This window comes from Flexivirga sp. G2 (assembly GCF_055397625.1).
Window position 1 is genome coordinate 618,184 of sequence record NZ_AP039675.1, and the last position, 56,139, is coordinate 674,322.

The 56,139-nt window shown below is 68.4% G+C and carries 53 protein-coding genes and 3 tRNA genes (2 of these 56 cut by a window edge); 36 read left to right on the plus strand and 20 right to left on the minus strand.

The window, feature by feature from the left end; all coding sequences use genetic code 11:
* Positions 1–533 carry the 5' portion of a DUF4352 domain-containing protein gene (locus ACZ50J_RS03075; RefSeq protein ID WP_464299825.1) on the minus strand. The gene continues 244 nt to the left of window position 1, outside the view, so 533 of the gene's 777 nt are visible here — the first part of the coding sequence; the start codon lies at positions 531–533; its stop codon lies off the left edge, out of view.
* Between the two features lie 162 nt (positions 534–695).
* Here ACZ50J_RS03075 and ACZ50J_RS03080 point away from each other — a divergent pair, with 162 nt between their 5' ends.
* Complete coding sequence (locus ACZ50J_RS03080) at positions 696–1,958, plus strand: histidine kinase (RefSeq protein WP_464299826.1); 1,263 nt, start codon at positions 696–698, stop codon at positions 1,956–1,958.
* The gene (locus ACZ50J_RS03085) at positions 1,951–2,619 is read left to right on the plus strand and encodes a response regulator (protein ID WP_464299827.1); all 669 of its coding nucleotides are present in this window, start codon (positions 1,951–1,953) and stop codon (positions 2,617–2,619) included. The genes ACZ50J_RS03080 and ACZ50J_RS03085 overlap by 8 nt, the downstream gene beginning before the upstream one ends.
* An 87-nt stretch (positions 2,620–2,706) precedes the next feature.
* Here ACZ50J_RS03085 and ACZ50J_RS03090 read toward each other — a convergent pair.
* The 4 genes from ACZ50J_RS03090 to ACZ50J_RS03105 form a co-directional block, all read right to left on the minus strand.
* A tRNA-Phe gene (locus tag ACZ50J_RS03090) sits at positions 2,707–2,782 on the minus strand.
* Positions 2,783–2,798: 16 nt separating this feature from the next.
* A tRNA-Asp gene (locus tag ACZ50J_RS03095) sits at positions 2,799–2,872 on the minus strand.
* A 42-nt stretch (positions 2,873–2,914) separates the two neighbouring features.
* Positions 2,915–2,987: transfer RNA gene (locus ACZ50J_RS03100), tRNA-Glu, on the minus strand.
* Between the two features lie 101 nt (positions 2,988–3,088).
* The gene (locus tag ACZ50J_RS03105; RefSeq protein WP_464299828.1) at positions 3,089–4,135 is read right to left on the minus strand and encodes a PHP domain-containing protein; all 1,047 of its coding nucleotides are present in this window, start codon (positions 4,133–4,135) and stop codon (positions 3,089–3,091) included.
* A gap of 42 nt (positions 4,136–4,177) precedes the next feature.
* Here ACZ50J_RS03105 and ACZ50J_RS03110 point away from each other — a divergent pair, with 42 nt between their 5' ends.
* Positions 4,178–4,645 carry a hypothetical protein gene (locus ACZ50J_RS03110; RefSeq protein WP_464299829.1) on the plus strand — a complete coding sequence of 156 codons (468 nt, stop codon included), beginning with the start codon at positions 4,178–4,180 and terminating at the stop codon, positions 4,643–4,645.
* Between the two features lie 87 nt (positions 4,646–4,732).
* Positions 4,733–6,826, plus strand: coding sequence for an acyltransferase family protein (locus tag ACZ50J_RS03115; RefSeq protein WP_464299830.1), 2,094 nt, complete (start codon positions 4,733–4,735; stop codon positions 6,824–6,826).
* A gap of 7 nt (positions 6,827–6,833) precedes the next feature.
* On the opposite strand, the gene ACZ50J_RS03120 is transcribed toward ACZ50J_RS03115, so the two are convergent.
* From ACZ50J_RS03120 to ACZ50J_RS03130, 3 genes are read right to left on the minus strand one after another with little or no spacing between them, the layout of a single operon-like run.
* Positions 6,834–7,796, minus strand: coding sequence for a threo-3-hydroxy-L-aspartate ammonia-lyase (locus tag ACZ50J_RS03120; RefSeq protein ID WP_464299831.1), 963 nt, complete (start codon positions 7,794–7,796; stop codon positions 6,834–6,836).
* Positions 7,793–8,344: a hypothetical protein gene (locus tag ACZ50J_RS03125; RefSeq protein ID WP_464299832.1), complete on the minus strand. Its 552-nt coding sequence runs from the start codon at positions 8,342–8,344 to the stop codon at positions 7,793–7,795. Before ACZ50J_RS03125 ends, ACZ50J_RS03120 begins: the two co-directional genes overlap by 4 nt.
* Positions 8,345–8,389: 45 nt before the next feature.
* Positions 8,390–9,652 (minus strand): MFS transporter, encoded by a 1,263-nt coding sequence (locus ACZ50J_RS03130; protein WP_464299833.1) that lies wholly within the window; start codon positions 9,650–9,652, stop codon positions 8,390–8,392.
* A 242-nt stretch (positions 9,653–9,894) separates the two neighbouring features.
* On the opposite strand from ACZ50J_RS03130, the gene ACZ50J_RS03135 reads away from it, so the two are divergent.
* The gene (locus tag ACZ50J_RS03135; RefSeq protein WP_464299834.1) at positions 9,895–11,142 is read left to right on the plus strand and encodes a polysaccharide deacetylase family protein; all 1,248 of its coding nucleotides are present in this window, start codon (positions 9,895–9,897) and stop codon (positions 11,140–11,142) included.
* Positions 11,143–11,145: 3 nt separating this feature from the next.
* On the opposite strand, the gene ACZ50J_RS03140 is transcribed toward ACZ50J_RS03135, so the two are convergent.
* Together ACZ50J_RS03140 and ACZ50J_RS03145 are read right to left on the minus strand one after the other, a co-directional pair.
* A complete protein-coding gene (locus ACZ50J_RS03140; RefSeq protein WP_464299835.1) occupies positions 11,146–12,663 on the minus strand; it encodes a glycerol-3-phosphate dehydrogenase/oxidase in 1,518 nt (505 codons plus the stop codon).
* Entirely contained in the window at positions 12,660–13,304 is a 645-nt protein-coding gene (locus ACZ50J_RS03145; protein ID WP_464299836.1) for a TetR/AcrR family transcriptional regulator, read from the minus strand. Before ACZ50J_RS03145 ends, ACZ50J_RS03140 begins: the two co-directional genes overlap by 4 nt.
* Positions 13,305–13,370: 66 nt before the next feature.
* Between ACZ50J_RS03145 and ACZ50J_RS03150 the strand changes: the two genes are divergently transcribed.
* The 3 genes from ACZ50J_RS03150 to ACZ50J_RS03160 are packed head-to-tail and all read left to right on the plus strand — an operon-like array spanning position 13,371 to position 16,152.
* A complete protein-coding gene (locus ACZ50J_RS03150; RefSeq protein WP_464299837.1) occupies positions 13,371–14,945 on the plus strand; it encodes an FAD-binding oxidoreductase in 1,575 nt (524 codons plus the stop codon).
* Positions 14,942–15,814: a diacylglycerol/lipid kinase family protein gene (locus tag ACZ50J_RS03155; protein ID WP_464299838.1), complete on the plus strand. Its 873-nt coding sequence runs from the start codon at positions 14,942–14,944 to the stop codon at positions 15,812–15,814. The genes ACZ50J_RS03150 and ACZ50J_RS03155 overlap by 4 nt, the downstream gene beginning before the upstream one ends.
* A 29-nt stretch (positions 15,815–15,843) precedes the next feature.
* Positions 15,844–16,152, plus strand: a complete 309-nt coding sequence (locus tag ACZ50J_RS03160) for a DUF1330 domain-containing protein (protein ID WP_464299839.1) — start codon at positions 15,844–15,846, stop codon at positions 16,150–16,152.
* Here ACZ50J_RS03160 and ACZ50J_RS03165 read toward each other — a convergent pair.
* A complete protein-coding gene (locus tag ACZ50J_RS03165) occupies positions 16,128–17,390 on the minus strand; it encodes an isochorismate synthase (RefSeq protein WP_464301299.1) in 1,263 nt (420 codons plus the stop codon). The genes ACZ50J_RS03160 and ACZ50J_RS03165 overlap by 25 nt on opposite strands.
* A gap of 70 nt (positions 17,391–17,460) precedes the next feature.
* Here ACZ50J_RS03165 and ACZ50J_RS03170 point away from each other — a divergent pair, with 70 nt between their 5' ends.
* From ACZ50J_RS03170 to ACZ50J_RS03275, 22 genes are all read left to right on the plus strand, one after another.
* Positions 17,461–18,162 carry a demethylmenaquinone methyltransferase gene (locus tag ACZ50J_RS03170; protein ID WP_464299840.1) on the plus strand — a complete coding sequence of 234 codons (702 nt, stop codon included), beginning with the start codon at positions 17,461–17,463 and terminating at the stop codon, positions 18,160–18,162.
* A gap of 146 nt (positions 18,163–18,308) precedes the next feature.
* Positions 18,309–19,622, plus strand: coding sequence for a geranylgeranyl reductase family protein (locus tag ACZ50J_RS03175; protein ID WP_464299841.1), 1,314 nt, complete (start codon positions 18,309–18,311; stop codon positions 19,620–19,622).
* Positions 19,623–19,664: 42 nt separating this feature from the next.
* Positions 19,665–20,030, plus strand: coding sequence for an NADH-quinone oxidoreductase subunit A (locus ACZ50J_RS03180; RefSeq protein WP_464299842.1), 366 nt, complete (start codon positions 19,665–19,667; stop codon positions 20,028–20,030).
* Between the two features lie 11 nt (positions 20,031–20,041).
* Positions 20,042–20,596, plus strand: a complete 555-nt coding sequence (locus tag ACZ50J_RS03185; RefSeq protein ID WP_464299843.1) for a NuoB/complex I 20 kDa subunit family protein — start codon at positions 20,042–20,044, stop codon at positions 20,594–20,596.
* Positions 20,593–21,357 (plus strand): NADH-quinone oxidoreductase subunit C, encoded by a 765-nt coding sequence (locus ACZ50J_RS03190; protein WP_464299844.1) that lies wholly within the window; start codon positions 20,593–20,595, stop codon positions 21,355–21,357. Before ACZ50J_RS03185 ends, ACZ50J_RS03190 begins: the two co-directional genes overlap by 4 nt.
* Positions 21,354–22,697 (plus strand): NADH-quinone oxidoreductase subunit D, encoded by a 1,344-nt coding sequence (locus ACZ50J_RS03195; protein WP_464299845.1) that lies wholly within the window; start codon positions 21,354–21,356, stop codon positions 22,695–22,697. Before ACZ50J_RS03190 ends, ACZ50J_RS03195 begins: the two co-directional genes overlap by 4 nt.
* A gap of 26 nt (positions 22,698–22,723) precedes the next feature.
* Positions 22,724–23,545, plus strand: coding sequence for an NADH-quinone oxidoreductase subunit NuoE (gene nuoE, locus ACZ50J_RS03200; protein ID WP_464301300.1), 822 nt, complete (start codon positions 22,724–22,726; stop codon positions 23,543–23,545).
* Positions 23,545–24,873 (plus strand): NADH-quinone oxidoreductase subunit NuoF, encoded by a 1,329-nt coding sequence (gene nuoF, locus ACZ50J_RS03205; protein WP_464299846.1) that lies wholly within the window; start codon positions 23,545–23,547, stop codon positions 24,871–24,873. The genes nuoE and nuoF overlap by 1 nt, the downstream gene beginning before the upstream one ends.
* Positions 24,870–27,383, plus strand: a complete 2,514-nt coding sequence (locus ACZ50J_RS03210; RefSeq protein WP_464299847.1) for an NADH-quinone oxidoreductase subunit G — start codon at positions 24,870–24,872, stop codon at positions 27,381–27,383. The genes nuoF and ACZ50J_RS03210 overlap by 4 nt, the downstream gene beginning before the upstream one ends.
* Entirely contained in the window at positions 27,380–28,786 is a 1,407-nt protein-coding gene (nuoH, locus tag ACZ50J_RS03215) for an NADH-quinone oxidoreductase subunit NuoH (RefSeq protein WP_464299848.1), read from the plus strand. Before ACZ50J_RS03210 ends, nuoH begins: the two co-directional genes overlap by 4 nt.
* An 85-nt stretch (positions 28,787–28,871) precedes the next feature.
* Positions 28,872–29,444, plus strand: coding sequence for an NADH-quinone oxidoreductase subunit NuoI (gene nuoI / locus ACZ50J_RS03220; protein WP_464301301.1), 573 nt, complete (start codon positions 28,872–28,874; stop codon positions 29,442–29,444).
* Positions 29,441–30,235 carry an NADH-quinone oxidoreductase subunit J gene (locus tag ACZ50J_RS03225; RefSeq protein WP_464299849.1) on the plus strand — a complete coding sequence of 265 codons (795 nt, stop codon included), beginning with the start codon at positions 29,441–29,443 and terminating at the stop codon, positions 30,233–30,235. Before nuoI ends, ACZ50J_RS03225 begins: the two co-directional genes overlap by 4 nt.
* Positions 30,232–30,531, plus strand: a complete 300-nt coding sequence (nuoK, locus tag ACZ50J_RS03230; RefSeq protein ID WP_440283452.1) for an NADH-quinone oxidoreductase subunit NuoK — start codon at positions 30,232–30,234, stop codon at positions 30,529–30,531. The genes ACZ50J_RS03225 and nuoK overlap by 4 nt, the downstream gene beginning before the upstream one ends.
* 20 nt (positions 30,532–30,551) lie before the next feature.
* Positions 30,552–32,447: an NADH-quinone oxidoreductase subunit L gene (gene nuoL / locus ACZ50J_RS03235; RefSeq protein WP_464301302.1), complete on the plus strand. Its 1,896-nt coding sequence runs from the start codon at positions 30,552–30,554 to the stop codon at positions 32,445–32,447.
* Complete coding sequence (locus ACZ50J_RS03240; protein WP_464299850.1) at positions 32,447–34,114, plus strand: NADH-quinone oxidoreductase subunit M; 1,668 nt, start codon at positions 32,447–32,449, stop codon at positions 34,112–34,114. The genes nuoL and ACZ50J_RS03240 overlap by 1 nt, the downstream gene beginning before the upstream one ends.
* On the plus strand, positions 34,111–35,655 hold the full coding sequence (gene nuoN / locus ACZ50J_RS03245; protein ID WP_464299851.1) for an NADH-quinone oxidoreductase subunit NuoN: 1,545 nt from the start codon (positions 34,111–34,113) through the stop codon (positions 35,653–35,655). Before ACZ50J_RS03240 ends, nuoN begins: the two co-directional genes overlap by 4 nt.
* A 78-nt stretch (positions 35,656–35,733) precedes the next feature.
* Positions 35,734–36,720, plus strand: a complete 987-nt coding sequence (locus tag ACZ50J_RS03250) for a polyprenyl synthetase family protein (protein WP_464299852.1) — start codon at positions 35,734–35,736, stop codon at positions 36,718–36,720.
* 89 nt (positions 36,721–36,809) lie between these two features.
* Complete coding sequence (locus tag ACZ50J_RS03255; protein ID WP_464299853.1) at positions 36,810–37,412, plus strand: TetR/AcrR family transcriptional regulator; 603 nt, start codon at positions 36,810–36,812, stop codon at positions 37,410–37,412.
* Positions 37,409–38,587 (plus strand): alanine racemase, encoded by a 1,179-nt coding sequence (locus ACZ50J_RS03260; RefSeq protein WP_464299854.1) that lies wholly within the window; start codon positions 37,409–37,411, stop codon positions 38,585–38,587. The genes ACZ50J_RS03255 and ACZ50J_RS03260 overlap by 4 nt, the downstream gene beginning before the upstream one ends.
* A complete protein-coding gene (locus tag ACZ50J_RS03265) occupies positions 38,580–39,878 on the plus strand; it encodes a D-arabinono-1,4-lactone oxidase (protein WP_464299855.1) in 1,299 nt (432 codons plus the stop codon). The genes ACZ50J_RS03260 and ACZ50J_RS03265 overlap by 8 nt, the downstream gene beginning before the upstream one ends.
* Positions 39,879–39,924: 46 nt before the next feature.
* Positions 39,925–40,242: an ArsR/SmtB family transcription factor gene (locus ACZ50J_RS03270; RefSeq protein ID WP_464299856.1), complete on the plus strand. Its 318-nt coding sequence runs from the start codon at positions 39,925–39,927 to the stop codon at positions 40,240–40,242.
* A complete protein-coding gene (locus ACZ50J_RS03275; RefSeq protein WP_464299857.1) occupies positions 40,239–40,781 on the plus strand; it encodes an SRPBCC domain-containing protein in 543 nt (180 codons plus the stop codon). Before ACZ50J_RS03270 ends, ACZ50J_RS03275 begins: the two co-directional genes overlap by 4 nt.
* Before the next feature lie 88 nt (positions 40,782–40,869).
* Here the strand turns inward: ACZ50J_RS03275 and rarD are convergent, their stop codons facing one another.
* A complete protein-coding gene (gene rarD / locus ACZ50J_RS03280) occupies positions 40,870–41,844 on the minus strand; it encodes an EamA family transporter RarD (RefSeq protein ID WP_464299858.1) in 975 nt (324 codons plus the stop codon).
* A 96-nt stretch (positions 41,845–41,940) separates the two neighbouring features.
* On the opposite strand from rarD, the gene ACZ50J_RS03285 reads away from it, so the two are divergent.
* The gene (locus ACZ50J_RS03285) at positions 41,941–42,855 is read left to right on the plus strand and encodes a hypothetical protein (RefSeq protein ID WP_464299859.1); all 915 of its coding nucleotides are present in this window, start codon (positions 41,941–41,943) and stop codon (positions 42,853–42,855) included.
* A gap of 9 nt (positions 42,856–42,864) precedes the next feature.
* Here the strand turns inward: ACZ50J_RS03285 and ACZ50J_RS03290 are convergent, their stop codons facing one another.
* From ACZ50J_RS03290 to ACZ50J_RS03310, 5 genes are all read right to left on the minus strand, one after another.
* A complete protein-coding gene (locus ACZ50J_RS03290; RefSeq protein WP_464299860.1) occupies positions 42,865–43,950 on the minus strand; it encodes a 2-oxoacid:ferredoxin oxidoreductase subunit beta in 1,086 nt (361 codons plus the stop codon).
* Positions 43,947–45,821 (minus strand): 2-oxoacid:acceptor oxidoreductase subunit alpha, encoded by a 1,875-nt coding sequence (locus tag ACZ50J_RS03295; protein WP_464299861.1) that lies wholly within the window; start codon positions 45,819–45,821, stop codon positions 43,947–43,949. The genes ACZ50J_RS03290 and ACZ50J_RS03295 overlap by 4 nt, the downstream gene beginning before the upstream one ends.
* Before the next feature lie 148 nt (positions 45,822–45,969).
* Positions 45,970–46,875 (minus strand): sigma-70 family RNA polymerase sigma factor, encoded by a 906-nt coding sequence (locus tag ACZ50J_RS03300; RefSeq protein ID WP_464299862.1) that lies wholly within the window; start codon positions 46,873–46,875, stop codon positions 45,970–45,972.
* Complete coding sequence (locus tag ACZ50J_RS03305; RefSeq protein ID WP_464299863.1) at positions 46,827–47,267, minus strand: carboxymuconolactone decarboxylase family protein; 441 nt, start codon at positions 47,265–47,267, stop codon at positions 46,827–46,829. The genes ACZ50J_RS03300 and ACZ50J_RS03305 overlap by 49 nt, the downstream gene beginning before the upstream one ends.
* Before the next feature lie 84 nt (positions 47,268–47,351).
* Positions 47,352–48,254 (minus strand): GNAT family N-acetyltransferase, encoded by a 903-nt coding sequence (locus ACZ50J_RS03310; protein ID WP_464299864.1) that lies wholly within the window; start codon positions 48,252–48,254, stop codon positions 47,352–47,354.
* A gap of 53 nt (positions 48,255–48,307) precedes the next feature.
* Here ACZ50J_RS03310 and ACZ50J_RS03315 point away from each other — a divergent pair, with 53 nt between their 5' ends.
* Genes ACZ50J_RS03315 through ACZ50J_RS03330 form a run of 4 tightly spaced genes read left to right on the plus strand, consistent with a single transcriptional unit; the run spans position 48,308 to position 51,836 of the window.
* Positions 48,308–49,069, plus strand: coding sequence for an alpha/beta fold hydrolase (locus ACZ50J_RS03315; RefSeq protein ID WP_464299865.1), 762 nt, complete (start codon positions 48,308–48,310; stop codon positions 49,067–49,069).
* 5 nt (positions 49,070–49,074) lie between these two features.
* Positions 49,075–50,391 carry a cytochrome P450 gene (locus tag ACZ50J_RS03320; RefSeq protein WP_464299866.1) on the plus strand — a complete coding sequence of 439 codons (1,317 nt, stop codon included), beginning with the start codon at positions 49,075–49,077 and terminating at the stop codon, positions 50,389–50,391.
* A 4-nt stretch (positions 50,392–50,395) separates the two neighbouring features.
* A complete protein-coding gene (locus ACZ50J_RS03325) occupies positions 50,396–50,995 on the plus strand; it encodes an AAA family ATPase (RefSeq protein WP_464299867.1) in 600 nt (199 codons plus the stop codon).
* A gap of 1 nt (position 50,996) precedes the next feature.
* Positions 50,997–51,836 (plus strand): hypothetical protein, encoded by an 840-nt coding sequence (locus ACZ50J_RS03330; protein ID WP_464299868.1) that lies wholly within the window; start codon positions 50,997–50,999, stop codon positions 51,834–51,836.
* Here ACZ50J_RS03330 and ACZ50J_RS03335 read toward each other — a convergent pair.
* Entirely contained in the window at positions 51,796–52,236 is a 441-nt protein-coding gene (locus ACZ50J_RS03335) for a CoA-binding protein (RefSeq protein ID WP_464299869.1), read from the minus strand. The genes ACZ50J_RS03330 and ACZ50J_RS03335 overlap by 41 nt on opposite strands.
* A 163-nt stretch (positions 52,237–52,399) precedes the next feature.
* Between ACZ50J_RS03335 and ACZ50J_RS03340 the strand changes: the two genes are divergently transcribed.
* Entirely contained in the window at positions 52,400–52,939 is a 540-nt protein-coding gene (locus ACZ50J_RS03340) for a glyoxalase superfamily protein (RefSeq protein ID WP_464299870.1), read from the plus strand.
* On the opposite strand, the gene lon is transcribed toward ACZ50J_RS03340, so the two are convergent.
* Together lon and ACZ50J_RS03350 are read right to left on the minus strand one after the other, a co-directional pair.
* Positions 52,918–55,353, minus strand: a complete 2,436-nt coding sequence (gene lon / locus ACZ50J_RS03345; RefSeq protein ID WP_464299871.1) for an endopeptidase La — start codon at positions 55,351–55,353, stop codon at positions 52,918–52,920. The genes ACZ50J_RS03340 and lon overlap by 22 nt on opposite strands.
* A gap of 521 nt (positions 55,354–55,874) precedes the next feature.
* Positions 55,875–56,139 carry the final stretch of a GNAT family N-acetyltransferase gene (locus ACZ50J_RS03350; protein ID WP_464299872.1) on the minus strand. The gene runs 371 nt beyond the window's last position, so the window shows 265 of its 636 coding nt (coding positions 372–636); its start codon lies beyond the right edge, outside the window; it ends in the stop codon at positions 55,875–55,877.

Sequence of the window (56,139 nt, forward strand, 5' to 3'; positions counted from 1 at the left end):
CCGACGTTACGGACCGTCACGTAGACCAGCGTGTACCGACCCTGTGCGCGCTCGCTCAGGTACTCCTGGCCGACCTCCGTCTGGTTGCGCACCACCTTGGTGACGGTGAACTGCAAATCGCCCGATTTCACCGGTGTCCCGATGCCCGGCTCCTTCGGCGCCGCCTTGGTGGGTGCTGCCTTCGTGGATGCCGCCTTGGTCGATGCCGCCGGCTTGCTCGCCGTCGCCGCCGTCGTGCCGGCCGCGGGCGTCGACTGCTGTTGATCCGCCGTGGACGCCGGCGCGCTCGCGGCGGTCGTCGGCTGCGGGTCCGACGAGCCGCTGCCCGCGGTCGCCGCGCTGCCGATCCCGACGATCGCGACCAGGCCGATGACGCCGGTCAGGATCTTGTGCCGGGCGAACCAGTTGCGCTTCTTCGGTGCCGGTCCGGGCGGGACGGGTGGGTAGGGTCCGCCGGCCCGGGGCGGCTGGCCGCTCCACTGCGTCGGGTTGTGCTGGGGTCCGTCCTGCTGGGGTCCGTCGTACTGGGTCATCGCTGCTCCTCCGTTGTCGTTTTCTGCGATGGCCCCAGCAGACCGTTCGGGCCCACCCCGCGACGTCCGGCGGGCGGCTCGTCATACCTCCGCCGATCGGGGGAGGGAGGAGTTCCCGGAAGGTGGACCCGAGACGTCGGTGGGCGGCTCTACAGTGCCGTCATGTCCATCACCCCGGCCGCGCCCTGGTGGCGCTCGCGGCGCCTGCTCAGTGGCGTCGTGACGGGGCTGATCGTGGTGCTGTGCATCGGCACACAGATCACGACCTCCACCTACGTCCAGTACCGCAGCCAGGGGATCACGGACCCGGCGGTCGCGAACGCCACCGAGTCCACCGGCCGCTTCATCCTGATCGGCTGCGTCGGCATCGCCGCGGCCGTCGCACTTGTCTGGCGGCATCGTTGGCCGGTCTGGCTCTCGCTCGGCATCAGCGCGCTGACCATCGCACTGCCGCTCGATGCGATCACGCCGCTCTTCGCCCTGTATGCCGTGCTGCTCGTCGTCTCGGGGCCGTGGTTGTGGGCGAGCCTCGGGCTGGCGACCGTCGCCGAGCTCGCGAGCGTATGGCGCGACGGCACCGGCAGCCAGGTGTCCTCGTGGGCGCGCAGCATGTTCTCGATGGAGGACGGCGCCGCCTTCCCGTGGTGGCTGGTCCTGGTCGAGACCGCACTGTTCCTGGGGGTGACCATCGGGGTCGCGATGCTGGTGCGCAGTCGCCGGGCGTTGCGGGCCAGCGAGGTCAAGGAGGTCCGCAGCGAGACCAAGCTGCACGCCCTGGGCGAGGAGGTGGCCCGCCAGGCGGAGCGCGAGCGGATCGCCCGCGAGGTGCACGACGTGCTGGGGCACCGGCTGTCGCTGCTGTCCCTGCACGCCTCCGGCCTGGAACTCGCCGCCGACGATCCGAAGCTCGCCAAGAGTGCGGCGCTGGTCCGCGAGGGCGCCCAGGAGTCGATGTCCGACCTGCGCTCGCTGCTGGCCGTGCTGCGTCAGCCGAGCGATCCCGACATCAGCCAGGCGCTCCCGACGCTCGTCGACCTGCCGCAGCTGATCGACGAATCGCTGGCGGCCGGTAGCCCGGTCACGGCGACCGTCTTCCTGGACCGGGGTGCCGAGCTGCACGACCAGGTCAGCCGCAGCGCCTACCGGATCACCCAGGAGCTGTTGACCAACGCGCGCAAGCACGCGCCGGGTGTCCCGGTGCGGCTGCAGATCGAGGGTGGTCCGGACCGTGGTGTGCAGATCGGCACGGCCAATCGTGCGCCCATGCCGACCGATCGGACCATCCGACCCGGCAACGGACTCACCGGCATGCACGAACGCGTGCAGCAGGCCGGCGGCGAGTCGTGGGTGTGGGTCGACGACGACGGAGCGTTCCGCACGCTGGTGAAACTGCCATGGCAATGGAGAGGGGCCGCACATGACTGATGCCGACGAGGCGCAGCCGATCCGCGTGCTGCTGGTCGACGACGACCCGCTGGTGTGCTCCGGGCTCGAGTTGATCCTGTCCAGCGCCGACGACATCCGGGTCGTCGGGACCGCAGCCGACGGGGACCAGGCCGTGCCGGCCGTGCAGCAGCACTTCCCCGACGTCGTGCTGCTCGACGTGCGTATGCCGCGGGTCGACGGCATCGCCGCCACGGCCGCGCTGCGTGCGCTCCCGTCGCCGCCGCGGGTGATCGTGCTGACGACGTTCGACGCCGACGACATCGTGATGCGGGCGATCGGCGCCGGTGCTGCCGGCTTCCTGCTCAAGACCGCGCCGGCGGCGGACATCCTGGCCGCGATCCGCAACGTGCACGGCGGCGACGGTGCGCTGTCACCCCGCAGTGCGCGGCGTGTGTTCGAGCAGGTCGGCGGTGCCGGGGCCGAGCGGGCCACCGCACGAGCAGCGCTCGACGGCCTCACCGACCGTGAGCGAGATGTGGTGCGCCTCGTCGGCGAGGGCCTGAGCAACCAGCAGATCGGCATACAGCTGTATGTCGGCGAAGCGACTGTGAAGACACACCTCGCGTCCGCGCAGCGCAAGCTCGGTGTCGAGGGGCGGGTGCGTCTGGCGGTGTTCGCGTCGAAGGCGGGGCTGGTCTGAGGGCGCGATGCCCGCGCGACCTGTCGGCCCGGCAGACAAGAACGGACCCGCCCGAGGGCGAGTCCGTTTGTTCGGCCAGTGCGGCCGTGGTGGCCAGAGACGGGGTCGAACCGCCGACCTAGCGATTTTCAGTCGCTCGCTCTACCAACTGAGCTATCTGGCCTTTCGAAAAGAAAGAGCGACCCTGACGGGACTCGAACCCGCGACCTCCGCCGTGACAGGGCGGCGCGCTAACCAACTGCGCTACAGGGCCTTGCAACTTACCTACATCGTGCATCATCGCCTGAGCGATGCGTATCCCCAACGGGATTCGAACCCGTGCTACCGCCGTGAAAGGGCGGGGTCCTAGGCCGCTAGACGATGGGGACTTCAGCCTTGACGACCAGTCCTCAAGCGTTAGCCACCTCGGCTGGTGTCGAGGACTAGAGAACTATAAGGGAGCGCCGGGCGATCCACCAAAACGAGGTGGTCAGCGCCCCGCGGCCCAGGCCAGCAGCCGGTCTTTCGGCCACGTGTTGACGATGCGATCGAGCGGCACCTCGAGTCGCTGGGCGCGTTCGCAGCCGTACTCCACGAAGTCCAGTTGTCCGGGCGCGTGGGCGTCGCTGTCGATGGAGAAGAGGCAGCCGGCGGCGAGCGCCATACCGATGAGGTCGTCCGGTGGGTCCTGGCGCTCCGGGCGGGAGTTGATCTCCACCGCGACGTCATGCTCGGCGCATGCGGCGAAGACCGCCGCCGCGTCGAACGCGGACTGGTCGCGGCGCAGCGCCTTGCCACGACGTTCGCCGTCGACCATCCGGCCGGTGCAGTGGCCGAGGATGTTGGTGTGCGGGTTGCGGACCGCGGCGATCATCCGCCGGGTCATCGGCGCCTTCGCCATTTTCAGCTTGGAATGCACGGACGCCACCCGCACCTCGAGTTTGTCGAGCATCTCGGTGCTCTGGTCGAGCTCGCCGTCGTCCAGGATGTCGACCTCGATGCCCTTGAGCAGGGTGAAGTCGCCGGTGTGCTCGTTGATCCGGTCGATGAGCTTGAGCTGCTTGGTGAGTCGTTCGGCGCTCAGGCCGTTCGCGACGCGCAACGACGGGGAGTGGTCGGTGAGCACCTGGTAGTCGTGCCCGAGCTCGATTGCCGTTGCGACCATCTCGGGGATCGGTGAGCCGCCGTCGCTCCAGTCGGAGTGACTGTGGCAGTCGCCGCGCAGCGCGTCGCGGTAGCGCTCGCCGCCGTCGACGAGGCGCCCGGGGTTCTTCTCCTCGAGACTGGTCAGGTATGCCGGACGGTCACCCGCCAGGGCCTCCCGGATGACGGCCTCGGTGGACTTCCCGATGCCCGGCAGATCGTGCAGGCTGTTGTCCGCGGCGCGTCGCTCCAGCTCGTCGCGGGGCGTGCTGATGACGGTGTCGGCTGCCTGCCGGAACGCCTTGACCCGGTAGGTGCCGGCACGCGACCGCTCCAGCAGGAAGGCGATCCGGCGCAGTGCGTCGATCGGCTCGATGGCCTCGTCGTCCGTCATACGCCTCAGCTTGCCGGATGCGGAAGCCGTACAGTTCCGGTCGTGCGGATCTGGATCACGCTGCCGCTGCTGGTGGCAGGCGTCGCGTGGGCGTGGTGGGTGCGTCGCCGCATGCAACAGGGACAGCTGCGGTGGCTGATCCGCAGCGCGCGGGAGAGCACGGCTCGAGCTCGACTCGTGACCGTGGTCGGTCAGTTGGTGGCGGCGGTTCTGGCGATCGTCGTGCTCGCAGTGGCTGTGTGGGCGGAGCAGGCGCATCACTTTTTCTGGGTGCGAATTCCGTTGGCGCTGTTGGTGATCTCGGTCTACGTGCCGTTCTCCACCCAGCTCGCGCCGGTGCGGTTGCGGCTGGGGAAGCTGCGGCGTTCGCCGCAACAGCGCATGGTCGAGCTCGGTGCCCGACCGCCCGTCGCGGACGCGATCGCACGGGCCGGTCGACCGTTCGCCTTCGTCGGTTCGGTCATCTTCCTGGCCGCGATCACGGTCGTGGCGTGGCATCACGTTCGGTGAACCCCCGGCGATCGCTGGATGAACATCGGCCAGACTCGGCTCGCGTTCGACAGAATCCACCGGAACGATGGGTAGCGTCCGGGCGCGATGTCCTCTCTCGCCTCCTCCACGTCGGCTCGCAGTTCGAGCGCTTCTGACCGTCATACCGAGCCGACCCGCGCAGCCCGTCGCGCAGCCGAGCGCGCTCCCGTCCGGACCGACATCCAGGCGTTGCGCGCGCTGTCCGTGCTGCTGGTGGTCGGCTACCACCTGTGGCCGGGCCGGCTGACCGGCGGCTTCGTCGGTGTCGACGTCTTCTTCGTCATCTCCGGCTTCCTGATCACCGGTCATCTGGCACGTGAGGCGGACCGGACCGGCCGCGTCTCACTGGTGACGTTCTGGACCCGCCGTGCCTTCCGGTTGCTGCCGGCGGCGTTGCTCGTGATCGTGCTCACGACCCTCGCGATGTTCGCGTGGGCCGGTGAGAACGTATGGCGCGCAGGACTGCAGCAGGCGCTCGGCTCTGCGTTCTACGTGCAGAACTGGGTCCTGTCCTCGACGGCGACCGACTACCTGAGTTCGACGGACCCGCCGACGGCGTTCCAGCACTTCTGGTCGCTGTCGGTGGAGGAGCAGTTCTACCTGGTGCTGCCGATCCTGCTCGTCGCCGTGTTGTCGGTCTCCAGCCGACGCACCTGGCGGGCCCGTTTCGTGGTCGTCGTCGGGGCCGTCACGCTCGGGTCACTGGCCTGGTCGGTCCACCTGACGGCGACCGACTCCGCGGCGGCCTACTTCGTGACCACCACGCGGGCCTGGGAGTTCGGCATCGGTGCTCTGCTGGCCCTGCTCGGACAGGGCCGTCTGCACAAGGTGCCACCGGTCGTCGGCTGGGTGGGCCTGGCCGCGATCCTTTACGCCGCATGGGAATTCACCGGCGCGACCGCGTTCCCCGGGTATGCCGCGGCGCTGCCCACGGTCGGTGGCGCGCTCGTGCTGGCGACGATGCGGCACGACCGGGTCTGGAACGCCGTGGCGGACTCGCGCCCGGTCCAGTTGATCGGTGACGCGTCATACTCGATCTATCTCTGGCACTGGCCGATCCTCACGGTGGTTCCGTGGGTCGTCGGCCATCAGTTGGGCTTCGTCCCGCGTGCGATCATCCTGGTCGGTTCGATCGGAATCGGCTGGGCCTCCATGCGATTCGTCGAGTCCCCGCTCCGACCACACGGCTCCGTGACCTGGCGGAGCCGGAGCGGTGCCGTCGTCATCGGTGGCGTGATCACCGCGCTCGTCATCGGCACCAGCGGGCTGGGGATGGTGCAGCACGACGCTGCTCAGTCGAAGGACCGAGTCGCCGCAGTGCTCGCCGGCGAGAACCCGTGTGTGGGGGCGCCCTCGCTGGGCGATGCGAAGTGTGCGGTGCCGGGGCAACTCACGCCTGACCTCGCCTCGCTGCCGAAGGACGACGGGAACCGCGCGGAATGCTGGTCTTCCCAAGGAGATTCGACGTTGCACACCTGTACGCTCGGTCCTCGGTCCGGCGCGAAGGTGCATGCGCTCGCTGTCGGCGACTCGCACAACAACTCGTTGATCCCCGCATATGCGAAGGCTGCCGCGAAGCTCGATTGGCGGATCGACGTGGCGGGTAAGGCCGGCTGCTACCTGACGACCTACGAAATACCGGTCGTCGATCGGGACAAGGACGCATGCCATGCGTGGCGACAGCGAATGCTGGACAAGATCGCACACGACCGGACCATCGACGTCGTCATCGTGACCCGAAAGGAGTCCGGCGATGCGACGGTCACGCCGACGCAGCGACGCGAGACCGAACAGGGCATGCGGGCGGCCTGGCAACGGCTCACGAAATCCGGCAAGCAGGTCATCGTCCTGCAGGACGCGCCGCAGGCACAGCAGGACACCTTGGACTGTGTCGCTCGCTCCGGTGCGGACGGCGGAAAGGACTGTGCACTCCGGCAGTCCGCCGCGTTCCCGGCATACGAGGCGCAACGGCAGGCGGCGCGAGGTATGGCGGGTGTGACCTTCGCGAACGTCGAGAACCTTTACTGCCGTGGCGGGTCGTGCCCGCCGGTGATGGGTGGTGTACCGGTCTTCTTCAACCCCGGCCACGTGTCGAAGACCTTCGCCACCACTCTGGGCCCGGCGCTCGCAGCGAAGCTGCGTGCGGCGACGGCCGACTGAGTCCTGCTCAGCGGCCGGCGAGCAGCCCGGCGTAACGACCCAGGTCGACGTTGCCGCCGGAGAGGATGACCCCGACCTTCGCGCCCGGCAGCGACGGGGCGAGAGTGCGTGCGGCGGCCAGCGCGAGCGCACCGGTCGGCTCGACGACCAGCTTGCAGGTGTGCGCGAGCGACCGCATGCCGGCGACGAGTTCGGCGTCGGTCACCAGCACGATGTCCTCGACGAGCTCGCGAATGATCGGGAAGGTCAACTCGCCCAGAGCCGTCGTCTGCGCGCCGTCGGCAAGCGTCTCGGGCACCGGGATCTGCACGATCCGGCCCGCGTCGAACGATTGCTTCCCGTCGTCACCGGCGGCCGGCTCGGCACCGAACACCCGCACCGATGAACGGATCCCGCGTGCCGCGACGGCCGTCCCGCTGAGCAGCCCGCCGCCGCCGAGCGGGGCGATGACGACGTCCAGGTCGGGAACGTCCTCCAGCAGCTCCAGTGCGGCGGTGCCCTGTCCGGCGGCGATGTGCGCGTTGTCGAACGGGGGTATGACGGTCCGGCCGTCCCGCGCGGCGAGCTCACGCGCGATCGCGGCACGGTCCTCGGTGCGCCGGTCGTAGGTGACGACCTGTGCGCCATACCCCTTGGTGGCGGTGAGTTTGATCTGCGGGGCGTCCGTCGGCATCACGATCGTGGCGGGTATGCCGAGCAGTCGGGCGGCGAGCGCCACGGCCTGCGCGTGGTTGCCGGAGGAGAAGGCGACGACACCGGCCGCGCGCGCGTCGTCGTCGAGTCTGCTGAGCGCGTTGTAGGCGCCGCGGAACTTGAAGGCGCCCATCCGTTGCAGGTTCTCGCATTTCAGGTGCACCGCGACGCCGAGCTCGGCGTCGAGCCGCGACGAGGTTACGACCGGCGTGCGGTGTGCGACGCCGTCGAGCCGCCGCGCCGCGTCCTGGACCTCCGCCAGACCGAAGGCGGTCATCGCGTGGTGTCGGGGTGAACGTCCTGCTCGGTGTCGGTCACGCTGCTCGTGGCCGGGGCCGGCGTCCCGGTGGAAGTCGGCAGCGCCGGGTTGGCGGGCTTCGCCGTCGCCGGGGACTTCGGCCGGGTCGCCTCCGTGGGCTGCGCCGCCTCCTGGCTCTTGGCGTCCTGCACGGTCTTCACCGCGAAGAGCACGACCACGACGCCCACGGCCATCAGCACCCGCGGGTGCTTGACCCCGTGCTTGAGAAGGAAGGCCTCGACCTTGTCGTCGGCCTTCAACCCGAGGCCGGAGGTGACCAGCATCAGCCCGCCGGACGCGGCGGCCATGACGTCGCTGGCGCTGAGCGCCTTGTGCAGCGGGTGATCGTCGGGGACCTCGTTGCCGCGGACCACCAGGAAGATCGAGCCGGCGGTCCCGGCGGTGTTCGCCCAGCGCAGGCCGCGGCGCGCCCACTTCGGGAAACGCGCCGGGCGGACCAGCGTGATCGCACCGGCGGCCGCGGCCGACGCGAGGTTCAGGGCAGTGGACTGCTTCGAGATCGCCATGGCAAAACCCTAGAGCGTGGGACCGGCGCCCGGCAGGCGGGCGGGTCAGACTGCCGGGGTGTTCGCGGCGACGGCACCGGCGGGTGTCACGGTCTGGGCGGCCGCGTGCGCGCGACGCAGCATCGGCCCCGCGAGCAGCGCCAGCACACAGGCGAGTCCACCTGCGGTCACCGTGACAGCGAAGGCGGCGGTCGCACCGGACAGGTCGCCGAGGCGGCCGGCGACGGCGGCTCCGACGGCATACCCGAGACCGGTCGCAGCCGCGAGCAGCGTCATCGCGGCGCCGGTGCGCGACGGCGGGGTGAGCTGCTCGCCGAGCGTGAACGTCGTGATCATGTATGGCGCCACGCAGCACCCGAGCACGATGAGCACCGGGCACAGCAGTGCCAGGGAGTGCACCAGCAGCAGCGGAGCCGCGAGCACGAAGAGCCCGGCCGCGGTCGTGCGCCATCGGGTGACATAGCCGATCCGGGCGGGCAGTGCCGCCATACTCAACCCGGCGACGACGCTCCCAACGCCCAGCAGCGCCTGCACCAGACCGGCGACGCCGTCGTGTCCGGCGTCGGTGGCGATGATGGTGGTCCCGGTCTGCACCGAGCCGAAGATCATCCCGATGATCAGCTGCGCGAGCATGAGCGTCGCGAGCGCCGGTGTCAGGAACCGGCCAACGGCGGCGACGCCCGTCCGCGAGGACCGCAACCGCGCCGTCGGATGGATGGCGAACCACGTCCCGAAGACGGCGAGCAGGGCTGCCGCCGTGCAGATCCCGACGCCCGGGTCGACGACGGCAGCGATGGAGCCGACCAGCGCGGGTCCGAGCACGAAGGACGCCTCGTCGGCCGAGCCTTCGTAGGAGAACGCGGTGTCGATCAGCCGCACCGGCGAGCCCGGGCGACCGCTGGAGGTGATGATCGGGCGCCAGCGCACCCGCGCGAGCGGGCCGGCCTGCGGGATGAAGAAGCCGCCGACGGCTGCCGCGGCCGCGGCCCAGCCCCAGGGGATGCCGCTCTCGGCGGCGACGACGACGGCCACCAGGCCGACGGCGCTGACGACCGACTGAATGAGCACCACGGTGCGCTGGCCGAGCCGGTCGGACGCGGCGCCGAGCAGCGGCGCACCGACCGCGTTGGCGACCGCGAGCGCACCGGCGGTGGCACCGCCGGCGCCGTAGCTGCCGGTGGTGTGCGCCACGAGAAGGAGGACGCCCATCTGGCTCATGGCGAGTGGCAGGCGGGCGAGGAACGCGACGACGATGTAGGTGCGTCCGGTCAGGCCGAAGAGCTGCCGGTATGACGCAGCGGGTGACATGGGGTGGAAGGCCTTTCGCGCGGGGACGACGGATGCAGCGCGCGACTTCCCACCTCACAGCCGCGCCGGTCCCTTTGCTCGTGCCCAGTTTACCGCCAGTTCCCGGGGTATTTCGTCACCCGATCGATATACGGCGCACGGCGTGAGGAGTTTGGTGATCGTCCCGGTGTTTGCGACGGTGGACCGGGACGTCATCGCGAGGGGTCGATGATTGCCGGCAACCCGAGGGGAGTGGGGAGCGTATGGCGACGGTTTCCAGGCGAGAGGCACTGGCGGCGGGCGCAGCGGTCGGTGCCGCGACGATGCTCGGAGGCTGCGGTGTCGCCGGCGGCAGCAACGCGCCGCGCGCCGCGAATGTCGCTGCCGCGCGGCGGAATTCGAGCTCCGAGGCGACGCCGTCGCATTCGTCCGCCCCGAAGGCGCGACTGATCGGCGACGGATCCACCTCCGACACCGGCCCACAGCCGCACCAGCCGACTCCGCACCGGTTGCAGCCCGGCGAGACGCCGCCGCAGTTCGTCGTCATCTCCTGGGACGGCGCCGGCGAGATCGACGGGCTGAACCTGCTGTCGCACTTCCGGGAAGTGGCCAAGGACACAGGAGCGTCGATGACGCTGTTCCTGTCCGGTCTGTTCCTGCTGCCGCGTGCCAAGAAGGACCTCTACCACCCGCCACGGCACGCCGTCGGCGCCTCGGACATCGGCTACCTGGACGACGGCGACATCCACGCGACGATCAAGAACATCGGTGAGGCGTGGCGGGAGGGCCACGAGATCGGCACGCACTTCAACGGGCACTTCTGCGGGCCCACCGGGGTGGGTCAATGGTCCCCTGCGGACTGGCGCAGCGAGATCGAGCAGGCGAAGCAGTTCGTCGAGAACTGGCGCACCAACACCGGGTTCACCGATCTGCCGCCACTGCCCTTCGACTACGAGAAGGAGCTGGTCGGCGGCCGCACACCCTGTCTGGAGGGCGCCGACAACCTGCGCGTCACCGCGTCCAAGCTCGGCTGGCGGTACGACACCAGCAAGACCGGCATCCAGATGTGGCCGTCCAAGGACCGCAACCTGTGGGACCTGTCGATGCAGTCGATCCCGTTCGCCGGGCACACCGGTCAGGTCATCTCGATGGACTACAACATCATGTTCAACCAGACCGGCGGCACGACGCGAGGGAAGCCGTCGCGGCGGCCGGGCTGGGAGCAGGAGGCCGTCGACACCTACCTGGCCGGCTTCCGGCGGGTCTACGACTCCAACCGTGCGCCGTTGATCATCGGCAACCACTTCGAGGGCTGGAACGGCGGCATCTACATGACCGCCGTCGAGCGGGTGATGCGCAAGATCGCCACCTATCCGGATGCGCGGATCGTGTCCTTCCGGCAGCTCGTCGACTGGATCGAGGCGCAGGATCCAGCAGTGCTGGCCAAGCTGCGCACCGTGCCGTTCGGCACGAAGCCACCCGGTGGGTGGAAGCAGTTCCTCGCCGCCTGACGGTCAGCTGTATGCCGAAACTGCCTCCTGGGCAACGGTTTCCGCGACTGCCCGGTCGGCCGGCACGAGGCCGATGCGGGTGCGCCGGTCGAGCAGGTCGTCGATGTCGAGCGCACCCTCGTGTCGCAGGGCGAAGTCGAACTCCGCTGGCGTCGTGGGTATGTCGGCACTGATCGGCTCGTTGCGCGCCGGATCGTCGGACAGCACGGCGGCGGCCTCGCTGCCGTACCGACGGACGAGTCGCGCGGGTGCGTCGAGTGTCGCCGGTGTGTGCCCGGCACCGACGAGCGGCGTGGTGGCGGTGACGCAAGGTCCCGCCGTCAGCGACCGGTTCGCGACTGCGGCGTCCACCGCATCCTGCGCCATCCGCCGATAGGTCGTGAGCTTGCCACCGACGACCGTCACCAGGCCGTCCGGTGCGGTGAGGACGGCATGCCGCCGGGAGATGTCGCTGGTGGCGCCGTCCGCCTCCAGGAGTGGCCGCAGCCCGGCATAAGTGCCGATGACGTCCTCCCGGGTGAGCGTGGCGGTCAGCACCGGGTTGATCGTGTCGAGCAGGAAGTCGATCTCGGCGTCGGTCGGCGTGGGTATGTCCGGCACGTCGCCGTCCGCCGCCTCGTCGGTGAGCCCGACGTAGGTGGTGCCGTCCAGCTGCGGCAGAGTGAAGACGAATCGGCCGAAGTGACCCGGAACCGGAGCATTGACAACGCAATCCATCGATGCCAACGCCGTCGATCGCACCACCAGGTGGGTGCCGCGGGACGGGCGCAGGTGGATGCGCGGGTCGAGCTGATCGGCCCACACACCGGTCGCGTTGACGACCGCGCGGGCCGCGATGTCGTGCTCTTCACCGGTCAGCTCGTCGCGGACCCGTGCGCCCGCGCCGGTCGTCTCGATCGCCCGGACCCTGGTCAGGACCTTGGCGCCATACAGCGCCGCGGAGCGGGCGATCGCGGTGACCAACCGGGCGTCGTCGACGAGTTGGCCGTCCCAGCCGAGGCTCGCGCCGGTCAGGCCGGTCCGCTGGATGCCCGGTGCGAGCCGGACTGCGTCGGCGGCGGACAGTCGCCGCGGGCGAGGCAGCACCGAGCTCGGGGTGCGGGCGACTCGCCGGAGCACGTCGCCGGCGACGAATCCGCCCATCGTCAGGAGGCTTTCGCGTCGGGATCCGGTGTCGTAGTGGGGAACGACCCAGCGGGCGCTGCGGACCAGGTGCGGCGCCGTGGTGGTCATCATGATGCCGCGTTCGACGGCGCTCTCGTGCGCGATGCCAACCTTCCCGGACGCGAGGTACCGAAGGCCGCCGTGCGCGAGCTTCGAGCTCCACCGGGAGGTGCCGAACGCAAGATCGTGCGCATCGATCGCGACGACACTCAGCCCACGCGTCGCGGCGTCGAGTGCCACGCCGGCGCCGGTGGCGCCGAGACCGATCACCAGCAGGTCGACGACCCGCCCGTCAGTGGCCTCGGCCAGCTCCCGCATCCGTCGGCCGGCGTTCAAGGACGCGGACGCGCCGTTCATCGGGGCCCCCGCGAAGTATTCGGAGGAGCGGAGCGGGGGAGAAACTTCGTGGGGTGACGTCGCAGGTAGCTTTCCAGCGCGAGCCGCAGCTCACCGAAAAGTGCTGTCTCGTCCACGGATTCATCCGACATCGTCGGTGCGGAGAAGACGAATCCGATCGCCATCAACAGGATGGACCGAGCCAGCAGCGCGGGATCGCCGGAGCGGACATCGGCCCCGTCCTGGCCGGCGCGCACTGCCGCGGTCACGGCCTCGAGCATGGCGTCCTGCGTGCGCCCGCGACGGACCAGCAGATAGGGGATGAGCAACTCCGGGTCGACCTCCACGATCTTCCGGAAGAGATCACCCCGGCGGATCTGCGCCGCCACTTCGCAGACCGCCTCGGCGATCAACCGGGCGTCCGGATCTGCCTCGCGTTCGGTCAGATCGGCGCCGACGGTGGACCATTCCCGCGTCATCAGGTCACCGATGAGTGCGGTCATGTCCGGCCATCGGCGGTAGACCGACATGCGCGAGACCCCGGCCCGGCGCGCGACATCGGTCATCGTCGTACGTCGCCAGCCGACCGCGAGCAGGCACTCGCGAGCGGCGGTCAGCAACCGATCATCAGAGATCGCCGAGCTGTTACGAAGTGCTGCCATGTGTCACACTGTAACAGCGGGACAGCGGCGAGTGCCGTCGCACGAAAGTTGGCGGAGAGGGAACAGATGCACTGGTCACGATGGGGCGACCCCGAGCACGATGCGACGTTGCCCGACGGCGCGCAGGACCTGATCGCCTTGGCATTCGGCGAGATTCGGCCTCGCGAGACCGTGCCGCTCGCGGATGTCGAGCTGCCGGCTCCTGCGCTCGACGGGGACGTCCGCGCGGCGCTGTCCGCCGTTGTGGGGGCCGAGCACGTCACGCAGGACACCGAGGAGCGGGTCCACCACACCCGTGGCAAGTCCACTCCCGACCTGCTCGCGGCGCGAGAGGGCGACTTCGACGACGCCCCGGACCTGGTCGTGCGCCCGGGCGACACCGACGAAGTGGTCGCGGTGCTGCGCGAGTGTGCGGCGCGTCGCGTCGCCGTGGTGCCGTATGGCGGGGGCACGTCGGTGGTCGGCGGTCTCGTCGCCGAGCGCGGCGACCACGCGGGCGTCGTCTCCCTGGACCTCGGCCGGCTGGACCGGCCCGTCGCCGTCGACGCCGTCTCGCTGACCGCGACGTTGCAGGCCGGACTGCTCGGCCCGCAGGCCGAGGCGTTGCTCGCCGAGCGCGGCCTGACCCTGGGGCACTATCCGCAGTCCTTCGAGTTCGCCAGCATCGGCGGGTTCGCGGCGACCCGTTCCAGCGGCCAATCGTCCTCCGGTTACGGGAGATTCGACGGGATGGTGGTCGGTCTGACCGTCGCGACCGCGCGCGGCGCGTGGCAGGTCGGGCGCGCCCCAGCCAGTGCGGCCGGCCCGGATCTGAAGCAGCTCGTGCTCGGGTCCGAGGGCACCCTTGGCGTCATCACGGACGTCACGGTGATGGTGCGACCGGTGCCGACCGAGCGCGTCTACGAGACCTGGCGCTGGGCGTCGTTCACCGACGGCGCGACCGCGATGCGCACGCTGGTCCAGGACGGGATCAATCCCACCGTGCTGCGGCTGTCCGACGAGACCGAGACCGCGATCAACCTCAGCGACCCCTCCGCGATCGGGATCTCCGACGCGGGTGGGACACAGATGGTCTGCGGCTTCGAAGGCACTCCGGCCCGCGTCGCACGGATGCGCGCCGAGGTCACCGAGACCTTGCAGGGCCTCGGCGGCGAACTGGCCGGTGCGCAGGGTGGCGAGGCGTGGGCGTCCGGCAGGTTCAGTGCGCCATACCTGCGGGATGCGTTGCTCGACGAGGGTGTGCTGGTCGAAACCCTTGAGACGGCGACATATTGGAGCAACCTGACGACGCTGTACGACGCCGTGAAGGGCGCGATCGCGGACGCGGCCGGCGCACAGGGGGTCGACCCGCTGGTGCTCTGCCACATCTCGCACGTCTATCGCGCGGGGGCGTCGCTCTACTTCACCGTCGCGATGCGCGAAGCGGATGACGGCGCCGCGCAATGGGCTCCGGTCAAGCAGGCGGCGAGCGATGCCATCCGCGCGGCCGGCGGCACCATCACCCATCACCACGCGGTCGGCCGCGATCATCGGCCGTGGCTGGCCGACGAGATCGGCGCGCCCGGCGTGGCGGCCTTGCGCGCTCTCAAGGCCGCCCTGGATCCTGAGGGCATCATGAACCCCGGAGTGCTCATTCCATGAAGGCTTTCCACGTCATCGCCAACCCGTTGTCCGGCGGCGGCCGGGCCGTCCAGGTCGCCCGCGAGGTCGCTGCCGACCTCGGTGACAGCGGCAGCGCCGTGCGGATCACCTTCTCGCCCGGCATCGAAGCGGCGGACGGATTGGTCCGCGACACCGCGGCGGCGGGGGAGACCTGTGTCGTGGTCGGCGGCGACGGGATGGTCAGCAGCATGGCCGGACCGCTGCACACGTACGACGTGACCGCGGCGATCATCCCCAGCGGCCGCGGCAACGACTTCGCTCGCCAGCTCGGCATACCCGAGAACATCCATGACGCAGCACGATTGGCCGTCGGCGGCGTGGAGGCGAAGGTCGACGCGATCGAGGTCGCGGACCGCATCGTGGTGGGCAGTGTCTATGCGGGCGTCGACTCACGCGTGTCGGAGCTGGTCAACTCCAGCCCCGGACGACTGCCGTCCTCCCTGCAGTATCAACTGGCGTCGGTGCGTGGACTGATGCAGTTCAGTCCCCGCACCTACCGCGTCCAGGTGGACAACGAGGTCTTCGAATATCGCGGATTCACAGTGATTGCAGCCAATTCCGGCTTCTACGGCAAGGGTATGCACATCGCGCCGGACGCCGACGTCCACGACGGACTGCTCGACGTCGTCATGGTCGGGGCCGGCAGTCGAGTGAAGTTCGTGCGGGCCCTGCCGCAGCTCTACCGCGGCACGCACCTGAAGAACCCCGAGGTCACCGTCGCACGCGGGGCGTCCGTGCGCATCGAGGCAGACGACGTCATGGCGTATGCCGACGGCGATCCCGTCGCGCCCGCACCGGTCAGCGCCCGGGCCCTCCCGGGTGCGCTCCGGCTGTTGTTGAATGGCTGACGGATCACCATCGACACGAAGGAATCGCCATGACTGCCAAGGGATATTGGATCGCGCGCATCTCGGTGCACGACGACGCCGCGTACGCCGAATACGTCGCCGTGGCCAACCCGGTCTACTCCGCGCACGGCGGCACGCCGATCGTGCGGGGCGGGCAGTGCGAGGGTGTCGAGGGCACGTCCCGACCGCGCAATGTGGTCATCGAATTCCCGAGTTACCAGGCGGCGCTGGACTGCTACAACTCGCCGGAGTATGCCGCGGCGCGAGAGATCCGGCAGCGGGCCGCCGACGGTGAGATCGTCGTGGTCGAGGGTTACGACCCGCAGCCGAGTGCCTGACGCATCGGGACCAGTTTGGCGTCCGACTCCCTGAGCTCGGACTCCGGCTGGGACCCTGCGACGATCCCGCAGCCGGCGAAGATCCGCATCTGAGAGGGACTTTCGAGCTCTCCGCAGCGCAGGGCGATGCCCCACTCGCCGTCGCCGGCCGCGTCCAGCCAGCCGACCGGTCCGGCATACCGGCGGCGGTCCATCTGCTCCAGCTCGGCGATCAGGTCCCGTGCGGCGAGGGTCGGTGTGCCGCACACGGCGGCCGACGGGTGCAGCGACGCGGCGAGGCTGAGCGACGACACGTCCTCGTGCAGCACGCCTGCGACGTCGGTCGCCAGGTGCATCACGTTGGGCAGGTGCAGCACGAACGGTGACTCCGGCACGTTCATCGACGAACAGTGCGGGGAGAGTGCGTCGGCGACCGACCGCACGGCGTACTCGTGCTCCTCGAGGTCCTTGCTGGACCGGGCGAGGGAGGCGGCCAGCGCCAGGTCGTGCTCGTCGTCGCCGGTGCGGCGGATCGTGCCCGCCAGCACCCGGGAGGTGACCAGGCCCTTCTGCCGGCGCAGCAGCATCTCCGGTGTCGCACCGATCAGGCCGTCGACGCTGTAGGTCCACGTGTTGGGGTAGGCGTCGGACAGGTTGCGGAGCAGATACCGCGGATCGATGTCGGTCTCGGACTGCACGACGACGTCGCGCGCCATGACCACCTTGTCGAGTGCTCCGGACTGGATGCGATCGACCGCTGCACCGACGGCGGTCATCCACTCGGAGCCACTCAGCGCTCCGTCGTCGATCGCGGAAATCGTTGGTGCGTCCGGGCATTCGCTGGGCTCGAGCTGCGGCGCGCCCGACAGGTCGGCGGCCGTGCTGACCGTGGTGACCCACGCGACGTCATGTTGGCGGCCGACGACGATCGACGGCACATGCAGCACGCCGCCGGCTTCGGAGGCGGCGGCGAAGGCGAAGGAACCGACAGCGATCAGGCCGGCGCCGGGCAGGTCGACCTGCGTGCGGACGACGGCGTCGTCGACGACGCTGCGCCACCACTGCTCCGCGTCGGCGAAGCGGGACGTCCCGTGCGTCTGTATGGCGGTGGCCGTGCCCCACCCGACGAAACCGTCCCCCTCACGCAGCCAGCACACGGGCGCTTCCGCGTCGGCAGGGATCAACGAGACGAGATCGCCCGGGTCCGGGATGCGCACTGAACGCACCACCAGAGCCGGGTGGGATTGCGGCAACGGCATGGTCACGAACGGTCACCTTACGCCGCACGTGGGTGCAGGTCGGCTCTCGCCATACGAGACAATGCTCGTTATGAATCGCGCCAGCCTCGACAAGCAGCCCCGCGACGTCGCGAAGATGTTCGACCAAGTCGCGGCGCGCTACGACGTCACCAACGATGTGATGTCCATGGGCCAGGACCGGCGGTGGCGGAAGGCGGTCGTCGAATCCGTCGCGGCCCGGCCGGGTGATCTGATCCTCGACATCGCGGCCGGCACCGGCACCAGCAGTCAGCCGTTCGAACGCCTCGGCGCTCGTGTCGTACCGGCCGACTTCTCGCTCGGCATGCTCGCCAAGGGCAAGCAGATGCGGCCCGACATGGCCTTCACCGCCGCGGACGCGATGCAGCTGCCGTTCGCCGACGGCGTCTTCGACGCGGTGACGATGTCGTTCGGCTTCCGCAACGTGCAGTCGACCCACGAGGCGCTGCGCGAGTTCCGGCGGGTCACCAAGCCCGGCGGCAAGATCCTGATCTGCGAGTTCTCGACCCCGACCAACACGGCGTTCCGCAAGGTCTACAGCGAGTACCTCATGTCCGCGCTGCCGCGGGTCGCGCGCCGGGTCGGCTCGAACGCCGAGTCGTACGTCTATCTGGCCGAATCCATCCAGGCCTGGCCCGACCAGGCGGGCATCGCATCGCAGATGCAGGACGCCGGTTGGAGCAAGGTCGAATGGCGCAACCTGTCCGGCGGGATCGTGGCCCTGCACCGTGCGATCAAGCCGGCGGCTTTGTAGATCTCGATACGCGATTCCCCCGCTGCGCTCCTCCATCGCTACTCGATCGGCTTGATCTTAGGTCCGCCTAAGTAGGTACGGCGCAGGCGCTGGGAATACAGTGCATGGGTTAGTGAAGACGTTCACAAGCTAGAAAGATTCACTGCGTGAGCCTCCCCGGCGTTAGCCCTGCCCTGGACGAGAGTGCCGACGTCATCGTCGTCGGTGCCGGCCCTGGTGGATCAGCCACAGCCGCTTACCTCGCAATGGCCGGCCTTGACGTGCTGTTGCTCGAGAAGACCCACTTCCCCCGGGAGAAGGTCTGCGGCGACGGTCTGACCCCACGAGCCGTGCGTGAGCTGATCACACTCGGCATACCCACCCCCGAAGACGACGGCTGGATCAAGAACAAGGGTCTGCGGATCATCGGCGGCGGCATGCGGCTGCAGCTCGACTGGCCCGACGTCGCGAGCTTCCCGCCGTACGGCCTGGTGCGCACGCGCCAGGACTTCGACGACATCCTGGCCAAGCACGCCGTGAAACACGGCGCCCGGCTGCGCGAGGGCGTCAACGTCAACGGCGCGATCAAGGACGAGCGCACCGGGGCGATCGTCGGTGTCGAGGCCAAGGAGATGGGCGACAACGATCGTCCGACCGGCCGCACGCTGACCTTCAGTGCGCCGCTGGTGATCGCGGCCGACGGCAACTCCTCCCGTCTCTCGCTGGCCATGGGCCGCGACAAGCGCGACGACCGCCCGATGGGTGTCGCGGTGCGCGCCTACTACACGAGTCCCCGGCACGACGACGACTACCTCGAGTCGTGGCTCGAGCTGTGGTCGAAGGACAAGAACGGCAAGCGCGTTCTGCTCCCCGGTTACGGCTGGATCTTCGGTGTCGGCGACGGCACCAGCAACGTCGGCCTCGGAATCCTCAACACCTCCAGTGCTTTCGGCAAGACCGACTACAAGGACGTCATGCGTCGGTGGGTCGACACGATGCCGGAGGAGTGGACCTACAACGAGGAGACCATCACCGGTCCGATCCGCGGTGCCGCCCTGCCGATGGGCTTCAACCGGCAGCCGCACTACGCCGACGGACTGATGCTGGTCGGCGATGCCGGCGGCATGGTCAACCCGTTCAACGGTGAGGGCATCGCCTATGCGATGGAGTCCGGCCGCCTGGCCGCCGAGGTCGTCGCGCAGGCGTTCGGCCGCGCGGACGACGCCGGCCGCGAGCGGGTGCTGCAGTCCTACCCGACGGTGATGAAGGACGCGCTCGGTGGCTACTTCACGGTGGGCCGACACTTCGCGCAGCTCATCGGGCACCCTGAGATCATGCGTTTCGCGGTGCGTTACGGCTTGCCACGCAAGACGATGATGCGATTCTTGTTGAAGGTGATGGCCAACCTCGGTGAAGAGCACGGTGGCAAACTCGACGACCGCGTGATGTCGATGTTGTCCCGCATGGTGCCGGCGGCATGAACATGAGCTCGAACAGCGACGTTCGGAAGGACTCGTAAGCAGATGAACTATTCGTACGCACCGCTGTTGTTCTTCGCGGGTATCGGTGCGGCCTTCGCGATCTTCTCGGTGCTCGGCGCCAGTTCGCTGGCCGGTCCGAAGCGCTACAACCGCGCCAAGGTCGACGCCTACGAGTGCGGTATCCAGCCGAGTCCGCACGCCGAGGGCGGCGGCCGCGTGCCGATCAAGTACTACCTGACGGCGATGCTGTTCATCATCTTCGACATCGAGTCGGTGTTCCTCTACCCGTTCGCCGTGTCGTTCGACCGGCTGGGTCTGTTCGCCCTCGTCGAGATGGTGCTCTTCGTCGTGACTGTGTTCGTCGCCTACGCCTTCGTATGGCGCCGCGGCGGACTTGAGTGGGATTGAGGTCTACGGACATGGGAATCGAAGAGAAGCTGCCTGCGGGCTTCCTGCTGAGCACGGTCGAGCAGGTTGCCGGCTACATGCGCAAGAGTTCGGTCTGGCCGGCCACCTTCGGCCTGGCCTGCTGCGCCATCGAGATGATGGCCGTCGGCACGCCCGACTACGACATCGCGCGGTTCGGCATGGAGCGGTTCAGCGCGACGCCGCGCCAGGCCGACCTGATGATCGTCGCCGGCCGGGTCAGCCAGAAGATGGCCCCGGTCGTGCGTCAGGTCTACGACCAGATGCCGGAGCCCAAGTGGGTCATCTCGATGGGCGTCTGCGCCAGCTCGGGCGGCATGTTCAACAACTACGCGATCGTGCAGGGTGTCGACCACGTCATACCGGTCGACATCTACCTGCCGGGCTGCCCGCCGCGTCCGGAGATGCTGCTGAACGCCATCCTCGAACTGCACAAGCAGATCCAGGGCAGCAAGTTGGGCGTCAACCGGGTCGAGGCCGCTCGCGCTGCCGAGCAGGCCGCGATGGCCGCGACGCCGACGCACCAGATGAAGGGGCTGCTCGCGTGAGCGACGAGAAGAAGACGCCCGACGCACCGAGCGCCGAGGCGACGACGACCGACGCGGTCACCCCGAACGAACTCGTGGAGACCACGACCGTCGGCGAGCCGATCAAGGTCGCCGACCGCACCGGCATGTTCGGCGCCTCGCTCGGTGGTGACACCAGCGGCTACGGCGGCCTGAACCGTCCGGTGCTGTTCCCCGGCTCCGCCGCCAAGCCGTATGGCGGCTACTTCGACCAGCTGACCGACTCCCTCGAGTCGGCCCTGGCCCAGCGCGGTGGCGACTACGCCGCCGCGGTCGAGCGGGTCGTGGTGGACCGCGGCGAGCTCACGCTGTTCGTGGCCCGCGAGCACCTGCCGGTGGTCGCGCAGGCACTGCGTGACGAGCCGACGCTGCGCTTCGAGCAGTGCCGCAGCGTCAGCGGTGTGCACTACCCGGAGGAGACCGGTCGCGAGCTGCACGCCGTCTATCACTTCGTCTCGATCACCAACGGCAGCAAGCGTGTTCGCGTCGAGGTCGCGGTGCCGGACAGTGATGCGCACATCCCGTCGATCGTCGAGACCTACCCGGGTGCCGACTGGCACGAGCGCGAGACCTGGGACATGTTCGGGATCATCTTCGACGGCCACCCGGCCCTGACCCGGATCCTGATGCCGGACGACTGGCCCGGCCACCCGCAGCGCAAGGACTACCCGCTCGGCGGCATACCGGTGGAGTACAAGGGAGCCACGGTGCCCCCGGCGGACGACAGGAGGTCCTACAAGTGACCGCACAGACTGACGCCTTCGGCGCCACGACACACGACGTCGACGACGACACCCCGGTGCTGAACGCCTCCGGCGGTGACTGGGACGACCTGGTCGACGAGGCCGCGGCTCTGCACGAGGAGCGGATCGTCGTCAACATGGGTCCCCAGCACCCGTCGACGCACGGCGTGCTGCGGCTGATCCTCGAACTGGACGGCGAGACGGTCACCGAGGCCCGGGCGGGCATCGGTTACCTGCACACCGGCATCGAGAAGAACATGGAGTTCCGCACCTGGACCCAGGGCGTGACCTTCTGCACCCGCATGGACTACGTCATGCCGATCTTCAACGAGGCGGTCTACTGCCTGTCGGTGGAGAAGCTGCTCGGCATCACCGACCAGATCCCGGCGCGCGCCCAGGCGATTCGGGTGCTGATGATGGAGCTCAACCGCATCACCTCGCACCTGGTCTGCCTCGCCACCGGCGGCATGGAGATGGGCGCGACGACCGTCATGACCATCGGCTTCCGCGAGCGCGAGCGCATCCTGCGGATCTTCGAGGCCATCAGCGGTCTGCGCATGAACCACGCGTACATCCGCCCTGGCGGCGTCGCCTCCGACCTCCCGGCCGGCACGATCGACCAGGTCCGCGAGAACATCCCGCTGGTCCGCAAGGGCATCGGCGAGCTCGAGGCGCTGCTCAACGAGAACCCGATCCTCAAGGGCCGCACCGTCGACGTCGGCTACCTCGACCTCACCGGCTGTATGGCGCTGGGTATGACGGGGCCGGTGCTGCGCTCGGCCGGCCTGCCGCACGACCTGCGCAAGGCCGACCCGTACTGCGGTTACGAGACGTACGACTTCGACGTCCCGGTCCGTGACACCTGCGACGCCTACGCCCGCCTGCGGGTGCGCATCGACGAGATGTACCAGTCGCTGCGGATCGTGGAGCAGGTCATCCAGCGGCTCGACGAGAACCCCGGCCCGGTCATGGTCGAGGACAAGAAGATCGCCTGGCCGGCGCAGCTTGCCGTCGGGTCGGACGGTCAGGGCAACAGCCTGGACCACATCCGCGAGATCATGGGCGAGTCGATGGAGTCCCTCATCCACCACTTCAAGCTGGTGACCGAGGGCTTCCGGGTGCCGCCGGGTCAGGCGTATGCCGCGATCGAGAGCCCCAAGGGCGAGATCGGCTGTCACACGGTGTCCGACGGAGGCACCCGCCCCTACCGGGCGCACTTCCGCGACCCGTCCTTCAACAACCTGCAAGCGGTCGCTGCGATGGCCGAGGGCGGCTCGGTCGCCGACGTCATCGTCGCCGTCGCTTCGATCGATCCTGTCATGGGTGGTGTAGACCGTTGAGTCTTGAAGAGCACGTCGAGCACGCACTGGCGGAGCCGTTCCACGAGCACACGCCGCTGCAAGCCAGCTCGGAGCCCTACACCGCCGAGCAGCTGGCCCAGCTGAACACCGACTCCGACGAGATCATCGGTCGCTACCCGGAGAAGCGCTCGGCCCTGCTGCCGATGCTGCACCTGATCCAGAGCGTCGACGGATACGTCACCGGCCGCGGCGTCAGTTTCTGCGCGGAGAAACTCGGCCTCACCGATGCCGAGGTCTCGGGTGTGGCGACGTTCTACACGCAGTACAAGCGCCACCCCAACGGCGAATACACCGTCGGTGTCTGCACCAACACGCTGTGCGCGGTGATGGGCGGCGACCTGATCTTCGAGGCGGTCTCCGAGCACCTGGGCATCGGCCACGACGAGACGACCGAGGACGGCAAGATCACCCTCGAGCGCGTCGAGTGCAACGCGGCCTGCGACTACGCCCCGGTCGTCATGGCCAACTGGGAGTTCATCGACAACCAGACCCCCGAGTCGACCATCAAGCTGGTCGAGGACCTGCGCGCCGGCAAGGACGTCAAGCCCACCCGCGGCGCGAACCGCGTGTGCACGTTCAAGCAGGTCTCCCGCACGCTGGCCGGTTTCCCCGACGGCCTCGCCGACGAGGGCGTCGGTGCCGGCGGTCCGAGCCTGGAGGGTCTGAAGCTGGCCAAGGAGAACGGCTGGAGCGCACCCGGTGCGGCCGGCGAGGCCACCAGCGAGCAGCAGAACCCCGCCGGCACCGGGCAGCAGCCCCAGCCCGGTGAAGCGCACTCCGGCACCGAGGGACACGGCACCGCCGAGTCCGCCACGAAGGAGAAGTGATGGCCACCACGCTGACTCCCATCCTCACCAAGTTCTGGGACGACCCGCAGTCCTGGACGCTGGACACCTACCTCAAGCACGACGGCTACCAGGCGCTCGACAAGGCGCTGGGCATGGAGGCATCCACCCTGGTCGACATGACCAAGGACTCCGGGCTGCGCGGTCGTGGCGGCGCGGGCTTCCCGACCGGCCTGAAGTGGTCGTTCCTGCCCAAGCCCGACGGCGGTCCCCGCTACCTCGTGGTCAACGCCGACGAGTCGGAGCCGGGCACCTGCAAGGACATCCCGCTGATGATGGCGGCACCGCACTTCCTCATTGAGGGTGTCGCGATCACGTCATACGCCATCGGGTGCCACCACGCCTTCATCTACCTGCGCGGTGAGACCGTGCACGTCTACCGCCGCCTGATGCGCGCGGTCGAGGAGGCGTATGCCGCGGGTCACCTCGGCAAGGACATCCACGGCACCGGGTTCGACCTGGAGGTCACCGTCCACGCCGGCGCAGGTGCCTACATCTGCGGCGAGGAGACCGCGCTGCTGGACAGCCTCGAGGGCCGTCGCGGCCAGCCCCGCCTGAAGCCGCCGTTCCCGGCCGTCGCCGGTCTGTACGCCCGGCCCACTGTGGTGAACAACGTCGAGTCCATCGCGTCGGTTCCGCTGATCGTGGGCAAGGGTGCCGACTGGTTCGGCGACATGGGCACCGAGAAGTCCAAGGGCTTCGGCATCTTCAGCCTCTCCGGTCACGTCACGCGTCCCGGCCAGTACGAAGCACCGCTCGGCATCACGCTGCGCGAACTGCTGGACATGGCCGGCGGCATCCGCGAGGGCCACCGGCTGAAGTTCTGGACCCCCGGTGGTTCGTCGACGCCGATCTTCACCGACGTACACCTGGACGTGCCGCTCGACTTCGAGTCGGTCGCCGCGGCCGGTTCGATGCTCGGCACCCGTGCGCTGCAGATCTTCGACGAGACCACCTCGGTGGTCCGCGCCGTCAGCCGCTGGATCGACTTCTACGCGCACGAGTCCTGCGGCAAGTGCACCCCGTGCCGTGAGGGCACGTTCTGGCTGAAGCAGATCATGACGCGGCTCGAGCTGGGCCAGGGAACGCAGGACGACATCGACAAGCTCGTCGACATCTGCGACAACATCCTGGGCCGTTCGTTCTGCGCCCTCGGCGACGGCGCCACCAGCCCGGTCACCTCGGCCGTGCAGTACTTCCGTGAAGAGTTCGAGGCCGGCATGCACGCCCCGTGGTGGGAGGCCTTCCCGCCCGAGGGTTCGGCGCTCTTCCCGGCCGCTTCCACCCAGAAGGAGACCGCGTCCGTATGACGACCGTCACTTCATCCGCATCCGGCGGCGAGGCAGCGACACCGCCGCCCCCGCCGGAGAGCGTGTCGCTCACCGTCGACGGTGTGCCGGTCAGCGTGGCCAAGGGCACGCTGGTGATCCGTGCTGCCGAGGACGTCGGCGTGCAGATCCCGCGGTTCTGCGACCACCCGCTGCTGGAGCCGGTCGGCGCCTGCCGCCAGTGCCTCGTCGAGATCTCGACCCCCGGCCCGGACGGTTCGATGCGGGCGATGCCCAAGCCGCAGGCGTCCTGCACCATCGAGGCGACCGAGGGCATGGAGGTCAAGACCCAGATCTCCTCGCCGGTGGCCGACAAGGCGCAGCAGGGTGTGATGGAGCTGCTGCTCATCAACCACCCGCTGGACTGCCCGGTCTGCGACAAGGGCGGCGAGTGCCCCCTGCAGAACCAGGCGATGAGCAACGGCCGGCCGAAGTCCCGCTTCGACGACATCAAGCGGACCTACCCCAAGCCGATCAACATCTCCAGCCAGGTGCTGCTGGACCGTGAGCGCTGCGTGCTCTGCGCCCGCTGCACCCGGTTCTCCGACCAGATCGCCGGCGACCCGTTCATCGCGCTCATCGAGCGCGGTGCGCTGCAGCAGGTCGGCATCTACGAGGAGAAGCCGTTCGAGTCCTACTTCTCCGGCAACACCGTGCAGATCTGCCCGGTGGGTGCGCTGACCGGCGCGGCATACCGCTTCCGGTCCCGGCCGTTCGACCTGATGTCGACGCCGTCGGTGTGTGAGCACTGCGCCAGCGGCTGCTCCATCCGCACCGACCACCGTCGCGGTGTCGTGCTGCGTCGTATGGCGCTGGACGACGCGGCGGTGAACGAGGAGTGGAACTGCGACAAGGGTCGCTGGGCCTTCAAGTACGCCACCAGCAAGCGTCTCGAGACGCCGCTGGTGCGCGACGAGAACGGCGAGCTGCGGGTCGCCGCGTGGCCCGAGGCACTCGAGATCGCCGCCAAGGGCATCGCGCAGGCCAAGGCCGCGGGCGGTGTCGGTGTGCTCACCGGCGGTCGCATCAGCGCCGAGGACGCCTACGCCTACAGCAAGTTCGCGCGTCTGGTGCTCGACACCAACGACATCGACTTCCGCGCCCGGCCGCTGTCGGCCGAGGAGGCCGACTTCCTGGCGAGCGCCGTCGTGGCGACCGGACCCGATGGTGAGGGCGCGGCCGCGTCCGTCACCTATTCCGACCTGGAGCACGCACCGTCGGTGCTGCTGGTCGGCATCGAGCCCGAGGAGGAGTCGCCGATCGTCTTCCTGCGGCTGCGCAAGGGCAACCGCAAGAACGGCACCAAGGTCATGTCGGTCGCACCGTTCGTGACCCGCGGCCTGGCCAAGATGGGTGGCTCGCTGATCGCGGCCGCACCCGGCACCGAGGCCGAGGTGCTCGACGCGATCACCGCCGCCAGCGGTGACCTGGCCGAGACCGCCCAGCAGCTGAGCGCCGACTCGATCATCATGGTCGGCGAGCGGATGGCGACCGTGCCCGGTGCGCTGTCGTCCGTGCTCGCCCTCGCGCAGGCCAAGGGCGCCCGCGTGGCCTGGGTGCCGCGTCGCGCCGGTGAGCGCGGTGCGCTCGAGACTGGTGCCATCGGCAACCTCCTGCCGGGCGGACGCCCGGTGTCCGACGCCGCTGCCCGCAGCGAGGTCGGTGCGGTGTGGGGTGCCACGGACCTGCCCGAGCAGGTCGGCCGGGACACCGGCGCGATCCTGGCCGCGGCCGCTTCGGGTGAGCTCGCCGGCCTGGTCGTCGGCGGGGTCGACCCGCGCGACCTGCCCGACCAGCACACGGCCCAGGCCGGACTGGAGAAGGCGTTCGTGGTGTCGCTCGAGGCTCGCGAGAGCGCGGTCGCGCCGTACGCCGACGTCATACTCCCGGTTGCTGCGCAGCAGGAGAAGTCCGGCTCCTACGTCAACTGGGAGGGTCGCGTGCGGCCCTTCGAGCAGGCCATCGAGAGCCCCGGCATCGCCGACTTCCGCGCGCTCGACCTGCTGGCCGCCGAGCTCGGCGAGTTCCTGGGCACCCGCTCGACCGACCAGGTCCGTGCGGAGATGCGTGAACTCGGCGCGTTCACCGGTGAGCGTCCGGCCCGCCCGCGGGTGAAGTCCCGCGGCGTCCCGCGCCCGCTCATCGGCGAGGCCGTGCTGTCGACCTGGACGCACCTGCTCGACAAGGGTGCGCTGCAGGACGGCGAGCCGTTCCTGGCCGGCACCGCCTTCGCGTCGGTGGCCCGGCTGTCGGCGGCGACCGCCGCCAGCGTCGGCGTCAGCGAGGGGGAGCGGCTCGAGGTGTCCACCAAGGACGGCTCGATCACCCTGCCCGTCGTGATCACCGACATGCCCGACTACGTCGTGTGGGTGCCGACCAACTCGACCGACAGCGCCGTGCGTGCCACGCTCGGTGCCGACGGCGGCGCGATCGTCACGCTCGCCAAGGCGCCGGCCACCGTGACGACCACCGACAAGGAGAGTGCGGAGTGAATCTCGTCGCCCTCGCCGGCCCGGCGCTGGCCACCAGCACCGACAACCCGGCGGCCGACTTCAGCGACACCCCGTGGTGGCTGTCGCTGATCAAGGCGCTGCTGCTGTTCGTCTTCCTGCTCGTCAACACCCTGATCGTCATCTGGTTCGAGCGACGTGTCATCGGTCGCATGCAGGAACGCCCCGGCCCGAACCGGACCGGCCCGTTCGGTCTGCTGCAGACCCTGGCCGACGGTGTGAAGCTGGCGCTGAAGGAGGACATCACCCCCCGCAACGCGGACAAGCTGATGTTCGTCCTGGCGCCGATCATCGCCGGTGCGATGGCGTTCGTGTCGTTCGCGATCATCCCGTTGTCCGGCAACGTGTGGATGTTCGGCCACTACACGCCGCTGCAGCTGACCGACGTCCCGGTCGCGGTGCTGCTGGTGCTCGCGGTCGCCGGTGTCGGCGTCTACGGCATCGTGCTGGCCGGCTGGTCCTCCGGCTCGACATACCCGCTGCTGGGTGGTCTGCGATCCAGCGCCCAGGTGATCTCGTACGAGATCGCGATGGGTCTGGCGCTCGTGGCTGTCTTCCTCTACGCGGGTTCGATGTCGACCAGCCAGATCGTGCTCGCCCAGAACAACCTGTGGTTCTGCATCCCGGCGTTCTTCTCGTTCGGCGTCTACATCATCACCATGATCGGTGAGACCAACCGACTGCCGTTCGACCTCGCCGAGGGTGAGGGTGAGCTGACCGGTGGTTTCCACACCGAGTACTCCTCGCTGAAGTTCGCGATGTTCTTCCTCGGCGAATACGTCAACATGTTCACCGTCTCCGGCCTGGCCACCACGCTGTTCCTCGGTGGCTGGCAGGCGCCTCCGGGAATCGCGGCCATCGGCGGCGGCATGTTCAACGGCGGCTGGTGGGGCCTGTTGTGGTTCGTCATCAAGCTGTGGCTGTTCATGTTCTTCTTCGTCTGGCTGCGTGGTTCGTTGCCGCGTGTCCGGTACGACCAGTTCATGCGGCTGGGCTGGAAGGTCCTCATCCCGAGCACCCTGGTGTGGGTGGTCGCGGTCGCGTTCCTGCGCGCCTCGAACGAGGGCTTCCTGGGCAAGACCATGGTCTGGGGTGGCCGACTGCATCGGTCGACCCTGATCACCATCGTGATCATCGTGCTGCTGGTGCTCGCCGCCGCCTGGATCTACGACTACAAGGCGGCTGCCAGGGAGAAGGCGATCCCCGAGCAGCCGACCGAGGTCGACCCGTATGCCGGTGGTTATCCGGTGCCGCCGCTGCCCGGCCAGGTCCTGCGGGAGCCGGCTCCGGCGTTGACGCCCTCCGCGGCATACAGCGCCGGTGAGACGGCGGACGCGACCCGACCGGCCGAGACCGATTCCGAGGAGGAGGACACCCGTGGCTGACAACGACAAGCGCACGAACAAGCGCGCCGACAAGCAGGCCGGCGGTGCTGCCGACGGCGAGCAGAAGCAGGGTTTCCTGTCCGAGATGTTCGCTCCGGTGGCCGGTTTCGGGGTGACCTTCGCGACGATGTTCCGCAAGGTCACCACCGAGGAGTACCCCGAGGAGAAGCGGCCCACCCAGCTGCGCTTCCACGGCCGGCACCAGTTGAACCGCCACCCGGACGGACTGGAGAAGTGCGTCGGCTGTGAGCTGTGTGCGTGGGCCTGCCCGGCCGACGCGATCCTGGTCGAGGGCGCGAACAACGACGACGCGGCCGGCGAGCGGTTCTCGCCGGGCGAGCGTTACGGCCGCGTCTACCAGATCAACTACCTGCGCTGCATCTTCTGCGGTCTGTGCATCGAGGCGTGCCCGACGCGTGCGCTCACGATGACCAACGAGTACGAACTCGCCGACAACAACCGCGCGGACCTGATCTTCACCAAGGAGCAGCTGCTCGCTCCGCTCCAGTCCGGTATGACGCCGGCCCCGCACCCGATGGTGGAGGGCATGGAGGAGCGCGACTACTACCAGGGCAAGGTGACCGGCGCGACGACCGCTCAGCAGGACTGGGTGGCCGCGCACGCCGGTGCTGCCGACTCGGAAGGACACACAGCATGAGACTCGGAGGCGCGGAGGCAACGCTGTTCTTCTTCGGCGCACCGCTCGCGGTCGCCGGTGCGCTGGCGCTGCTGTTCGCTCGCAAGGCGGTCCACGCCGCCATGGGTATGGCGCTGACCATGGTCATGCTCGGTGTCTTCTACATCGCCGAGCAGGCCGAGTTCCTGGGCATCATCCAGGTCTTCGTCTACTCCGGCGCGGTCATGATGCTGTTCCTGTTCGTGATCATGCTGGTCGGTGTCGACTCGTCGGACTCACTGGTCGAGACGATCAAGGGCCAGCGGGCCGCCGGCCTGCTGCTCGGCCTCGCGGTGATGATCAGCCTGCTGGTCAGTGTCGCGAAGATCAGCTTCGGCGGCGCCAAGGGCCTGGACAAGGTCAACCACGACACCGGCAACGTCAGCGGCCTGGCCAACCTGATCTTCGGCCCCTACGTGTGGGCCTTCGAGGTCACCTCGGCGCTGCTGATCACGGCGGCCATCGGTGCGATGCTGCTGGCACACCGTGAGCGGTTGCTGCCCAAGGCGTCGCAGGCCGACTGGTCGCGCGGCCGGATCCGGCGCAACGAGTTCGTCGCCGGTCTGCCGGTGCCCGGTGTCTACGCCCGGCACAACGCGGCCGACGTCCCGGCCCTGCTGCCGGACGGCACGCCCGCCGAGTCCTCGGCGCAGCGTGTCCTCAAGGCGCGCGGCCAGGTCGGGTCCGCCGAGTCCTACGTCGCGGCCGCCCAGGAGATCGAGGGCGAAGCCGGCGACATGAGCCGCAAGGAAGTCGGTGACCGTCAGTCATGACACTCACGTCCTACATCTACCTGTCGGTGATCCTGTTCTCGATCGGCAGCGCCGTCGTGCTGCTGCGTCGCAACGCGATCATCGTCTTCATGGGCATCGAACTGATGCTCAACGCCGCCAACCTCGCCTTCGTGACCTTCGCCCGCATGCAGGGGTCGCTCGACGGTCAGGTGATCGCTCTGTTCGTGATGGTGGTGGCCGCCGCGGAGGTCGTGGTCGGCCTCGCGATCATCATGGCCATCTTCCGCGCCCGCAGGTCCGTGTCGGTCGACGACGCCAACCTGCTGAAGCTGTGAGTTAGGGAGTATTCGTGACCATGCATGACGCCACAGGTGTGGCATCAATCGGCTGGCTGATGATCGGCCTGCCTGCGCTGGGTGCTGCCCTGCTGCTGCTCGGTGGGAAGAAGCTGGACAAGGCGGGGCCGATCCTGGCCGTGCTGTTGTCCTGGGCCTCGTTCGTCATCGGCCTGCTGGTGTTGCTGCAGCTGCGCGGCAAGCCGGCCGACGACCGGTCGATGCACCTGCACCTCTACTCCTGGTTGCCGGCCGGCAAGGTCAACCTCGACGCCGGCCTGCTGCTCGACCAGCTGTCCCTGACCTTCGTCATGCTGATCACCTTCGTCGGGTCGCTGATCATGGTCTACTCGCTGGGCTACATGGAGCACGACCCGGACAAGCGCCGGTTCTTCGCCTACCTCAACCTCTTCGTCGCCAGCATGCTGACGCTGGTGCTCGCCGACTCCTACCTGCTGTTGTTCGTCGGCTGGGAGGGCGTCGGCCTGGCGTCATACCTGCTGATCGGCTTCTGGAACTGGAACCCGGCCTACGCGACCGCGGCGAACAAGGCGTTCTTCCTCAACCGCATCGGCGACATGGGCATGCTCATCGCGATGTTCGTGATGTTCTGGGCGTTCGGCCGGCTCGACTTCGCCGGTGTCAACGCCGGGGTCGCGCACGCCGGGAAGGGCACCCTCCTCGCGATCGGCCTGGCCCTGCTGGTGGCCGCCTGCGGTAAGTCCGCGCAGTTCCCGCTGCAGTCCTGGCTGGGCGACGCGATGGCCGGTCCGACCCCGGTCTCGGCACTGATCCACGCGGCGACCATGGTGACTGCCGGTGTCTACCTCATCGTCCGCAGCCACGTGATCTTCAACGCCTCCGAGAACGCCCGCCTCGCGGTCTGCATCGTCGGCGCGATCACGCTGTTCGCCGGAGCGGTGATCGGCTGTGCCAAGGACGACCTGAAGAAGGCGCTCGCCGCGTCGACCATGTCGCAGATCGGCTACATGGTGCTGGCCGCCGGGCTCGGCCCGGTCGGTTACGCCTTCGCGATCTTCCACCTGGTGACGCACGGCTTCTTCAAGGCCGGGATGTTCCTCGGTGCCGGGTCGGTCATGCACGGCATGAACGACCAGGTCAACATGCGCCGGTTCGGTGGCCTCGCGATGGTCATGAAGATCACCTGGGTGACCTTCGGGCTGGGCTTCCTGGCCATCATCGGCTTCCCCGGACTGTCCGGCTTCTGGTCCAAGGACAAGATCATCGAGGCGGCCTTCGAGGGCAGCGGCTGGAAGCCGTGGGTCTTCGGTCTGACCGCCCTCATCGCGGCCGGCGTCACCGCCTTCTACATGTCCCGGATGTTCTTCATGACATTCATGGGCAAGCGCCGTTGGACCGAGGACGTCCACCCGCACGAGTCGCCGCTGACGATGACCATCCCGATGATGGTCCTCGCGATCGGCTCGGCGTTCCTCGGCCTCATCCTCGGCCCGACCGGCATCATCACCGACTGGCTGGAGCCGGTCGTGGGCAAGCACGAGGGCAGCGAACACGTCCTCGGTGCCGGCCCGCTGATGATCGCGACCTTCGTCCTGATGGTCATCGGCATCGTCATGGCGTGGCGGATGTACTGGCGCGACGACGTGCCGATCACTCCACCGGTCGGTTCGCCGCTCACCCGGGCCGCGCGTCGTGACCTCGGTCAGGACGACTTCAACCAGGCCGCCATCCAGCGCCCAGGTCTGCACCTGACCCGCGCTCTCGTCTTCTTCGACAACAAGGTCGTCGACGGCGTGGGCAACGGTTCGGCAGCCGGCATCGGCGGCAGCTCCGCTCGACTGAAGAAGATGCAGAACGGATACGTGCGTACTTACTCCCTGACGATGCTCGTGGGCGTCGTCGCAATCCTCGGCGCCTTGTGGGTGGTGCAGTGATGACGGACTTTCCCTGGCTGACGACGCTCGGCGTCATACCCCTGGTGGGTGCCGCTGTGGTCGCGCTGCTGCCCAAGGGCGCGGCCCGCAACACCCGACCGATCGCGCTGGCGTTCTCGTTGATCACGCTGGTGGTCGGCGTCCTCGCCGCGACCCAGTTCAAGACCGGCGGTGGCCACGGGCAGTTCCAGCTGACCGAGACCCACTCGTGGATCCCGCAGTTCGGTGTGTCCTACGCCGTCGGCGTGGACGGTATGGCGTTGTCGCTCATCCTGATGAGCCTGGTGCTGGTGCCGGTCTCGCTGCTGGCCGCGTGGAACGACATCCCCGAGGGCGGGCGTCGCGAACAGAGCTACTTCGCGCTGCTGCTGGTGCTCGAGACGTTCATGATCGGCGTGTTCGCCGCGACCGACGTCTTCTTGTTCTACGTCTTCTTCGAGGCGATGCTGATCCCGGTCTACTTCCTGATCGGCATGTTCGGCGGCCCGCGCCGCCAGTACGCCGCGGTGAAGTTCCTGCTGTTCTCGCTGTTCGGCGGACTGATCATGCTGGTCGCGGTCATCGGCCTCTACCAGCAGGGCCCGGGCGGCGACCACGGCTTCCTGGTCAGCTCGCTGACCGGTCTGCACCTGTCGGAGGGCACCGGCCGCCTGCTGTTCGTCGGCTTCTTCCTGGCCTTCGCCATCAAGGCGCCGATGTGGCCGGTCCACACCTGGCTGCCGGATGCCGCGTCCGAGTCCAAGCCCGCCGTCGCGGTGCTGCTGGTCGGCGTGCTCGACAAGGTCGGCACCTTCGGGATGATCCGGTTCTGCCTGCAGCTCTTCCCGGAGGCCAGCAAGTGGGCCACGCCGGTCGTGATCATCCTGGCGATCATCTCGATCATCTACGGCGCGATCGCCGCCGTCGGCCAGAACGACATGATGCGGCTGATCGCCTACACGTCGGTGAGCCACTTCGGCCTCATCGTGCTGGGCATCTTCGCGGTCACCCAGACCTCGATGATCGGTTCGCAGCTCTACATGGTCAACCACGGCATCACGACCGCGGCCCTGTTCCTCTTCGCCGGGTTCCTGATCCGCAGGGGCAAGAGCAAGAACATCACCGACTACGGCGGTTGGCAGCGGACCACCCCGGTGCTCGCCGGCGTCACGCTGGTCGCCGGGCTGTCCGCTTTGTCGCTGCCGGGCCTGAACTCCTTCATCTCCGAGTTCCTGGTCCTGGTCGGCACGTTCCAGCGCTACCCGGTGGCGGCCGGCATCTCGGTCGTCGCAGTGGTGCTCGCGGCCTTGTACATCCTGCTGATGTACAAGAACGTCTTCACCGGCCCGAAGCAGCAGCTCGTGGCGGCCGAGGACGGCACCCTGGCGCTGGGCGACAACGGCCTGCGGCCGTCGACCGGAGTCACCGACACGCTGTTCGACGAGCCGGAGACGGACATTGCGGACATCCCGGCCGAGGCCAAGGTGCGCGGTTCCGGCATACACGATCTGAGCCTGCGTGAGCGGGTCGTCGCGGGTGTGCTGATCGCGCTGATGCTCGTGCTCGGCTTCTTCCCGAAGCCTGCGCTCGACCTGCTGAAGCCGGCAGTCACCTCGACGCTGCAGCACGTCAACGTTCACGACCCGGCGCCGCATGCCGGCGTCACCACAGACGGGAGCAGCAAGTGACCACGCCCGCCACCTTCACCCAGGCACACATCTCGTATGCCGCTGTCGTGCCGATGCTCGTCATCTTCGGCGCGGCCATGGTGGGTGTCCTCGTCGAGGCCTTCGTGCCGCGCGCCCTGCGGTACTGGACGCAGCTCGGCGTCACCCTCGTCGGTCTCGTGGCCAGCTTCCTGACCCTGGTGCTGCTCTCGCGTGACCACAAGGGTGTCACCGCGGCCGAGGCCGTCGTGATCGACGGTCCGGCACTGATGCTGCAGGGCACCATCCTGGTGCTGTCCTTCCTCGCGGTCATGATGATGGCCGAGCGGTTCGACACCAAGGCGGCCGACGCCTTCACCCAGTCGGGTGCCTCGGTGCCCGGCTCGCCGATGGAGACCAACGCGGTGCGCCTCGGCGCGACGACCACCGAGGTCTTCCCGCTGGTGCTCTTCTCGGTCGGCGGCATGATGCTCTTCGTCGCGGCCGGTGACCTGCTGGTCATGTTCATCGCGCTCGAGGTGCTGTCGCTGCCGCTCTACATCCTCACCGGACTGGCTCGTCGCCGGCGGCTGCTGTCGCAGGAGGCGTCGCTGAAGTACTTCCTGCTCGGTGCCTTCTCGTCGGCGTTCTTCCTCTTCGGTTCGGCGCTGGTCTTCGGTGCCACGGGGTCGATCCGGTTCAGCGAGATCGCCGACGCGCTCGGCACGGTCAACGGCCGGGACGACATCCTCGTCCCGGGTGTCCTGCTGGTGGCAGTGGGTCTGCTCTTCAAGGTCGGCGCGGTGCCGTTCCACGCGTGGACGCCGGACGTCTACCAGGGTGCGCCCAGCCCGGTCAGCGGTTTCATGGCCACCACGGTCAAGGTCGCCGGTTTCGGTGCCATGCTGCGGCTCTTCTATGTCGCACTCGAGGGCCTGCGCTGGAACTGGCAGCCGGTCCTGGCCATCGTCGCGGTATTGACCATGGTGGTCGGTGCGGTGTTCGCGGTGACCCAGACGGACATGAAGCGGCTGCTCGCCTACAGCTCCATCTCGCACGCCGGCTTCCTGCTGGTGGGTGTGGTGGCCCTGAACAAGACCGGCCTGTCCGGGACGATGTTCTACCTGGTCGCCTACAGCTTCACCACGCTGGCCGCGTTCGGTCTGGTGCCGCTGGTCCGGTCCGCCGGATCCGAGGCGACGCACCTGTCGCAGTGGGCCGGTCTGGGCAGGACCAGCCCGGTGCTCGCGGCGACGTTCTCGTTCCTGCTGCTCGGCTTCGCCGGCATCCCGCTGACCTCCGGGTTCACGGCCAAGTTCGCGCTGTTCTCCGGCGCGGTCGGGCACGGTGCAACCTGGCTCGTGGTCATCGCGATGCTGATGAGCGCCGTCACCGCGTTCGTCTACGTCCGGGTCATCGTGCTGATGTACTTCTCCGACCCGACCGGTGACACGCAGGTGCTCATCCCGTCGCCGCTGACCGGTGTCGCGGTGACGGTCGGCGCGCTGGCCACGCTGGTTCTCGGTGTGGCACCGGCGCCGCTGCTGAACCTCGCGCAGCACTCGTCGTTGTTCATGCGATGAGAGCCACCCCACGAAGTTTCTCCCCCGCTTCGCTCCTCCGAATACTTCGCGGGGGCCCCGGCCAAGGAGAAGTAGTTCATGGGTAAAACCGCAACGTTGATGCCGTCGGCCAGCGAAGCGCTGACCGACCGGCTCGGCGACGGTATGGCGGCCGTCGAGGCACGGCTCGCCGCCGTGGTGCAGCACGAGGACGAGTTCATCGCAGGTGCGTCGCAGCACCTGCTGACCGGCGGCAAGCGGTTCCGGCCGCTGCTGACGCTGCTCACCTCCGAGCTCGGCACCGGCGTCAACGACGCCGTGGTCGATGCGGCGGTCGGGGTCGAGCTGACGCACATCGCCTCGCTCTACCACGACGACGTCATGGATGCCGCCGAGCGGCGGCACGGCAAGGCGAGCGTCAACGCGACCTACGACAACATCACCGCGATCATCGTTGGTGACCTGTTGTTCGGGCGAGCGTCGGAGATCGTCGCCGGCCTCGGCAGCGAGGCGGCGCGGATCCAGGCGCAGACCTTCGTCCGGTTGTGTGCCGGGCAGATCCGCGACGACCGGCAGGCGCCGGCGGACGCCGACCCGATGGAGCACTACCTCGGTGTGCTCGCGGACAAGACCGGCTCGCTGATCGCGACCGCGGCACGCTACGGCGCGATGTTCGGCGGGTGCCCGGCGGAGACGGTCGAGCTGCTGCGGCAGTACGGCGAGTATGTCGGCATGGTCTTCCAGCTGTCCGACGACGTGCTGGACATCGTGTCGGACGAGTCGGGCAAGACACCCGGCACCGACCTGCGCGAAGGCGTCACGACCCTGCCGGTGCTCTACGTGCGGGCGTCGAAGGATCCGGCGGACGACCGGCTGAAGGACCTGCTGTCGCACCCGCTCACCGACGATGCCGAACACGCGGAGGCGTTGGAGCTGATGCGGTCGCACCCGGCCCTGGAACAGGCCCGGCGCCATACCGCAGCCGTTGCGGAGCAGGCGGTCGCGCTGCTCGAGCCCTTGGGCGACAGCGACGCACTCACCGTGCTGCGGGCACTGCCCGGACAGGTCGCGTCGCGCACCGTCTGAACGACGTCGGTCGAGTAGGGCGAGGAACGAGCCCGTATCGAGACCATCGTTCGTGGACGCTCGTCCAAGTTCCTCGCTAGACTTGGCGCATGGCACGTCTTTCTGCGGAGGACCGTCGGGTCGAGCTGATCGAGGCGACGGTGCGGGTCGCGGTCGCCGAGGGGCTGGACGCCGCGACCGTGCGCCGCATCGCCCAGGAGGCCGACGTCCCGCTCGGGACCGTGCACTACTGCTTCGGCTCCAAGGCCGCACTGATCAGCGCGGTCGCCGACAGCATCGAACAGCCGACCATCGACGTGGCGCTGCTGGAGACGCTGCCCACCGACCAGGCGCTGATGGCAGCGTTCCGTGCCTACTGGGAGCAGATCGGCAGCGACCGGCGCCGGCAGCTGTTGATCTACGAATTGCTCGCGCACCTCTCGCGTGGTGACGAGGACAGCCGGAAGATCGCCCGCAAACTGCTCGACCGTGCGTATGGCGCCGTGCTCGACGCGCTGCGCGCATACGCCGCGGACCTCGGGCGAGAGCTGCCGGTGGAGCCCGATGTGCTGGCCCGGTTGATCATCGCCGTCACGGACGGTGTCAGTCTCGCCTGGATCGTGACCAGTGACGACACGCAAGCTCAGTCGGTGATGGACACCTTCGCGCGGTTGCTTGCGGCGGCCTTCGACCAGGGAAGCGCGTCGGCATGAGGCTCGGCATACCTCGGCGGCGGAACGACCGCGGCGCAGCGGTCTGGGACGCGGTGCAGGGCGTGGGTGCACCCGTCGCGGTGCTCGACCTGACGGCGTGCGACCACAATGTCGCCGAGATGCGTTCGCGTGCCGGTGATCTGCCGATCCGGTTGGCGTCCAAGTCGATTCGGGTGCGCGGACTCATCGAGAAGATCCTCGCGGAACCGGGCTATCACGGCGTGCTGGCCTACTCCGCGGCCGAGGCACGATGGCTGGCCGAGCACGGTGTGCAGGACGTGCTCGTCGCCTATCCGACGGTCGACATCGCGACCGTCACGGCGGTCGCGGCCGATCCCGCACTGCGTGAACGCGTCACCTTCATGGCGGATCTGCCCGAACATCTGCAGTTGCTGGATCGTGCGGCGCAGGGCTCGCCGGTGCGGGTCTGCCTCGACGTCGACAGCTCGCTCGATCTCGGTCCGGTGCACCTCGGCGTGCACCGTTCCAGCGTGCACACTCCGGCAGAGGCGGGCGAATTCGCCCGATTGGCAGCAGGTTTCGGATCGTTGCGGCTCGTCGGGCTGATGTTCTACGACGCCCAGATCGCGGGTATGCAGGACACCGGTCCCGCCATACGACTGGTGAAGCGGAAGTCCGCCGATGACCTGCGGGCACGTCGTCAGGAGGTGCGGGCGGCGGTGGAGCAGCACACGACGCTCGAGCTGGTCAACGCCGGCGGCACCGGCAGCCTGCACGCCGACTGGGACAGTTCGGTGACCGAACTCGCAGCAGGGTCAGGGCTTTTCACACCCACTCTGTTCGACGGGTATGACGACACGGACCTGCGACCGGCCGCCTACTTCGCCACTCCGGTGGTGCGCAAGCCGAGACCGGACGTGGCGGTTGCGTTCAGTGGTGGGTATGCCGCATCGGGCGTCGCCGGACCCACTCGATCGCCGCGACCGGTGCATCCGAAGGGGCTGTCGCTGATCCGCACCGAGGGTGCCGGTGAGGTGCAGACTCCGGTGCGCGGCAAGGGGGCTCGTGGTCTGCAGCTCGGTGATCTGGTGTGGTTCCGCCACGCCAAGGCGGGCGAGATGTGTGAACGCTTCAACGAGATCGTGCTGGTGCGTGACGGCGCGATCGTCGACCGGATGCCGACCTATCGCGGAGAAGGGCAGAACTTTGGCTGAGTGGAGCAACTGGGCCGGCACCGTCACCAGCCGACCGGAGGAGACGGTCCTGGTCCGGGACGTGCCGCACCTGCAGCTGCTGTGCGAGGAGTCCAACCTGTCCGGGCGCCGGGTGAAGGCGGTCGGGGCCGGGCACTCGTTCACCGGCATCGCGGAGCCGACCGACGTGCTGATCCGGATGGACCGGCTGTCGGGGGTCCGCTCGGTCGATGAGTCGACCGGACGGGTCTGGGTGCATGCGGGCACGCCGTTGCACGTGCTGGGTCCGGAGCTGCAGCGCCGCGGCCTGGCGATGACCAACCTGGGTGACATCGACCGGCAGACCATCGCCGGTGCGGTCTCGACCGGAACCCACGGGACCGGAGCCGGATTCACCGGTCTGGCCGGGCAGCTGACCGGCATCGAGATGGTGCAGGCGGACGGCTCGCTGTTGACGGTGACCGACGAGCAGAACCCCGAGCTGCTGCCCGCGGTCGCTCTCAGTCTCGGCGCGCTGGGGATCGTCACGGCACTGGAGATCCAGTGCGTGCCGAAGTTCCTGTTGCACGCGGTCGAGGCGCCGGCCGCGCTCGACGAGATCCTCGACGGGATCGACGAACACGTAGACGGCTCAGACCATTTCGAGTTCTACTGGTTCCCGCACACGGATCGAGTGCTGACCAAGACCAACACTCGGCTGACCGACGAGTCCGAGCGGGCTCCGCTGCCCGCCTGGCGTAGCCGGCTGGACGACGACCTGCTGTCCAACAAGCTCTTCGGTGTGCTCAACAAGGCCGCCACCCGCGCGCCCGGCATCATTCCCGCGGTCAACCAGGTGTCCGCGCGAGCACTGTCGCGTCGGGAGTTCACCGACTGGTCCTATCGCGTCTTCGCCTCCGAGCGGGACGTCGTCTTCCGTGAGTCCGAGATCGCCGTTCCTCGGGATGCCGTGCCGGGTGTGCTGCGCGAGTTGCGGTCCTGGCTGGCCCGCAAGGTCGAGGTCGTGACGTTCCCGGTCGAGGTCCGCTTCGCGGCGCCGGACGACCTGTGGATGTCGACGGCGTACGAGCGTGAGACGGGCTACATCGCCATACATCAGTATGTCGCGCGCGATCACCGCCGTTACTTCGAAGCGTTCTGGTCGATGCTCGACGGTCTCGGTGCCCGCCCGCACTGGGGCAAGATGCACGACCTCGGTGCAGCCGAATTGCGTTCTCGCTACCCAAAGTTCGACGATTTCGTGGCGCTGCGCGACCGGCTGGATCCGCAGCGGGTCTTCAGCAACCCCTACCTGGATCGCGTCCTGGGATGAGTTAAGTACCCTTGCGGGTACGTAACAAGAGCGATACATTCACGGCATGGACGCAGTGCTGCAGGCGTTGGCCGATCCGAGCCGACGCACCGTGTTGGAGATCCTGCGCGATCACGAGGCGACTGCCGGCGAACTGGCCGACGCCTTGCCGATCGCCCGGCCCGGCGTCTCGCGACACCTGCGGGTGTTGCGCGAAGCCGGGTTGGTCGACGTGCGCCAGGACGCACAACGCCGCATCTACGCGCTGCGTCCGGAAGCGCTGGTGCCCGTTGACGATTGGCTGGAGGACTATCGAGCCCTCTGGCAGAACCGGCTGGATGCGCTGCATACCGAGATCGCCCGAGGGAAGAAGGCCCGCACGTGAAAACCATTGCCACGACCCGAAAGCTGGACGACACCCGCGGCGCCGTCCGCGTCGAGGACGTCTACGACACCGACATCGAGGACCTGTGGGAGGCGTGCACGAAACCGGAACGCCTGGCGCGATGGATCGCACAGGTCGACGGCGATCTGCGCCAAGGTGGGACGATCCACACGACGTTCACCAGCACCGCCTCCGGAGCGTCCCGCATCGTGCAGTGCGAGCCACCGCGGCATCTGCTGCTCGCATCCGTGCCCGAATCACCCGACCAGCGCGAGGATCTCGACGGCGACAGCGAAACGGAGCTCTGGCTGACGGCGGAGGGACCGAAGACGCGGCTGGTCGTGGAGGAACGCGGTCTGCCCGCCGACAAACTGCACTTCTATTGCGCCGGCTGGCAGGCGCACCTGGAGGACCTCGCGTCGACGATCGCCAGCGGTGAGCCGGTGCATCCTGGCGGCTGGTCCGACCAGCGTCCCGCAGCGGCTTTCGACACGCGGTTCAACGAGCTCATCCCGGTCTACGAGAAGGCCGGCGTCTGACGGATTCGTCGGTGTGTGCCGGAGTTTCCCCTGGGGAGAGTTACGACCACCGGAGACTGCCCGCCGCGCCGACGGTGCCGCGTGCGGTTCAGATCGCGCAGTTCTCCGCGGCGCGAGCCAACCGGCGCGCCTTGGTGGTGGCCGACAAGGAGTCGATCGTCAACAGGATCAACGCGATCCAGACGATGCCGAAGCCGACCCAGCGCGCGACGGGCATGTGCTCGTCGAGCAGCAGCACGCCGCAGAGCAGTTGCAGGATCGGGGTGATGAACTGCAGCATGCCGATCGTCACCAGCGGCACCCTGCTGGCCGCGGCCGCGAAGAGCAGCAGCGGGACAGCCGTCACCAGCCCGGCGCAGAGCAGCAGCATGGAGTGCCCGGCGCCGTGTCCGCTGAAGGTGGCGTTGCCCGTCATACCGACGACGACCAGTACGACGATCGCGATGGGCGTGAGAACGGCGCTCTCGGCCGTGAGTCCTTCGATGGCGGTGAGTGAACCGCCGATGCGTTTCTTCATGAAGCCGTAGCTGGCGAAGGACAGTGCGAGCACGATCGAGATCCACGGCGGTCGGCCGTAGTCGATCGCGAGGTAGACACACGCCAGGGCACCCACTCCGACGGCGACCCACTGCAGGACCCGGAGCCGCTCGCGCAGCACGACCACCCCGAGGCCGACCGTGACGAGCGGATTGAGGAAGTAGCCGAGCGCGGCCTCCACCGTGTGCCCGCTGATCACCGCCTGGATGTAGACGGTCCAGTTGATCGCGATGCACAGTCCGGCGAGTGACGTCGTCAACAGCAGCCGCGGGTTGCCGGCCAGGCGGCGCAGGAAGGCGAGGTTGCGCGTGGCGGCGAGCGCCACGAGACAGACGACCAGGGTCCACACGATGCGGTGCGACAGGACCTCCCACGCACCGGCGGGCTTGAGAGCGTCGAAGTAGAGCGGGAAGACGCCCCAGATGAGGTAGGCGGCGAAACCGTATGCCGCGCCGTTGCCGCTGCCGTCGTCGGTCGAGAGCCTCCTGGGGGAGAGCTTCGACGAGATGGTGCGCACGGCTGTCATTCTGTCACCCTGGCGCACACCCACCGTGAAGCACCAGCGACATCTCCTTCACGACCATGAAGCCCCGCTGTCGCGTCCACGGCATACCGTTGACCCATGACCCGGCGCCTCTTACTGGTCCTGCTCGCGGTGTGTGCGGCAGTGCTGCTGCCCTGGACGACCTACCTCGGGCACACCCTGCCCACCAGTCACCAGGCCGACGGCTGGCGCGTCGCCTGGGTGGGCTTCGACATCGGTCTGCTGCTGTTGCTCGCGACCGCGCTCTGGCTCGGCCGGCGGCGGCACCCGATGGCGACCTCGGTGATGACCGCGACCGCCGCGTTGCTGGTGTGCGACGCGTGGTTCGACATCGTGCTCGACTGGGGCTCCTCGGATGTGGCGGTCAGTGTCGTCACCGCGGTCTTCATCGAGATCCCCCTGGCGGCAGTGCTTTTCGTCTCCGGTCGGCAACTGCTCTCGGGAGGTATGGCGCGCCATACCCTCACCGCGGAGGACGTGCAGCTGCAGCGCCGACCCAGCACGTCACAGGTGCTGGACGTGCTCGGTGACCGTCCGGCGACCGCCGAGCGGATAGCGGTGGAGACCGGGCTGGACCCGTCGGTGGTCGACGAGACGCTGCGTGGGCTGCGGCGCTCCCGGCACGTGCGGCGGGGCCGGGGTGGGCGCTGGATCGCCGTCCCGATCTCGGTGCAACGCCCGGCGTCCGACTCGCTGGACGCGGCCGACCGGGAGACGATCGAGGAGTTCTACGACGCCAAGCTGCAGCAGGAGTTGGAGCTCTTCGAGTGGGCCGCAGCGCAGCATGCCGTCCTGGCCGACTGGACCAAGGGCAGCCGGTCCCGGATGTTGCTCACCGAGCGTGAGCTCGTCCGGTTCGACCACGAATATCTCGACCTGGTGATGCGCTACGCGCAGCTGCATGCCGAACCGACAACGCAGACACGTGAATTCGCGGTGCGTTGGTACGCGTTCCCGACCCGGGAGGACCAGGAGCGCATCGCCGCCGGCTGACCGCCGCGGTCAGCCGCCGACGGTCCAGGTGTCCTTGCCGTGCAGCAGGCCCAGCAGTTCGTCGTCCCCGGCGGGTCCGGCCGGCGAAGCCGCCGTGACCTGCGCACGGACGCCGTCGTCATACGTCGGGCGCTGTACGTCGCGGAAGATGCCCATCGGCACGTTGGCCATGTCCGCGCCGTCGAGCCGGGAGAGCGCGAAGGCGGTCGACGGGTCGTCGTCGTGTGCGTCGTGGATGACGACGCGTGCCGGGTCGGCCTCGGACTCGAGAGCCGTTGCCAGCCGGCCGCGATCGTCGCGTATGACGACCCGCGTGGCGTCACCTTCGCCGGCGCGCACCGGCTCGCCGTCGACCAGGCGCAGCATGCGGGCCTTGCCCTCGTCGGCGTCCTTGAGGATGTCGAACGCGCCGTCGTTGAAGATCGGGCAGTTCTGGTAGATCTCGACCAGCGCGGTGCCGCGGTGCTGAGCGGCGGCACGGAGCACGTCGGTGAGGTGCGCGCGGTCCGAATCCATCGTGCGCGCAACGAAGGTCGCCTCCGCGCCGAGTGCCAGGGACACCGGGTTGAACGGCTGGTCGACCGAACCGACCGGAGTCGACTTGGTGACCGCACCGACGTCGGACGTGGGGGAGTACTGCCCCTTGGTCAGCCCGTAGATCTTGTTGTTGAAGAGCAGGATCTTGAGGTTGACGTTGCGGCGCAGGGCATGGATCAGGTGGTTGCCGCCGATGGAGAGGGCGTCACCGTCACCGGTGACCACCCAGACCGACAGGTCCGGGCGACTCGTCGCGAGTCCGGTCGCGATGGCCGGCGCGCGCCCGTGGATCGAGTGCATCCCGTAGGTGTCGAGGTAATAGGGGAACCGGCTCGAGCAGCCGATGCCGGACACGAAAACGATGTTCTCCCTGCGCAATCCGAGCTCCGGCAGGAAACTCTGCACCGCGTTGAGGATGATGTAGTCGCCGCAGCCGGGGCACCAGCGGACTTCCTGGTCGGACGTGAAGTCGCGCTTGGTCTGCTTCTCGCCGTCGGCCAGCAGCGGGACGCCTGCGGTGCCGCTGGCGCCCGGCATACCGAGATCGATGGTGCTCATTTCGCGCTCCCTTCGCCGAGGATGTCGAGGTGCTCGCCGATCACCGCCGCGATCTCCGCTGCGGTGAAAGGCAATCCGCGCACTGCGGTGTGACTCTGTATGTCGACGAGGTACTTGCCGCGCAGCAGCAGGGCGAGCTGGCCGAGGTTCATCTCGGGCAGCACCACCCGCCGGTAGGACCGCAGTACGTCGCCGAGGTTGGCCGGCAGCGGTGCCAGGTTGCGCAGGTGTACCTGGGCGACCTTCGCGCCGGTCGCGCGTGCCAATCGGGCACCCGCGGCGATCGGGCCGTAGGTCGAACCCCAGCCGAGGACAAGGAGATCCGCGTCGCCGCTGGGGTCGTCGACCACGAGATCCGGGACGGTGATGCCGTCGATCTTGGCCTGCCGGGTGCGGACCATGTGGTCGTGGTTGGCCGGGTCGTAGCTGATGTTGCCCGTGCCGTCGGCCTTCTCGATGCCGCCGACCCGGTGCTCCAAGCCGGGGGTGCCCGGGATCGCCCACGGGCGGGCGAGCGTGTCGGGGTCTCGCAGGTAGGGGTGGAACACCGGCTGGTCCTTGGCGTCCGTCGCATTCGGCTCGGTCGCGAATTCGACGTCGACGGAGGGTAGTTCGTCGATGCTGGTCGGCAGGCGCCACGGCTGCGAACCGTTGGCGAGGTAGCCGTCGGTGAGCAGGATGACCGGTGTCCGGTAGGTGGTTGCGATCCGTACCGCCTCGATGGCGGCGTCGAAGCAGTCGGCGGGCGAGTTCGCGGCGATCACCGCGACGGGTGACTCGCCGTTGCGCCCGAACATGGCCTGCAGCAGGTCGGCCTGCTCGGTCTTGGTGGGCAGTCCCGTGGACGGACCGCCGCGCTGCACGTCGATGATGATCAGCGGCAGCTCCAAAGACACTGCCAGGCCGATGGTTTCGGACTTCAGGGCCAGGCCCGGTCCGCTGGTGGTGGTCACGCCGATCGACCCGCCGAACGATGCGCCCAGCGCGGCGCCGATGGCCGCGATCTCGTCCTCGGCCTGGATGGTCGTGACGCCGAAGTGCTTCAGTCGCGACAGGTTGTGCAGCAGGTCCGAAGCGGGCGTGATCGGGTAGCTGCCGAGCACCAGCGGCAACTTCGCGCGGTGCGCCGCAGTCGTCAAGCCGTATGCCGTGGCGACGTTTCCGGTGATGTTCCGGTAGGTCCCGGCCTCCATCGGCGCCGGTGCCACCGCATATTGCACGGAGAACGCCTCGGTGGTCTCGCCATACGCGTGGCCGGCGCGGAGCGCGGCGAGATTCGCCTCCAGGATGTCCGGCTGCTTGGCGAACTTGGTGGCCAGGAAGGCGCGTGTGCCGTCGAGCGTGCGGGTGTACATCCAGGAGAGGAGGCCGAGCGCGAACATGTTCTTCGCGCGTTCCTTGTCCTTGCGACCCAGGTCGAAGTCGGCCAGCGCCTCGACGGTGATCGACGTGAGCGGCACGGGGTGGACCTGCCACGCCTCGAGCGAGTCGTCCTCGAGCGGGTTGGTGGTGTAGCCGACCTTGGCGAGGTTTCGCTTGGTGAACTCATCGGTGTTGACGATGATCGTCGACCCGCGCGGCAGGTCTCCGAGGTTGGCCTTGAGTGCCGCGGGGTTCATCGCGACGAGGACGTCCGGCGCGTCGCCGGGCGTCAGCACGCTGTGGTCGGCGAAGTGCACCTGGAAGCTCGAGACGCCCGGCAGGGTGCCCTGGGGCGCGCGGATCTCGGCCGGGAAGTTCGGCAGCGTGGACAGGTCGTTGCCCAGCACGGCCGAGTCGCTGGTGAAGCGGTCACCGGTCAACTGCATGCCGTCGCCGGAGTCTCCGGCAAAGCGCACGACGACACTGTTGATCTGTTTCAGGTTGCTCACGAAATCTCCTGCTATCGGCTCCGTGACCAAATCTACGCGCCGCAGTTCCACTGATTACCACCGGGTTGAAAAACATAACAGCGACTTATAGTTCGAGTCGGCTGGAGGTTTCCGCCGGCGGTGCGGGTATGCCGGGCCGGGGTGGCGGTCAGGTCGCGCCGAGCTTGTCCGGGTTGCCGGTCAGCAGCAGCTCCGCGACCCGCCCGTCCTGCACCCGGAGACTGATGAGCCGGGTGAACCCGTCGGGGTGGATCTCCAGGGCGGGCAGCCCGTTGATGCCGACGATGCGGACCGGGTCCGTCGCGCGGCTGATCCCGACGAGGAAGCGGGCGATCTTCGCCGGGCCGTTGATCGGCTTGAGCGCGGAGCTGACCTTGCCGCCGCCGTCGGCCCAGAGCACGGCATCGTGGGCGAGCAGCGTCTCCAGGTCGCGCAGGGCGCCGTGTCGTGCGGCCGCCAGCAGGGCGTCGAGCAGTCGGGTGTGCGTCGAGGCGTCGGTGTCGAAGCGTGCCTCGTCCCCGAGACGGGCCGTCGCCCGGCGGTACAACTGGCGGCACGCGGCCTCGGTGTGATCGATGACCTCTCCGATGTCGCGGAACGAGTAGGCGAAGCCGGTGCGCAGGACGTAGGTCGCCCGCTCCGGGGGAGTGAGCCGCTCCAGCAGCTGGATCGCCGCCAGGGACAACAGGTCCCGGTCGATCGCGGCATCCTCGGGGAGCAGGTCGGACGCCACCGGTTCGGCGATCCACGGCCCGATGTAGTCCTCCTGGCGACGCTGCCGTTGCCGCAGCCGGTCGATCGCCAGTCGGGTCACGGTGGTCGTCAGGAACGCATCCGGACTGCGCACCTCGGCGGCGGCCGCCATACGCAGCCAGGCTTCCTGGGTGACGTCCTCGGCGTCCTGCCAGGAACCCAGCATCCGGTAGGCGTGGGCGAGCATCCGACCGCGTGCGGCAGCCCAGACCGCCGCACGATCGGTGGTCCGGGCTGCGCAGTCGGCGGACGTCACCGCTTCGGCGGCTGCATTCGGGTCGGTATGGCGACGCGGTTCCACACATTGATGGTGGCGATCGCGACGAGCAGATTGGCGACTTCGGCCTCACTGAACTCGTCGGTGACGTTGTCCCAGACGTCGTCGGTCACGCCTTCCTCGCCGAGCCGGGTGACCTGGTCGACCAGCGCGAGCGCGGCACGCTCCTTGTCGGTGTAGCAGTCGACCTCGCGCCAGGCCATGAGCTCGAAGAGCCGCTGCGGGGTCTCGCCGGCCTGCAGTGCGTCGTGGCTGTGCATGTCGATGCAGAAGCCGCAGCCGTTGATCATCGACGCGCGCAGCTTCACCAGTTCGTACAGCGTGGGGTCGACGTTGGCGGCGGCGTACTGCTCGAGCGCGAGGACGTGCTTGTACGCCTCCGGCACGACGTTGGCGATCTTCATCCGCGGTTCCATGGTTGCTCCTTCGGAATCTCAGCTCTGTCCAAGGTATGACGAACGGCGCGCCCCGAAACGTGACAGCCCGGTGGTGACGCCGGCTCAGAGCGTGCGGGCGGCGCCGATCTCGGTCGCGGTCCGTCGGTAGCCGAGCCAGTCGTTGACCGCCAGCATCGGGCCGTTCCGGTCGTCGTTCGAGGTGTATGCCGACGCCACTCCGGCCTGCGCCGCTCGGTGCAGCGCGGCCACCTTGGCGAGTTTCGACAGCCCCCGTCCGCGATGTGCGGGAACGGTCCCGCTGAAGGAGGACCAGAGTCGATCGCCGTCGGTCTCGGAGATGGTGAACGACGCGACCTCGTCGCCGACGAGCGCCGCGAAGCTGAGTCGCTTGTCGATCGCCGGGTCGTTCCAGAAGTTCTTGATCCAGTCGTCGTACTCGATCGAATCAGTTGGTGTGTCGGTCGGTTCGTCGACGGATGCGAGCATCTCGGCGGTGTATGCCGCGCGCGGATCGAGTTCGTCATACGAGCGCAGGGTGACGCCGTCCGGGGTCGGTGGCTGGTCCGGGAGCTCGACCAGGTCGACGCCGGAGTAGTGCAGCCGGCGGATCTCGTCATACCCGCGATTCGTGGCGAAGCCGAGACTGTCCTGCTGGATGAACGAGTCGGTGCGCAGCGCTCCGACCTCGGTGAGGTGTCGGTGCAGGCGGTCGGACAGTTCGCTGCCGACGCCCAGCCGCCGGTGGTCGGGATGCACCAGGATCGACACCTTGCCCTGCCCGGGCGTGCTGGTCCAGATGTTCAGCCCGGCGTTGCCCCAGCCGACGACGCTGCCGTCCCGTTCTGCGACGAGCGCGACGAACTGCTCGCGTGGTCGTTCCGCGGTGATGGCGTGCCGGATCATCTCGGCCGACAGCACGCGGTAGGGGAACACGGTTCGGCGTACCGACGCGACCGCTTCGGCGTCGTCGGGTCGGGCCGGGCGGATGGTGAAGCCGGTCGTCATACCGCCGACGCTAGTGAGGCCATCGGGCGATCGCGACAGATTATTGTTCGAACATGACCGTTGGACACGTCCTCGTGGGCTCCGGCCCCGTCCGGGTGATCGCGCTGCACGGCTGGTTCGGATCGGCCGAGGGATGGGGTGATCTGCCGCAACACCTCGACCGGGAGCGCTACACGGTCGCGTTCCTGGACTATCGCGGCTACGGCAGTCGCAAGGACGAGACGGGCGACTACACACTCGCCGAGATCAGCGCCGACGCACGCGCGCTCGCCGACGAACTCGGCTGGGAACGTTACGCATTGATCGGCCACTCGATGGGCGGATCGGCGATGATGCGCACCTTCGCCGATGCGCCGGAGCGCGTCACCGCGCTGGTCGGGGTGTCACCGGTGCCGCCGTCCGGCGTGCCGTTCGACGACGACTCGTGGGTGCTGTTCGACGGTGCCGCCGAGAAGGACGAGAACCGTGCGGCGATCATCGGTTTCACGACCGGTGACGTGCACCCGCAGGAGTGGGTGCACCAGATGGTGCGCTTCTCCGTGGCCAACTCCCGGCGGGACGCCTTCGGTGCCTACCTGACCGCGTGGGCCAGGACCGACTTCGCCGCCGAAGTGCCTGCCGTCGATGTGCCCCTGCGGATCATCGCCGGCGCTCGCGATGCGGCGCTCGGCCCGCAGACCTGCGAGGCGACCTGGTTGCAGTTCTTCCCGGGCGCGGAGCTGGACGTCATCGACGACGCCGGGCACTACCCGATGTACGAGTCGCCGGATGAGTTCATGATCGACCTCAATCGCACGCTCGACGCGCTGGTCTGAGCGGTATGGCGCCGCTGCCGACCGCTCCGTTGCACGACCCGGACACCTACACGAACGGCGTCCCGTTCGAGCTGATCGAGCAGTTGCGGGCGACCGGCCCGGTGCATTGGGTCGAGGAACCTGCGCTGCCCGGCCTGCCGGAAGGCCCCGGCTATCACCTGGTGATCGACCATGCGCCGGTGACCGAGGTGGTGCGCGACCCGGCGACCTTCTCCTCGGCGCTCGGGGGCACCCAGATCCGCGACCCGGAGACGCCGAGGGACCTGGACTACGTGCGCCGGATGATGCTCAACATGGATCCGCCGGAGCACACCCGGTTGCGGAAGATGATCGCGGCGTCGTTCATGCCGCGAGCGGTGCGTGCGCTCGAGGAGCGAATCGCCGGTCATGCCAAGGGAATCGTGGACCGCATGCTCGACGGGCCGCACGAGTGCGACTTCGCCAAGGACGTCGCGGCGGACCTACCGTTGCTCACCCTCGCCGATGTCCTCGGTGTGCCGGCCGAGGACCGTGGGCTGATGTTCGACTGGTCCAACCGGGTCATCGGATTCCTGGATGCCGACTACGCCGGCTCCGCGAGTTTCGATGCGGGGCAAGGGACTTCGCTCGCGCAGGAAGCCGTCGCGCTGCGGCCGTCACCGGATGCGGACGGGCACATGCCGGACCCGCGAGGGCGCGACGGTATGCCGGACCTGTATCGCTACGCACACCTGCTCGGTGACGCGAAGCGTGCCGAACCCGGCGACGACGTGATGTCGATCCTGCTCGCGCAGCAGGCCGAGGACGGCGGGCAGTTGTCGGTCGAGGAGTTCGAGAACATGTTCTGGTTGTTCGCTGTCGCGGGCAACGAGACGCTGCGCAACGGCCTGCCCGGCGCGATGATCGCGTTGTTGTCGAGCCCGGACGCGATGCAGGCGCTGCGTGCCGATCCGTCGCTCATCCCGACAGCGGTCGATGAGCTGCTGCGCTGGTGGACACCGGTGATGACCTTCCGGCGTACCGCAACCGGTGACACATCGGTCGGCGGTACCGCGATCCGCGCCGGTGACAAGGTCGTCGTGTCGTATCTCGGCGCCAACCGGGACCCGGCCGTGTTCGACCGAGCCGACGAGTTGCTGATCGACCGAAAACCCAACAATCACCGGGTATTCGGTCACGGACCGCACGTGTGTGTCGGTGCGCACTTCGCCCGCGTGCAGATGACGCACCTGTTCCGGGAGGTGCTGACGCGTACGCGCGCCATACACCTCGCCGGCGAGCCGGCGCTGCTGCGCTCGAACTTCCAGCGCGGCGTCAAGCGACTGCCGATCGGCTGGGAGTGAGTACATGCTGATCTGGATCAACGGCGCCTTCGGAGCGGGCAAGACACAGACCGCGCACGAGCTGCACCGGCGGATTGCGGATGCGCACGTCGCCGACCCCGAGGTGCTCGGCTACGCGCTGCACAAGATGCTGCCCCCTCACGAGCGGGGCGACTTCCAGGACCTTGCCCAGTGGCGGTCCGGTGTCGTCGACACACTGCAGCAGGCGGAGAGTGCGGCACCCGGACCGGTCATCGTGCCGATGACGATCGTGCGCGACGACTACTTTGATCAGATCGTCGGCGGGTTGCGCGAGCACGGTGTCGACGTTCGGCACTATGCCCTCTCGGCTTCGGCCGAGACACTGCACAAGCGGTTGCGGTCAAGGCTGTCGACCATTCGCGGGCTCGAGGACACGTGGGCGTTGAGCAACATCGAACGCTGTGTGAGTGCCTTGGCGACGGAGCGTTACGCCACGCATGTGCCCACCGATGACCTGCCGATCGACGAGGTCGTGGAGTGGATCGCACACGACGCCGGCCTACCGCTCGTGCAACCGAGGATGCGACCTGCGCGCTATCAGCTGCGGCGGCTGGCCGTCGGCATACGACACATCCGGATCTGAGATGACCATGGACCCGGCGGTGACGACGTATCGCTACGTCCGCAGTGCCCTGCTCGCACTGCTGCTGGCGCTCGTCGTGTCGCTCGGGATCGAGACCGTCCGGCACGGCTGGCAGACCTCGATGAGCAGCTACTACTACACGCCGGCGGGTCCGGTCTTCATCGCGGCGCTCGCCTCCGTCGGTGTGTGTCTCGTGGCCTTGCGCGGTTACACGGATGCGGAGAACGTCTGTTTGAACCTCGCCGGGATCAGCGCGCCGATGGTCGCGTTCGTGCCGACTCCGGAGCGCGGCCACCGGCCGGATCAGGCTGCGATCACGAACAATGCGGCGACCTTCCTGGCGGTCCTCGCAGCCGGCTATCTCGTGGTGCTCTTCTTCGTATGGCGGGGCCGACGGCTCGGCCGGCGGGTGTCCCGCTGGAGCACGATCGGATTGATCTCCGTCGCACTGGCGTGGCTGGTCGGCGTGGTCTGGCTGGCCGTGGACCGGGCGTCGTTCGCCGAGCACGCACACACCCTCGCGGCGGTCTTCACCTTCCTGCCGTTCGTCGGGGTCGTCGCACTCAACACCGACTGGGGCGTGCGGGTCATCGCCCGGGAGACGACGTCGAGCCGGACACGCTTCGACCGGGCCTATTGGGCGGTGCTCATCGGGATGGGCGTCGTCGCAGTGGTGTTCGCCGTTCTCCGGTCCTGGGACTACGCACTGCTCGGTCTGGAGGCGGGGATTCTCGCGCTCTTCGCCGCGTTCTGGATCCTGCAGACGATCGACCTGATGGATCCGCGCCGGGATGCCGCGGTCAGCGCGTCGGGCCGATCAGCGCCTGGTGCTCGACCTTGAGACACCGATCCATCACGACTGTGAGTCCGGCCGAAATGCCTGTGAGCGCTGCCTTTTCGTCATACAGGCCGAGCTGGAACCACAACGACTTGGCGTCGGCAGCGATCGCCTCGTCGGTGATCCCGGGCAACTCGGTGCTGCGTCGGAAGACGTCGACGAGGTCCGGTGCGGCAGGCAGCTCCGCGAGACTCGGATGCACAGTGCGGTCGAACAGGGTCGTCAGCCGCGGGTTGACCAGCCACACCTCGTAGTCCGTGTGCTCGATCAGGTATGACGCCACGCCGTGGCTCGGGCGGTCCGGCTTGTCCGAGACGCCGACGACCGCGACAGTCCGGGTGGCACGCAGCAGCTCGCGGGTCTGTTCCGGCGTGGGAGCGGTCCAGATGCTCAGATCATTCACAGTGACCACCGTAGGCCGCCGCAGTATCCTGATCCCGGGTTGCCGGTGACCTGCCTCCTGCCTCGATGGTGAACAACCGGGCGACATCATTCGCTGATCCGAACCCTTTCAGGCGCGGGCCGGCAACGCAGGACCCGGGAACCACTGCGCCGGAAGGCATTTCGTGATCACCATCCAAGAGGCCAAGCAGCTCGCCCGTGAGTTGAGCGGCCAGCAACCGAATCATTCGCGCGTGCTGGAAGCCGTTGCCCACGCAGCGGGCTTCCGCGACTGGAACACCTTCGCCGCCTCCGCCGGTGGGTCCGCGGAGCAGGCAACGCCGCGGACCTCGGACGAACAGCTGGTCGTCCCGATCTTGCGGGTCTTCGACCATCGGCTGGCCCGCGACTTCTATTGCGACTTCCTCGATTTCGAGTGGGAGTGGGACCACCAGTACGAGGACGACATGCCGGTCTACGCCGCTGTGCGCCGCGGCGCCGCGGTGCTCCATCTGTCGGAGCACCACGGCGACGCGACACCGGGATCAGGCGTCCTGATCGTCGAGTCGGACCTGGCCGGATATCACGGGGCACTGCTCGCCAAGAGACATCGCAACGCGCGACCCGGCATCGAGGGCAACCCGTGGGGCGACACCATGACGGTCGCCGATCCGTTCGGCAATCGTCTGGTGTTCTGGCAGCGTCAGCCCGCGACCGGAAGCTGAGCGTCGCCGACGGCAGGCGTCTCGAACGCGAGCTCGAGGATCTCCGCGACGTCACTGACCGGGCGTATGTCGAGCGCAGATTTCACCTCGTCCGGCACGTCGTCCAGGTCGGGCTCGTTCCGCTGCGGAATGAACACCGTTGTCAATCCTGCACGCTGGGCCGCCAGCAGCTTCTGCTTCACGCCACCGATCGGCAGGACGCGGCCGTTCAGGGTCACCTCGCCCGTCATACCGACGTCGCTGCGGACCGGTCGTCCGGTCGCCAGTGAGGCGAGCGCGGTGACCATGGTGACACCGGCGGACGGGCCGTCCTTCGGTGTCGCCCCGGCGGGGACGTGCAGGTGGATCGAGCCGGTGAGCGACGACACGTCTACCCCGTGCTCCGCGCCGTGAGCGCGCAGGTAGGACAGGGCGATCTGCGCGCTCTCCTTCATCACGTCGCCGAGCTGGCCGGTGAGGGTGAGGCGTGGCCCGGGATCACTGTCGCGCACGCTGGTCGAGTGCCGGGGGAGCGCAGCGGAGGAGGTGTATCGAGACCGAGTGTCGTCATCGGCGGCCGATGGCAACGTCGCGGTGGCCGGTTTGGCAGCTTCGATGAACAGCACGTCACCGCCCATGCCGGTCACGGCGAGTCCCGTGGCAACCCCCGGGACTGCCGTGCGCTCGGCCGATTCGGGGGTGAAGCGTGGCCGACCGAGGTAGTCCTCGAGATTGCCCGTGGTGACCCGGACGGGTGCCTCGGCCTGGTCGGTCGCGAGGTTGGTAGCGACCTTGCGCAGGATCTTGCCGAGCATCCTCTCCATCTGCCGGACACCGGCTTCCCGGGTGTAATTGCCTGCCATCTCACGCAATGCGGACTCCTCGATCGTGACGTCGTCCGCGGTGAGGGCAGCACGCTCGAGCTGACGGGGCAGCAGGTGGGTGGACGCGATAGCGACCTTGTCGTCCTCGGTGTAACCGTCGAGGGCAACCAGCTCCATGCGATCCAGCAGCGCGCTCGGGATCGTCTCGAGCGTGTTCGCGGTGGCGATGAACACCACGTCGGACAGGTCGAGATCCAGCTCGAGGTAGTGGTCACGGAACGTGTGGTTCTGCGCCGGGTCCAGCACTTCGAGCAGCGCGGCAGCCGGGTCGCCGCGGAAGTCCGAGCCGACCTTGTCGATCTCGTCGAGCAGCACGACCGGGTTCATCGAGCCGGATTCCTTGATGGCACGGACGATTCGGCCGGGGAGGGCACCGACATACGTGCGCCGGTGTCCGCGGATCTCCGCCTCGTCACGCACCCCACCGAGGGCGACACGTACGAACGACCGGTCGAGAGCGCGCGCGACGCTCTCTCCGAGTGAGGTCTTGCCGACGCCGGGAGGTCCGACGAGCGCCAGCACGGCACCCGAGCCGCGTCCACCGACGACCTCCAGGCCGCGTTCGGCACGCCGGCCGCGGACAGCGAGGTATTCGACGATGCGGTCCTTCACGTCGTCCAGTCCATGGTGGTCGGCGTCCAGCACCTCGCGCGCGGCAGTGATGTCGGTGCGGTCGGATGTCTTGTGTTTCCAGGGGAGTTCGAGGACAGTGTCGAGCCAGGTGCGGATCCAGCCACCCTCCGGGCTCTGGTCGCTGGAGCGCTCCAGTTTGCCCACCTCACGCAGCGCCGCCTCGCGAACCTCGTCCGGCAGGTCGGCAGCCTCGACACGCGATCGGTAGTCGTCGGCACCCTCGGGCTCGTTCTCGCCGAGTTCCTTGCGAATGGCGTCCAACTGCTGGCGCAACAGGAATTCTCGCTGGCTCTTGTCCATGCCGTCGCGGACGTCATTGGCGATCTTGTCCGAAACCTCTTGCTCGGCAAGGTGATCGCCGGTCCACGCGATGAGGGTTTCGAGGCGCGCGTCGACGTCGGTCTCCTCGAGCAGCTGCACCCTCTGCTGCGCCGAGAGGTATGACGCCCACCCGGCCAGGTCGGCCAATGCGTGCGGGTCCGTGGTGGACTCGACGTGGTCGATGACCTGCCACGCGTTGCGGTGTTTCAGGGACGCGACCACCAGTCGCTTGTAGTCGGTGGCGAGCTCCGGGGTGCGGTCGGTCGGCGCGCCGGGCTCGACGATCTCGATCTCCACCCAGAGCGCGGCCCCGGGGCCGGCGACTCCGCGTCCGATGCGGCCGCGGTCGGTGGCACGCAGGACTGCGGCCGGCTCGCCGCTCGGCATACGGCCGACCTGTTCGATGGTCGCGACGGCTCCGACGGTCGGGTAGGCGTCGTCGATGCGGGGCGCGAGCAGTAGTTGTTCGAGGCCGGCAGCCCGCGCCGCATCGACGGCGGCACGCGCCTCGTCGTCGAGCTCGATGGGCAGGGTCATGCCGGGCAGTGCCACCTGGTCGTGCAGAAAGAGCACCGGCAGCTCGGTTGTTCGGGTCATCGCTCTCCTCGTGAGGCGTATGGCGACACGAACGGGTTCGTCGGCCGGTGCCGGTGGACGGGTCGTGTCGCTGCGAAAGTTGAGTCTTATCGGCTCAAGGCTTTGCGGGAGAGTTTTGTTCCCGAGGGTTCGCAGCGCCTGGTGCATGCTGAGCGGATGACGATGATGCCCAACTCGTGGCGTCAGACCGCCCGGGGCGAGGGCCGCGTCAGTCAACGATCCTGAGACGTGGCGGTTCTGCGGTTTCCGGCGCTGGGTCCGCGTCGGCGTCCGGTGTGTCGTCCCGCACTGCGTCCGCTCGCACCCACTGCGGGTCGCTGCCATAGCCGGCGAACGCGGGCAGCACGCACAGCCACTCGCCGTCGTCCCGTTCCTCTCGGTCTTCGACTGACGCAGGGATCCACACCGGGTTGCCAAAGGGATCTTTTCCGGCGCGGAATGAAACGTGTCTGATTCCCATTCCTCAGAACGTAGCACTCATGTTCGACAACGAGGCGCCCTCGCGGTGCGCGACCTCACCCTCAGGCCAGTCCGAAGAACGGTCGACACGGATCGAAACCGCTGACAGACAGCCTCGTTCGTGGTTGCGCCGACCAATCGGATCGACCCAGGACGAGGTGCTGCAGGTCAATCGTCTCGGTCCCGGTGTCGTGTGACCGGATTCCGTCGTCGCGGTAGCCGAGGTGCCGACTGACGCCGAGGGACGCATGGTTGGTGACGAGGGCTGAGGTGATTGCCTTGTCGGCGCCGAGTTGCTCGAACGCGAAGGCCAGGGCGAGCTCGCGA

What these genes read in the sequence shown, in the direction of transcription:
- ACZ50J_RS03135 (WP_464299834.1), top strand. Translation starts at nt 9,895, where the DNA reads ATGGCGACGGTTTCCAGGCGAGAGGCACTGGCGGCGGGCGCAGCGGTC.
- ACZ50J_RS03240 (WP_464299850.1), top strand. Translation starts at nt 32,447, where the DNA reads ATGACGGACTTTCCCTGGCTGACGACGCTCGGCGTCATACCCCTGGTG.
- ACZ50J_RS03080 (WP_464299826.1), top strand. Translation starts at nt 696, where the DNA reads ATGTCCATCACCCCGGCCGCGCCCTGGTGGCGCTCGCGGCGCCTGCTC.
- ACZ50J_RS03180 (WP_464299842.1), top strand. Translation starts at nt 19,665, where the DNA reads ATGAACTATTCGTACGCACCGCTGTTGTTCTTCGCGGGTATCGGTGCG.
- ACZ50J_RS03115 (WP_464299830.1), top strand. Translation starts at nt 4,733, where the DNA reads ATGTCCTCTCTCGCCTCCTCCACGTCGGCTCGCAGTTCGAGCGCTTCT.
- nuoL (WP_464301302.1), top strand. Translation starts at nt 30,552, where the DNA reads ATGCATGACGCCACAGGTGTGGCATCAATCGGCTGGCTGATGATCGGC.
- ACZ50J_RS03145 (WP_464299836.1), bottom strand. Translation starts at nt 13,304, where the DNA reads ATGGCAGCACTTCGTAACAGCTCGGCGATCTCTGATGATCGGTTGCTG.
- ACZ50J_RS03260 (WP_464299854.1), top strand. Translation starts at nt 37,409, where the DNA reads ATGAGGCTCGGCATACCTCGGCGGCGGAACGACCGCGGCGCAGCGGTC.
- ACZ50J_RS03120 (WP_464299831.1), bottom strand. Translation starts at nt 7,796, where the DNA reads ATGACCGCCTTCGGTCTGGCGGAGGTCCAGGACGCGGCGCGGCGGCTC.
- ACZ50J_RS03330 (WP_464299868.1), top strand. Translation starts at nt 50,997, where the DNA reads ATGACCATGGACCCGGCGGTGACGACGTATCGCTACGTCCGCAGTGCC.
- ACZ50J_RS03105 (WP_464299828.1), bottom strand. Translation starts at nt 4,135, where the DNA reads ATGACGGACGACGAGGCCATCGAGCCGATCGACGCACTGCGCCGGATC.
- rarD (WP_464299858.1), bottom strand. Translation starts at nt 41,844, where the DNA reads ATGACAGCCGTGCGCACCATCTCGTCGAAGCTCTCCCCCAGGAGGCTC.
- ACZ50J_RS03170 (WP_464299840.1), top strand. Translation starts at nt 17,461, where the DNA reads ATGAATCGCGCCAGCCTCGACAAGCAGCCCCGCGACGTCGCGAAGATG.
- ACZ50J_RS03305 (WP_464299863.1), bottom strand. Translation starts at nt 47,267, where the DNA reads ATGGAACCGCGGATGAAGATCGCCAACGTCGTGCCGGAGGCGTACAAG.
- nuoI (WP_464301301.1), top strand. Translation starts at nt 28,872, where the DNA reads ATGTTCGCTCCGGTGGCCGGTTTCGGGGTGACCTTCGCGACGATGTTC.
- ACZ50J_RS03250 (WP_464299852.1), top strand. Translation starts at nt 35,734, where the DNA reads ATGGGTAAAACCGCAACGTTGATGCCGTCGGCCAGCGAAGCGCTGACC.
- ACZ50J_RS03155 (WP_464299838.1), top strand. Translation starts at nt 14,942, where the DNA reads ATGAAGGCTTTCCACGTCATCGCCAACCCGTTGTCCGGCGGCGGCCGG.
- ACZ50J_RS03225 (WP_464299849.1), top strand. Translation starts at nt 29,441, where the DNA reads ATGAGACTCGGAGGCGCGGAGGCAACGCTGTTCTTCTTCGGCGCACCG.
- ACZ50J_RS03085 (WP_464299827.1), top strand. Translation starts at nt 1,951, where the DNA reads ATGACTGATGCCGACGAGGCGCAGCCGATCCGCGTGCTGCTGGTCGAC.
- lon (WP_464299871.1), bottom strand. Translation starts at nt 55,353, where the DNA reads ATGACCCGAACAACCGAGCTGCCGGTGCTCTTTCTGCACGACCAGGTG.
- ACZ50J_RS03255 (WP_464299853.1), top strand. Translation starts at nt 36,810, where the DNA reads ATGGCACGTCTTTCTGCGGAGGACCGTCGGGTCGAGCTGATCGAGGCG.
- ACZ50J_RS03125 (WP_464299832.1), bottom strand. Translation starts at nt 8,344, where the DNA reads ATGGCGATCTCGAAGCAGTCCACTGCCCTGAACCTCGCGTCGGCCGCG.
- ACZ50J_RS03315 (WP_464299865.1), top strand. Translation starts at nt 48,308, where the DNA reads ATGACCGTTGGACACGTCCTCGTGGGCTCCGGCCCCGTCCGGGTGATC.
- ACZ50J_RS03270 (WP_464299856.1), top strand. Translation starts at nt 39,925, where the DNA reads ATGGACGCAGTGCTGCAGGCGTTGGCCGATCCGAGCCGACGCACCGTG.
- ACZ50J_RS03160 (WP_464299839.1), top strand. Translation starts at nt 15,844, where the DNA reads ATGACTGCCAAGGGATATTGGATCGCGCGCATCTCGGTGCACGACGAC.
- nuoF (WP_464299846.1), top strand. Translation starts at nt 23,545, where the DNA reads ATGGCCACCACGCTGACTCCCATCCTCACCAAGTTCTGGGACGACCCG.
- ACZ50J_RS03290 (WP_464299860.1), bottom strand. Translation starts at nt 43,950, where the DNA reads ATGAGCACCATCGATCTCGGTATGCCGGGCGCCAGCGGCACCGCAGGC.
- ACZ50J_RS03210 (WP_464299847.1), top strand. Translation starts at nt 24,870, where the DNA reads ATGACGACCGTCACTTCATCCGCATCCGGCGGCGAGGCAGCGACACCG.
- ACZ50J_RS03285 (WP_464299859.1), top strand. Translation starts at nt 41,941, where the DNA reads ATGACCCGGCGCCTCTTACTGGTCCTGCTCGCGGTGTGTGCGGCAGTG.
- ACZ50J_RS03320 (WP_464299866.1), top strand. Translation starts at nt 49,075, where the DNA reads ATGGCGCCGCTGCCGACCGCTCCGTTGCACGACCCGGACACCTACACG.
- ACZ50J_RS03310 (WP_464299864.1), bottom strand. Translation starts at nt 48,254, where the DNA reads ATGACGACCGGCTTCACCATCCGCCCGGCCCGACCCGACGACGCCGAA.
- ACZ50J_RS03130 (WP_464299833.1), bottom strand. Translation starts at nt 9,652, where the DNA reads ATGTCACCCGCTGCGTCATACCGGCAGCTCTTCGGCCTGACCGGACGC.
- ACZ50J_RS03325 (WP_464299867.1), top strand. Translation starts at nt 50,396, where the DNA reads ATGCTGATCTGGATCAACGGCGCCTTCGGAGCGGGCAAGACACAGACC.
- ACZ50J_RS03150 (WP_464299837.1), top strand. Translation starts at nt 13,371, where the DNA reads ATGCACTGGTCACGATGGGGCGACCCCGAGCACGATGCGACGTTGCCC.
- ACZ50J_RS03140 (WP_464299835.1), bottom strand. Translation starts at nt 12,663, where the DNA reads ATGAACGGCGCGTCCGCGTCCTTGAACGCCGGCCGACGGATGCGGGAG.
- ACZ50J_RS03185 (WP_464299843.1), top strand. Translation starts at nt 20,042, where the DNA reads ATGGGAATCGAAGAGAAGCTGCCTGCGGGCTTCCTGCTGAGCACGGTC.
- nuoK (WP_440283452.1), top strand. Translation starts at nt 30,232, where the DNA reads ATGACACTCACGTCCTACATCTACCTGTCGGTGATCCTGTTCTCGATC.
- ACZ50J_RS03165 (WP_464301299.1), bottom strand. Translation starts at nt 17,390, where the DNA reads ATGCCGTTGCCGCAATCCCACCCGGCTCTGGTGGTGCGTTCAGTGCGC.